The organism is Halococcus dombrowskii (assembly GCF_022870485.1).
In the GTDB taxonomy this organism is placed as follows: domain Archaea; phylum Halobacteriota; class Halobacteria; order Halobacteriales; family Halococcaceae; genus Halococcus; species Halococcus morrhuae.
On sequence record NZ_CP095005.1, the window covers coordinates 2,607,994 to 2,665,664 of the forward strand.

The 57,671-nt window shown below is 59.1% G+C and carries 51 protein-coding genes and 4 pseudogenes (2 of these 55 only partly in view); 28 read left to right on the forward strand and 27 right to left on the reverse strand.

What is annotated here, in order from left to right:
- Positions 1–1,140, reverse strand: partial view of an O-antigen ligase family protein gene (locus MUK72_RS13570; protein WP_244702070.1) — the 5' portion only. 84 nt of this gene lie to the left of the window's left edge; only the first 1,140 of its 1,224 coding nucleotides appear in the window; the start codon lies at positions 1,138–1,140; its stop codon lies beyond the left edge, outside the window.
- A 282-nt stretch (positions 1,141–1,422) separates the two neighbouring features.
- The gene (locus MUK72_RS13575; RefSeq protein ID WP_244702072.1) at positions 1,423–1,986 is read right to left on the reverse strand and encodes a DUF4330 family protein; all 564 of its coding nucleotides are present in this window, start codon (positions 1,984–1,986) and stop codon (positions 1,423–1,425) included.
- Positions 1,987–2,389: 403 nt separating this feature from the next.
- Between MUK72_RS13575 and MUK72_RS13580 the strand changes: the two genes are divergently transcribed.
- Positions 2,390–3,727 (forward strand): O-antigen ligase family protein, encoded by a 1,338-nt coding sequence (locus MUK72_RS13580; RefSeq protein ID WP_244702074.1) that lies wholly within the window; start codon positions 2,390–2,392, stop codon positions 3,725–3,727.
- A 16-nt stretch (positions 3,728–3,743) separates the two neighbouring features.
- On the opposite strand, the gene MUK72_RS13585 is transcribed toward MUK72_RS13580, so the two are convergent.
- Positions 3,744–4,985, reverse strand: coding sequence for an O-antigen ligase family protein (locus tag MUK72_RS13585; RefSeq protein WP_244702076.1), 1,242 nt, complete (start codon positions 4,983–4,985; stop codon positions 3,744–3,746).
- A gap of 325 nt (positions 4,986–5,310) precedes the next feature.
- The gene (locus MUK72_RS13590) at positions 5,311–6,414 is read right to left on the reverse strand and encodes a glycosyltransferase (RefSeq protein WP_244702078.1); all 1,104 of its coding nucleotides are present in this window, start codon (positions 6,412–6,414) and stop codon (positions 5,311–5,313) included.
- A 179-nt stretch (positions 6,415–6,593) separates the two neighbouring features.
- Between MUK72_RS13590 and MUK72_RS13595 the strand changes: the two genes are divergently transcribed.
- A complete protein-coding gene (locus MUK72_RS13595; protein ID WP_244702080.1) occupies positions 6,594–7,526 on the forward strand; it encodes a glycosyltransferase family 2 protein in 933 nt (310 codons plus the stop codon).
- Positions 7,527–7,594: 68 nt separating this feature from the next.
- On the opposite strand, the gene MUK72_RS13600 is transcribed toward MUK72_RS13595, so the two are convergent.
- Both MUK72_RS13600 and MUK72_RS13605 read right to left on the reverse strand, forming a co-directional pair.
- Positions 7,595–8,527, reverse strand: a complete 933-nt coding sequence (locus MUK72_RS13600) for a glycosyltransferase family 2 protein (RefSeq protein WP_244702083.1) — start codon at positions 8,525–8,527, stop codon at positions 7,595–7,597.
- Between the two features lie 273 nt (positions 8,528–8,800).
- A complete protein-coding gene (locus MUK72_RS13605; RefSeq protein WP_244702085.1) occupies positions 8,801–9,772 on the reverse strand; it encodes an alkaline phosphatase family protein in 972 nt (323 codons plus the stop codon).
- Between the two features lie 191 nt (positions 9,773–9,963).
- Between MUK72_RS13605 and MUK72_RS13610 the strand changes: the two are divergent.
- Positions 9,964–10,116: pseudogene (locus tag MUK72_RS13610) on the forward strand (transposase-like zinc-binding domain-containing protein); the annotation flags it as partial.
- A gap of 9 nt (positions 10,117–10,125) precedes the next feature.
- Here the strand turns inward: MUK72_RS13610 and MUK72_RS13615 are convergent.
- Positions 10,126–10,986 (reverse strand): IS5 family transposase, encoded by an 861-nt coding sequence (locus tag MUK72_RS13615; RefSeq protein ID WP_244702087.1) that lies wholly within the window; start codon positions 10,984–10,986, stop codon positions 10,126–10,128.
- Between the two features lie 202 nt (positions 10,987–11,188).
- Here MUK72_RS13615 and MUK72_RS13620 point away from each other — a divergent pair, with 202 nt between their 5' ends.
- The 3 genes and pseudogenes from MUK72_RS13620 to MUK72_RS13630 form a co-directional block, all read left to right on the forward strand.
- Positions 11,189–12,379, forward strand: a complete 1,191-nt coding sequence (locus MUK72_RS13620; protein WP_004051515.1) for an ISH3 family transposase — start codon at positions 11,189–11,191, stop codon at positions 12,377–12,379.
- Between the two features lie 158 nt (positions 12,380–12,537).
- A pseudogene (locus tag MUK72_RS13625) lies at positions 12,538–12,852 on the forward strand (IS1595 family transposase); the annotation flags it as partial.
- A gap of 303 nt (positions 12,853–13,155) precedes the next feature.
- Positions 13,156–13,608, forward strand: a pseudogene (locus MUK72_RS13630) (transposase); the annotation flags it as partial.
- Positions 13,609–13,696: 88 nt separating this feature from the next.
- On the opposite strand, the gene MUK72_RS13635 reads toward MUK72_RS13630, so the two are convergent.
- From MUK72_RS13635 to MUK72_RS13655, 5 genes are all read right to left on the reverse strand, one after another.
- Positions 13,697–14,614 carry a glycosyltransferase family 2 protein gene (locus MUK72_RS13635; RefSeq protein WP_244702089.1) on the reverse strand — a complete coding sequence of 306 codons (918 nt, stop codon included), beginning with the start codon at positions 14,612–14,614 and terminating at the stop codon, positions 13,697–13,699.
- Between the two features lie 133 nt (positions 14,615–14,747).
- The gene (locus MUK72_RS13640) at positions 14,748–15,629 is read right to left on the reverse strand and encodes a polysaccharide pyruvyl transferase family protein (RefSeq protein WP_244702091.1); all 882 of its coding nucleotides are present in this window, start codon (positions 15,627–15,629) and stop codon (positions 14,748–14,750) included.
- Positions 15,630–16,659: 1,030 nt separating this feature from the next.
- Complete coding sequence (locus MUK72_RS13645) at positions 16,660–16,983, reverse strand: hypothetical protein (RefSeq protein ID WP_244702092.1); 324 nt, start codon at positions 16,981–16,983, stop codon at positions 16,660–16,662.
- A gap of 451 nt (positions 16,984–17,434) precedes the next feature.
- Positions 17,435–19,237 (reverse strand): ABC transporter ATP-binding protein, encoded by a 1,803-nt coding sequence (locus MUK72_RS13650; protein ID WP_244702094.1) that lies wholly within the window; start codon positions 19,235–19,237, stop codon positions 17,435–17,437.
- A 431-nt stretch (positions 19,238–19,668) separates the two neighbouring features.
- On the reverse strand, positions 19,669–22,656 hold the full coding sequence (locus tag MUK72_RS13655) for a hypothetical protein (RefSeq protein WP_244702096.1): 2,988 nt from the start codon (positions 22,654–22,656) through the stop codon (positions 19,669–19,671).
- Positions 22,657–23,100: 444 nt separating this feature from the next.
- Here MUK72_RS13655 and MUK72_RS13660 point away from each other — a divergent pair, with 444 nt between their 5' ends.
- Positions 23,101–24,117 carry a hypothetical protein gene (locus tag MUK72_RS13660; RefSeq protein ID WP_244702097.1) on the forward strand — a complete coding sequence of 339 codons (1,017 nt, stop codon included), beginning with the start codon at positions 23,101–23,103 and terminating at the stop codon, positions 24,115–24,117.
- Positions 24,118–24,122: 5 nt separating this feature from the next.
- On the opposite strand, the gene MUK72_RS13665 is transcribed toward MUK72_RS13660, so the two are convergent.
- Positions 24,123–24,377, reverse strand: a complete 255-nt coding sequence (locus MUK72_RS13665) for a hypothetical protein (RefSeq protein ID WP_244702098.1) — start codon at positions 24,375–24,377, stop codon at positions 24,123–24,125.
- Positions 24,378–24,689: 312 nt separating this feature from the next.
- Positions 24,690–25,703 (reverse strand): alcohol dehydrogenase catalytic domain-containing protein, encoded by a 1,014-nt coding sequence (locus MUK72_RS13670; protein ID WP_244702099.1) that lies wholly within the window; start codon positions 25,701–25,703, stop codon positions 24,690–24,692.
- A 155-nt stretch (positions 25,704–25,858) separates the two neighbouring features.
- On the opposite strand from MUK72_RS13670, the gene MUK72_RS13675 reads away from it, so the two are divergent.
- From MUK72_RS13675 to MUK72_RS13685, 3 genes and pseudogenes are all read left to right on the forward strand, one after another.
- Positions 25,859–27,616, forward strand: coding sequence for a MutS-related protein (locus MUK72_RS13675; RefSeq protein ID WP_244702101.1), 1,758 nt, complete (start codon positions 25,859–25,861; stop codon positions 27,614–27,616).
- 201 nt (positions 27,617–27,817) lie between these two features.
- Positions 27,818–28,033, forward strand: a complete 216-nt coding sequence (locus MUK72_RS13680; RefSeq protein WP_244702103.1) for a DUF8145 family protein — start codon at positions 27,818–27,820, stop codon at positions 28,031–28,033.
- 101 nt (positions 28,034–28,134) lie between these two features.
- A pseudogene (locus MUK72_RS13685) lies at positions 28,135–28,478 on the forward strand (2Fe-2S iron-sulfur cluster-binding protein).
- A gap of 38 nt (positions 28,479–28,516) precedes the next feature.
- Here the strand turns inward: MUK72_RS13685 and MUK72_RS13690 are convergent.
- A complete protein-coding gene (locus MUK72_RS13690) occupies positions 28,517–29,449 on the reverse strand; it encodes an NADP-dependent oxidoreductase (protein WP_244702115.1) in 933 nt (310 codons plus the stop codon).
- 94 nt (positions 29,450–29,543) lie between these two features.
- Between MUK72_RS13690 and MUK72_RS13695 the strand changes: the two genes are divergently transcribed.
- Both MUK72_RS13695 and MUK72_RS13700 read left to right on the forward strand, forming a co-directional pair.
- Complete coding sequence (locus tag MUK72_RS13695; RefSeq protein ID WP_244702117.1) at positions 29,544–30,509, forward strand: AIR synthase family protein; 966 nt, start codon at positions 29,544–29,546, stop codon at positions 30,507–30,509.
- A gap of 71 nt (positions 30,510–30,580) precedes the next feature.
- Complete coding sequence (locus MUK72_RS13700; protein ID WP_244702118.1) at positions 30,581–31,051, forward strand: redoxin domain-containing protein; 471 nt, start codon at positions 30,581–30,583, stop codon at positions 31,049–31,051.
- Between the two features lie 80 nt (positions 31,052–31,131).
- On the opposite strand, the gene MUK72_RS13705 is transcribed toward MUK72_RS13700, so the two are convergent.
- A complete protein-coding gene (locus MUK72_RS13705) occupies positions 31,132–31,434 on the reverse strand; it encodes an antibiotic biosynthesis monooxygenase family protein (protein ID WP_244702120.1) in 303 nt (100 codons plus the stop codon).
- 182 nt (positions 31,435–31,616) lie between these two features.
- On the opposite strand from MUK72_RS13705, the gene MUK72_RS13710 reads away from it, so the two are divergent.
- The 10 genes from MUK72_RS13710 to MUK72_RS13755 all read left to right on the forward strand — a co-directional run bounded on the left by MUK72_RS13710 (position 31,617) and on the right by MUK72_RS13755 (position 41,362).
- On the forward strand, positions 31,617–31,961 hold the full coding sequence (locus tag MUK72_RS13710) for a DUF488 domain-containing protein (RefSeq protein ID WP_244702122.1): 345 nt from the start codon (positions 31,617–31,619) through the stop codon (positions 31,959–31,961).
- A gap of 158 nt (positions 31,962–32,119) precedes the next feature.
- Positions 32,120–32,824 (forward strand): DUF4013 domain-containing protein, encoded by a 705-nt coding sequence (locus tag MUK72_RS13715; RefSeq protein WP_244702124.1) that lies wholly within the window; start codon positions 32,120–32,122, stop codon positions 32,822–32,824.
- Between the two features lie 208 nt (positions 32,825–33,032).
- Positions 33,033–33,488: an FxLYD domain-containing protein gene (locus MUK72_RS13720; protein ID WP_244702133.1), complete on the forward strand. Its 456-nt coding sequence runs from the start codon at positions 33,033–33,035 to the stop codon at positions 33,486–33,488.
- A 236-nt stretch (positions 33,489–33,724) separates the two neighbouring features.
- Positions 33,725–34,252 (forward strand): SHOCT domain-containing protein, encoded by a 528-nt coding sequence (locus MUK72_RS13725; RefSeq protein WP_244702135.1) that lies wholly within the window; start codon positions 33,725–33,727, stop codon positions 34,250–34,252.
- A gap of 232 nt (positions 34,253–34,484) precedes the next feature.
- Positions 34,485–35,033, forward strand: a complete 549-nt coding sequence (locus MUK72_RS13730; RefSeq protein ID WP_244702147.1) for a ribbon-helix-helix protein, CopG family — start codon at positions 34,485–34,487, stop codon at positions 35,031–35,033.
- Positions 35,034–35,155: 122 nt separating this feature from the next.
- Positions 35,156–36,364 carry an Nramp family divalent metal transporter gene (locus MUK72_RS13735; RefSeq protein ID WP_244702158.1) on the forward strand — a complete coding sequence of 403 codons (1,209 nt, stop codon included), beginning with the start codon at positions 35,156–35,158 and terminating at the stop codon, positions 36,362–36,364.
- Entirely contained in the window at positions 36,365–38,398 is a 2,034-nt protein-coding gene (locus tag MUK72_RS13740; RefSeq protein ID WP_244702160.1) for a hydantoinase/oxoprolinase family protein, read from the forward strand.
- Positions 38,395–40,044, forward strand: coding sequence for a hydantoinase B/oxoprolinase family protein (locus MUK72_RS13745; RefSeq protein ID WP_244702162.1), 1,650 nt, complete (start codon positions 38,395–38,397; stop codon positions 40,042–40,044). The genes MUK72_RS13740 and MUK72_RS13745 overlap by 4 nt, the downstream gene beginning before the upstream one ends.
- Positions 40,041–40,757, forward strand: a complete 717-nt coding sequence (locus tag MUK72_RS13750) for a maleate cis-trans isomerase family protein (RefSeq protein WP_244702165.1) — start codon at positions 40,041–40,043, stop codon at positions 40,755–40,757. Before MUK72_RS13745 ends, MUK72_RS13750 begins: the two co-directional genes overlap by 4 nt.
- Positions 40,758–40,837: 80 nt before the next feature.
- Entirely contained in the window at positions 40,838–41,362 is a 525-nt protein-coding gene (locus tag MUK72_RS13755) for a metal-dependent hydrolase (protein ID WP_244702167.1), read from the forward strand.
- A gap of 69 nt (positions 41,363–41,431) precedes the next feature.
- Here the strand turns inward: MUK72_RS13755 and MUK72_RS13760 are convergent, their stop codons facing one another.
- From MUK72_RS13760 to MUK72_RS13790, 7 genes are all read right to left on the reverse strand, one after another.
- On the reverse strand, positions 41,432–41,779 hold the full coding sequence (locus MUK72_RS13760) for a hypothetical protein (RefSeq protein WP_244702169.1): 348 nt from the start codon (positions 41,777–41,779) through the stop codon (positions 41,432–41,434).
- Positions 41,780–41,851: 72 nt separating this feature from the next.
- On the reverse strand, positions 41,852–42,235 hold the full coding sequence (locus MUK72_RS13765; protein WP_244702171.1) for an SWIM zinc finger family protein: 384 nt from the start codon (positions 42,233–42,235) through the stop codon (positions 41,852–41,854).
- Positions 42,236–42,620: 385 nt separating this feature from the next.
- Entirely contained in the window at positions 42,621–44,708 is a 2,088-nt protein-coding gene (locus MUK72_RS13770) for a dipeptide ABC transporter ATP-binding protein (RefSeq protein ID WP_244702173.1), read from the reverse strand.
- Entirely contained in the window at positions 44,705–45,616 is a 912-nt protein-coding gene (locus tag MUK72_RS13775) for an ABC transporter permease (RefSeq protein ID WP_244702175.1), read from the reverse strand. The genes MUK72_RS13770 and MUK72_RS13775 overlap by 4 nt, the downstream gene beginning before the upstream one ends.
- On the reverse strand, positions 45,616–46,608 hold the full coding sequence (locus tag MUK72_RS13780; RefSeq protein ID WP_244702178.1) for an ABC transporter permease: 993 nt from the start codon (positions 46,606–46,608) through the stop codon (positions 45,616–45,618). Before MUK72_RS13780 ends, MUK72_RS13775 begins: the two co-directional genes overlap by 1 nt.
- 64 nt (positions 46,609–46,672) lie before the next feature.
- Positions 46,673–48,646, reverse strand: coding sequence for an ABC transporter substrate-binding protein (locus tag MUK72_RS13785; RefSeq protein WP_244702181.1), 1,974 nt, complete (start codon positions 48,644–48,646; stop codon positions 46,673–46,675).
- A 115-nt stretch (positions 48,647–48,761) separates the two neighbouring features.
- Entirely contained in the window at positions 48,762–49,415 is a 654-nt protein-coding gene (locus MUK72_RS13790) for a helix-turn-helix domain-containing protein (protein ID WP_244702183.1), read from the reverse strand.
- Between the two features lie 245 nt (positions 49,416–49,660).
- On the opposite strand from MUK72_RS13790, the gene MUK72_RS13795 reads away from it, so the two are divergent.
- The gene (locus MUK72_RS13795) at positions 49,661–49,981 is read left to right on the forward strand and encodes a DUF7116 family protein (protein ID WP_244702185.1); all 321 of its coding nucleotides are present in this window, start codon (positions 49,661–49,663) and stop codon (positions 49,979–49,981) included.
- On the opposite strand, the gene MUK72_RS13800 is transcribed toward MUK72_RS13795, so the two are convergent.
- Positions 49,978–51,153 carry a pyridoxal-phosphate-dependent aminotransferase family protein gene (locus MUK72_RS13800; protein ID WP_244702187.1) on the reverse strand — a complete coding sequence of 392 codons (1,176 nt, stop codon included), beginning with the start codon at positions 51,151–51,153 and terminating at the stop codon, positions 49,978–49,980. The genes MUK72_RS13795 and MUK72_RS13800 overlap by 4 nt on opposite strands.
- 71 nt (positions 51,154–51,224) lie before the next feature.
- On the opposite strand from MUK72_RS13800, the gene MUK72_RS13805 reads away from it, so the two are divergent.
- From MUK72_RS13805 to MUK72_RS13820, 4 genes are all read left to right on the forward strand, one after another.
- On the forward strand, positions 51,225–52,259 hold the full coding sequence (locus MUK72_RS13805) for a metal-dependent hydrolase (RefSeq protein WP_425311072.1): 1,035 nt from the start codon (positions 51,225–51,227) through the stop codon (positions 52,257–52,259).
- A gap of 37 nt (positions 52,260–52,296) precedes the next feature.
- On the forward strand, positions 52,297–52,881 hold the full coding sequence (locus tag MUK72_RS13810) for a hypothetical protein (protein WP_244702191.1): 585 nt from the start codon (positions 52,297–52,299) through the stop codon (positions 52,879–52,881).
- Positions 52,878–53,546 carry a DUF2238 domain-containing protein gene (locus MUK72_RS13815; RefSeq protein WP_244702193.1) on the forward strand — a complete coding sequence of 223 codons (669 nt, stop codon included), beginning with the start codon at positions 52,878–52,880 and terminating at the stop codon, positions 53,544–53,546. The genes MUK72_RS13810 and MUK72_RS13815 overlap by 4 nt, the downstream gene beginning before the upstream one ends.
- A gap of 70 nt (positions 53,547–53,616) precedes the next feature.
- Positions 53,617–53,817 (forward strand): dodecin, encoded by a 201-nt coding sequence (locus tag MUK72_RS13820; RefSeq protein WP_004053820.1) that lies wholly within the window; start codon positions 53,617–53,619, stop codon positions 53,815–53,817.
- Positions 53,818–53,841: 24 nt separating this feature from the next.
- Here MUK72_RS13820 and MUK72_RS13825 read toward each other — a convergent pair whose 3' ends face one another.
- Positions 53,842–55,188: an alkaline phosphatase family protein gene (locus tag MUK72_RS13825; protein ID WP_004053818.1), complete on the reverse strand. Its 1,347-nt coding sequence runs from the start codon at positions 55,186–55,188 to the stop codon at positions 53,842–53,844.
- A gap of 47 nt (positions 55,189–55,235) precedes the next feature.
- Positions 55,236–55,364: a hypothetical protein gene (locus MUK72_RS20230; protein WP_004053815.1), complete on the reverse strand. Its 129-nt coding sequence runs from the start codon at positions 55,362–55,364 to the stop codon at positions 55,236–55,238.
- Positions 55,365–55,606: 242 nt separating this feature from the next.
- Here MUK72_RS20230 and MUK72_RS13830 point away from each other — a divergent pair, with 242 nt between their 5' ends.
- Positions 55,607–57,394 carry a hypothetical protein gene (locus MUK72_RS13830; RefSeq protein WP_244702195.1) on the forward strand — a complete coding sequence of 596 codons (1,788 nt, stop codon included), beginning with the start codon at positions 55,607–55,609 and terminating at the stop codon, positions 57,392–57,394.
- Here the strand turns inward: MUK72_RS13830 and MUK72_RS13835 are convergent, their stop codons facing one another.
- Positions 57,395–57,671, reverse strand: the final stretch of a protein-coding gene (locus MUK72_RS13835) for a hemolysin family protein (protein WP_244702197.1). Its footprint extends 1,067 nt past the window's final position; 277 of the gene's 1,344 nt are visible here — the last part of the coding sequence; the start codon falls outside the window, past its right edge; it ends in the stop codon at positions 57,395–57,397.

Here is a 57,671-nt window from a genome sequence, read left to right on the forward strand (position 1 = left end):
AAAGATTGTTGCACCATCAAATAACTGGAATATGAGTGCTGCGACGACGAGACAAAACGTTGTCAGTCCAAATGGAACATGATCACGAACAGCTTGGAATGCCAGTAAAAGCGCCGATGCACACAACAGCAGATAAGCGACCCCGCCAACTGAACCTCCGATAACGAACAGTCGAAGATAGCTGTTATGAGTTCCAGTGAGTGTGCCCAGAGGATAGAATTCACTCACAATTGCGGCCGTATCAGCGAGTCCCCATCCTATAATTGGCCGTGCGGCAAACGCTTGGTACGACGCTGACCAAAACCCGACCCGCTTGCCAAGCAGCGACTTCCCAAGCTCCGTCGGTCCAGGTAAGATACCAAATGAGATACCCACAACGACGGCGACAATACAGCCTCCAATAAGCGTGACGCCAGCAAGTGCTCTGGTGTTCCCAAATCGATACACTATTGTAAGAAATCCCGCAACAATCACAGCAAGGATTGATGCACGGCCGACTGTAAGAACCACCATGAATAGGTTCAATACAAATGCTATCCCCATCCATGAGTCGCGAGTCCGGAAATATAATCCACCTGAACAGATAGTACCTATAGCAACGAGAACTCGGTAATATTTCACAGAGTCGAAAAACGCCGCTGGAACTGAGTATCCGATATTAGATGTTATTAAGTGAACACCGGCTGACTGACCAAATTTGAGACCAAGAATCGTATAGTCACCCAAGAAAACCGTTGGAAATCCGACTATTGTACAGGCTGCGCTAAAAATCCCAATAGCTCGAAAGGCTTGTTCACGTGAAATGACCGCTGGTACAACGAAAATAGAAATCGCCGAAAGAATGGTGAACGCTCCCAACCGTTGGAACGCACGGAATGAAGGATCAAGTATATAACCAATTGTAAATACTACCCAGAGAACGACAGCAGGTATGAATATCGCAGGATGGTGGCAAGATGGGATATTTATTTCTGATAGTGATCGTGACTGGCGGTTAGTAACTTCCACGAAGGATATGGTGAGGAATATTCCATAAGCAGCTAATACACCAATATTACCAATCAGTCGGGAAAAGTAAATAGAAAGTCCGATAGCACAGGAAAGGAGAAGAAGGTAGAAGGCAACAATCGTTCTACTCATGAAAACTAAGGGAAGTCCTACACTCTTTTATCCTTTGTTCTTATTCGAAACAGACCTAGTGAAGTCATATAGAAATGAATTTCTGATCAAGAATAGATACTGATTGTACGCACAAACCGCCAGCGTCACTGTGCTGGCGTGAGTAGCACATGCCAACTTGTAGCCAATCTTGTATATTCAGCTAACCTGTGTGGAAAGACGGTATTTCCAGAAAATCCGTATCTTTTGCATGAGTTTTTGTGTTTAATCACAACCATTCAGAATTATACATTTAACTCAATTCTAATCTAGCAGTGCCGACGTTCCGGTCATGTTAGTATTTTCTTCGGCGACGGTTGTCTGGTAGTTTACCTCGAAATCAGTAACAACAGCGTCCACGACAACATCACCGAGATCAAGTCGAAATTCATTCCCAATATAAAGTCGTTCATCTTGGAATTGTACATCACTATCCTCAATAGTTACATTGACCCGGAGTCGAAGACTCGCATTGGAAGTCGTGTTGTTGGTTCCGGTTGAAACAGGCGTTGTACGTGAGGAATCCAGAACAGACACAATATGCTCGTTGTTCGGGACCGCCCCCTTGTCAATTCCATCCACGATATAGGGTGCATCGTTGGTCAGTTGAAATCGGACTACACTCGTTGTTCGATTCATCATCGGAGTTTTAGTTTCGGAGGCGTTTCCTGATCCATTCGCAGATTTCTGGACTCCACCACTGGTTGACGACGGCGCAATGAAGATTGCACCTACCGAAATAATCAGAGCAATAACGAGTACTATTCCAACCGCATCAATAGCATTGACAACTCCAAACAACCTCCCATTATCGTCGATAACTTTCATGAATTCCAAAAACGGGTCCTTGGTGAAAACGAATAGGAGAAGGATAAAAGTGTAGCGATACGATCCACCCAAGATGGAGTATTAACCGATGAAGATATCATAGAACCTTTGTCAGACCGTGATGATCGTGCTGTCTGGATTGTCTCCGCGCTCGTTGTTGGTGATGCGACGACAAGCCGCAGACACAGCGCTGAGTGTGTCATAGAACACTTTACACATCTCAGTAACAACCCGAAAACGGACTCTGAGAAGAAACCAGTATTACCGCCATTCAACCTCGGTAGTAGCGGGGATCTATGGTGCTGGCTGAACACTATGCCAACCGTTCTATGAGACCATCGTATGGTTAAGAAACCAACTTGGAATCCGGAACTGCTTTGCAAGTCGACAGTAACACAGTCGTATGCGACAGTTCCAATCCACTATCGCTATCTATGCTCTTCTCACCGCTGCTTGTCTCACACTTGTTGAGGGGGTGTCACGTCCAATATCATTCGTCTGGTTCGCAGTAGTGTTCACTGGTATTTGTGTATGGATCTGGTGGACCGGAGAACCGACACTTGCTGCCAATCCCCCGATTCTTGCAAGTACGCTTTTGATCTGGTTCGCACTGACGATTAGCTTTCTTAGTTCGCCGAATATATCCGGACTACTACGTCTTGGTGCGTTTATTGGGATTTCGGGCGGATTGATATTCGGCTTCTCAAATGTGTTCAATCCCGCCAACGTATATCGGGCAGTCGCATGGGTTGGAGCATCAGTCACCCTCATTTCATTGCCGACAGTCTTCGTTGGCGAGCTCGGACCACTAGGTGTCTGGCGAACGGCCACATTATTCGGCGTATCATACTCTATCCCACTGTCGGTGTTTGACAACCCCAATACGCTGGGTCTTATTGCCGCGGTAGGTGCTACTGGTGCGGCTGGTGAGGTACTATCCGCGCGATCCACCGTTTCAAAAGTAGACAATTCACAAGAGATAATCGTAGATGGTGTAATTGCTGAAGTTTTGTTGGTTATCTGTACGCTTGGAGTCGTGTTTTCGACCGGACGAGGAGCACTACTCGCTCTCGTTGTTGGTGTTGGTATACTTCTATTTATCTACGGATTCGGTCGTGACATAGCGGCCATAGCGACAGTCTGTGGTGGTCTCGTGCTAGTTGGTGCAATTGCGATTGCAGCTCACCTGCTTCCCGGTCCAGAGATATTCCAAAACATCGATTTGAGTGGTAGAGGGGTACTGTGGCGTTCCGTGATCCAAGCAGTAGGCGAGCGCCCCCTATTTGGATTTGGTCCCGGTGCAACTGATGATGCTCTCTCCCAATTCGTGCCGGAAGATTCAGGTTATGTAGGTGTAGCACCACACAGCAGTTACTTCCGGATGTTCTTTATTGGTGGAATCGTTGGTGGAATTGGATATCTTTCTCTGTGCGTGAGTGCGCTGCGGAGGGCACTCATCGATGCGACGCCACAGGGTGCCACGACGGCAGCGATGATCGTTGCAATCTTCGTCATGCTGATATTTGAGGGGGTGACGGTGTTCGGATTACATCCAGTATCGGTTATGGGAGCACTCACTATAGGCTTCGTCCAACTCAGCGATCGGACCACGCGGTCAATTTGCCTTTCCTGGGATTCTCTGCCCCCCAAAATCGACGCTGCTGTGCAGAACTCATTTTTGCGCACAATAGCGGAGAATTCACATCTATTCGGTGTGGTCAATCGACGACGCAATCGCTAGTCATGATTAGGCAGTATCATTGCTCCCGCGAATCACCGGGTTGTGCATAGCCGATAGTCAATGCCCAGAGAACTGACGATAAACTTGTTCCAAATATGGTTCCGTCAGAAAATAATTGGAAAAAAAGCGACATGACAACTAGACAAAAACCGGTCAGCGCAAGCGGCGCACGTTCGCTGACGCGCCGATACGCAACCCCGAGTGCCGCGGCATTAAGTGACAAATAAGTTACCCCACCGACCACTCCACCGACAAGGAACAGTCGGAGGTAACTGTTGTGAACCCCAGTGAAAAACCCCGCATAGCGTCCACCGATTGCTTCGCGAATATCGACGAGTCCCCATCCAAAGACCGGTCGAGCAAGGATTGTTTTGTATGATGTCATCCAATAGTCGACACGTTTTCCAAGGATAGACTGGAGTGTTGACGTCGGACCGGGCAGTACGCCGACTGTAATAGCGAAGCCAGCGATAGTAGCGAGAATCCCCATGATCGTTACACCAGCAACCGCTTTACGGCCTGCTATCAGATAGACAGCTGCGAGAAGCACTGCGACAATTGTTGCAAGTCTCGCTGCCCGCCCGTGGGTGAGATATACTCCGATAAGATTGAGTGCACAGATACCGATGAGCCATGAGTGCCGGGTTTTGGCGTACACCCCTGCTGACGCAACGGCTCCGATGGCAACGAGACCGCGAAAGTAGTTTTGTCCGTCGAATATTGCGGTGGGTTCATAGAGCGTTATCCCGGCAAGTTCGAGCGGTGCACCGGAAATACCACTGATGAGTATGTCGCCAATCCGGACAGGCTCGCCGGTGAAGGCTGCTGGGAGGGCAAGGAACATACATCCTGCACCAACAATGGCAATGGCTGAGAACGCCTGCTGACGAGAGACGACATTTGGTATGATGAAGAGTGTGACGACGGATAGAATGATGAACGCCCCCGTTCGGAGTACCGCACTTGGTGAAGGATTGAGTACAAAGCTAACTAAAAAGATGGCCCAGAGAATGGCCGTCGGATAGAGAATTGCGGGATCATACCGAAACAACAGGGTGGGTAGGCCGACCAAGCGCTCACGAATAGTGTGGTGAAGATTACGGATACGAAGCGCCGATGTTGCGTGGATAGCCGTCGCAACGAACACAACATAACTAGCGAGTATCATGAGGTTTCCGACAGACCGAGAAACAAATACAGAAAGGCCAAGTACACAACTAACGAGAATGAGGTAAAACGCGACGAGAGGCTTGTCCATACTTGAGAGACACTTACATCTCAATTGATTGTTTCGACTTTAACTGAATGTGGTGGACGCTCACGATGCTGGCAGATCACATTCGGGACAAACTACAAACCCAGCGTTGATCGTGAATGGTATTCCATTTCATTTATACATGACATCGTCACGCTCGTCAGGCGGAAAAGTGCGATGAACAATCCAATAGCGAGAGCAATAATGACGATCGTGCAAAGTCATATATGCTTTCCATGGCGATAAAAACAACCCTCACTACCTTGACGATTGAATAATCATTTCCACAGCACACCTAGCACCTATACAGTGGGACATACACCTGTTTTCACATAGCAGCAAATGTACGATACAGATCAGCGTATTGCTCTGCGACGTGTTCAACAGAGAAGCGCTCACGAACCCGTTTGAGCCCCTGTGTAGCAAGAGATGCACGGTGATTAGGATTGTTAAGTAACTTATCAATTCCCTCGGCAAGCGCCGCAGGGTCCTCGGGCGTAACCAGTACGCCGGCGTCACCAACGACTTCACGGAAAGCGGGGATGTCCGAGGCGACAACCGGTGTGCCGGTAGCCATTGCCTCAGCTGCTACAAGGCCGAAACCTTCCCATCGTGAAGGGAACACCGCGATATCGAACGCCGCGAGGTATGGCGGGACACTCGGAACTCGCCCCGGAAAGTCAACACGATCATCGAGACCTCGGTGAGAGGCGAACGCTCGCAAGTCGTCGTGGGCAGGACCATCACCGATAATCGTAGCGTACGGTTCATGGGGGCCATCAAGGAGGGAGAGTGCGTCGAGTAGTACGTCGAAGCCCTTCTGCTCATCGTGCGTACCAAGCGTACCGACGAGCGGTGAGTCGGGCATATTAGGAGTACCGTCGGCCGTCGCGGTCTCAAAGCGCTCCAGTTCGATGCCATTCGGAATGGTCTCGATCTGCGTACCGGCCGCGCGGAGCAGCGGCCGTTCCCACCAGCGCAGTGAACGTGCAGTTGCTGCGGAGTTCGCTACGACGCTATCAGCGAGTGGCAATGTCAGACCGTTAGCGAGGCGATGGGGAAGTGGATAGCCGTCGTGAACGTTGTGTTCAGTACTAATAATATTATTAATTCCAACAATGTGGGCGGCCGGGCGACCCCACAGTCCTGAAATCGGCGAGTGTGTATGCAGGACATCAGGAGAGTCAGCACGTAGGCGGCAGACGAATCGCGAGAATGCGCGGATATCGAAGTTACCATTTGCGTTGATATTGACTACATGGACACCAGCATCCTCAAAGGCTTTGCGAAATGTGCCGTCGCCGAACAGGTGATAAACGATGCAATTGAATTCATCGCTATTGAGGCGTGAGAACACGTCATAAAGAAGTTGCTGTGCTCCCCCTCGATCATAGTCAAGATTGCCGATAATCGCAGCAACATCAACCGTCATACCTCGATACAGGAAAATAGAGGGTAAAGGAGTTTCGAGATGTTGACAGCCAATTCCGAGTTATATAGAACATCGTTTGGCCCCAGTGAATCACTAGACGGTAGGCTTGGGTGCTTTCATCCGTTGGGTGACAGTGATAGAATCGGAATTGTAATATGAAGTGGAGGGTGAAAAGTCGTGTGAACACCGTTAGCGTAGTTGTGCCGACGCACGAACGGACCAGCGTCCTCCAGAGGGCTATTGATAGTGTATTAAATCAAACATTTACTGACATAGAAGCCATCGTTGTTGATGATGCGTCCGCGGATTGCACTGAAGAAGTAGTCAACCAGTACGACGACCCGCGAGTCAAATATATCAGGCATGAAGAAAACCGTGGCGGGAGCGCAGCACGAAATACCGGTATCGACGCAGCTGAGGGAAAATTCATCGCATTCCTGGACGATGACGACGAGTGGCGATCCGATAAATTGGCCGCACAACTGGACGCTTACGAACGTACAACTTCAGATACAGGAATCGTTTATACTGGTATCGAAAATGTCGATATGGATGGACAGACGAATTCGATAAAGACGCCCCAAATCGAGGGGGACGTGACGAAAGAGCTGTTGTTGCATAATTTCATTGGTTCCTTCTCAGCTGTGATGGTCGATCGAGAGACGATCGAACAGACAGGGCTCCTCGATGAACGATTCCCGAGCTGGCAAGACTGGGAATACTACATACGGTTGTCACAAGAGGCGCAATTCGCGGCGGTCCCCGAACCGCTGGTCATCCGACACAATGAAGCCCACGAACAGATCAGTGATGACTTCGAGACGAAACTTACGAAGACGTATCCATTGCTCCGTGATCGCTTCGATTCGCTTTCGGCAGAGTACGGCCGTGGATTCCAACGCCGCCGAGAAGGCCATTTGCTATTTCACATTGGATATGCGGCCCTCTCACAAAGTCAGTACGCGCTTGCGCGACAGCTATTGAGTCGATCACTACTTCGTGACCCAACGAACAAGGAGGCATACATCTACTGGCTGTCCTCTCTCGGCGGTAAGTATACCTACCAGCCAATGCAGGCGGTAAAAAGATGGGTCATCAGACAATTCTCTTGAGTATCTGCCGTAGACCTGCATCTGTCGTTTAGTCTGGCGTCTCTGTATTGAGATCGTATGTTGTTTGATTATCCGTTTTTGCTAGAATTACTCTGAAATTGTTCATACACGGCCGAAAGATTACGGACGAGCTTTGATAAACATCCTATCAAATATAAAACTATTAATTCATCCATCGAAATGTCGTTATCACCCATCATTCGCGACAAAAACCGAACCGGATGTAATGGAAGGTAATTGCGTGGATCGCTCAGACTGCGCGTCTCAAAGCGTTCTGGATATCGTTGTTTGAGATGTGTTTTACCCCTTCCAGTACGAATGCTCTTCGAGAGCAGTGACCGAAGTGATGTCCGGGCAGGATGCGACATGACGATATCTGATTCGAAATGTTGATCAAATCCTGCAGCGTGAACACGGTTTCCGAATTCCCTATCGAACGAGAAATCGAGATTGCCGTTGAATGGCCCGACTTCGTTGATGAGGTTCCGAGTGACGACCAAGCATCCGCTCCCAACAAAATGACTACTTTTGATATATTCTCCCATCGGAAATCCGGAGATTTTGTTGTACCTAGCAGTGTACGTTTCCTCTCCTTCAGGAATGTATATGTTTACGTTGCACCCCAGATACTCAACATCATGCTCCGACATCGCTTTCGTGATGTCTTCAAGCCACGTTCTTTCGACCGTCATATCCGCATCGATGAACGCGATAAGCGATCCGTGTGCGTGCTGTATGCCTTTATTCAGCGCGGCTGACTGGCCCTGTCTTTCATCCTCAACCGCTAGTTGAACGAGATCCGGATAGCGTTCACAATACTTTTCAATAACAGTTCGTGTTCCGTCATTAGAGTTGTTGTCTACCGCTAGAATTTCGTATGCCTCGTGGGAGTACGTTTGATCAATAACCGATTCGAGTGTCATACGAATGCCTTCAGCGTCGTTGTATACCGGAATTACAACCGAAACGAATGGCTGTCCGATCACCTCCGCCGAAGTCATCGTCACGCCACTGTTCCGGCCGCGGACAGTCTGACAACCATCGGTAACTCTCTCACAGGCAGTTTCGGCTTCTCGTCTAGGACAGAGAACGAGCTGGGCAACATACCATCGCTCCACATCGCGTATGATTAAAGTCTATCTATCGAGATGACCGGCATTCCACCACAACATTCTGGAATGATTGAAAAATGCATTCGCTGATAGGAAAAAGAGAGACCCGGTTCGTCTGAGAATGTATATCAGTAGAGTTAAAAACATTAAATGAGATATTTGCTAGTTGAGATAGCCAAGATCCGCAAGGTGACTTTCAATGTCTGTTGTGGGTTGTTGAGTGTCTTCTGCTGGAGTATGGGTGTTCATATCGGATGCAGTCGTTTCACACCACGGTACCTTCTTTACTGCGGGAATTGGGCTCGCATCTGGATGCCCATACTGCTCCCATTCCCCAAATGCTTCGCCATGATCGGCGCTAATTGCTACCCGTTCGGCGTCAATGTTTTCGATTAGGAGTTTAACTTCATCAAGAACAAGGCGAAGATTATCAAGATATGCGTTCCATGCTTGATCCCGGCTTAGTTCCCCGTTTCGAAGCAATGGGAACGGATCCGATTCAAAAGGAGCTGGCGTGCCGCTACCATTGACTGCATCTGAAAGATATGGTGTATGGGGCTGATTGTAGTGAACGATGAGACGTTTTGTCGAGTGATTCCGTCCAAGTTCAATTGCGCGATCGGTAATATATCGAGGTGGCACATTTCCGAGATTATCGTCGTGGCCAGTATTCCAAACCCCTTTCAAAATTTTAAAATCGTCTTTTTCAACAGTCGAAAAGTTGGGGAAGGAGAATGGATTATTGTTTTTACCCGGTTCTTCTCCCTCAATAAATGTACGTTGAGCGAAGCCATTCCCGGTTAGATATATAGTGTCGGAAATTTCTTCATACCACTGGTGAGTGAACGTCTGAGCCATCCATTCATGAGAAGTACTCCCAACAGACCACATACTATCAACAGAATTGACAAAATCAAACTCATTGGCGACTTCTCTGAGTGCATCAATACGGCAAGCATCAAGGATAATCAATATGTCCCACTCACGCTCATAGATATTTGTTCCAATTGGATATCTTGACGTGAGCGTGTACCATGGGCCGCGGTAACCAAATTTTGCTACTCTGCCGAGAGTCTGTTGTAGTCCGTCCCGTCTAAGATTCTCAACGAATTTACTGACGATGCCAGAAGTCATCTATTCATAGATGGTTGTTCCGCTTCAAAAGGTTGCTGAATTGAATACGATCAGAGCATTGGCCAAGGATTTCAGTTCATCCAGAGAAAGCCATTTTATCGAAAGCGCTCTTGTGAAGGAGATCGTTGGTAGAGTAGCTGTAGCTGAGAAAGCGTAGCGGGCAAGGGTGATACGAAGCGTCACCCAATAGCATGTTTCCCTTCGCCACACTGAGTTCGGAGATGAGGGCCGTGGACCTGCTGGAGCGGGTCCGCTAGCGCGATGGCTTCCAGTGCTCGCGCTGCCGGTCTGAGCCGGTAATCAAATACGGCAGCTACAGAGCTTTTCAACGGTATCTCTGTAAAGGGCCGTGTTTAATCGCATGACGGAAGTGGAATTTCCTGTTTTGCGGCCTCCTTAATGTTGTACACCGCACACATCAACGCGATCTCACGAAATTCCCGATACCATGTCCGCGCTCGCAGGGCGACGCCCAGCGAGCGCTTGACCGAGGAGAAGACGGTTTCTGACATGGAGCGCTGGTGGTAGAGATCGTCGTCAATTCGGGCGTTGTGGGCGTGATCGTAGGGCTTGTTGATGCAGTGCTTGATCAACGGTCGGAGGTCAAGATCCTCACGGAGGTACTCACGCAGCCACGTGCAGTCGTAGCCTTTGTCAGCAGTGAGGATCTGCAACTCGTCCGCCTGCCGACGGGCGAGTTGCTTGCAGATGTCGGCGTCACTTCCCTCTCTGGTGGTCGTACAGTGCAAATCGAGGATGATATTTGTTTCTGTATCGACGAGTTTCGTGGCTTTGAGGTCCTGTACTTCGTATTTTGTCTTGTTGCAGTACGAGCGGCTCGCAGGCGAGCGCTCGAAGAACGTAGCGTCGATCGCTCCGATCGGCCCAGTGTTATGAAACTGCGCAGACTGCTGGAGAAGTGTCCGACAGACCGCCATCTCAATTCTATCGAAAGCGAGACATAACGTCGAGGGATGCGGGAGATCGGTCGGTTCAAGGCCGATCTCCCGCGATATTCGTGGCATTTCCGTCAACACATCGATCGTCATCCGGTAGGTCGTATCGAGGTAAATCCGGAGACAGTGGATGGATATCATCGCTGCATCGGTGAACCCGCCGCCACCTTCCGGGGCGGCGGGTTCGTCCCAATCATCGGCAACCCTTTTGACGGCGAAGACAACACGTTCGGTGAAGCGGAAGATTTGCGTTGACATACTTCGCTGTCTTCCGCTTCAACTCCGTCACTCTGGCGACCTGATCCGACGTTGTCTAGCGATTAAACACGGCCCTGTAAAGATTGTAACCGCACATTCGCTAGTTGTCCACTTTGGCTCAACAGCCCAATAGCTGATACGTTGTAGGAATGAAGCGGATGAATCAGTGACCTGATTCACCCGCTGTCCGGATGTTCTCGTGATGAACCTACCCTTGCTCAAGGAAGTTCTCACAGATCCGGACGAGTTCCTTTCGAACGGCCAGTTGAAATCTCTTGCTCTGGAGATGCTGGAGCTGATTCCGATGGAAGGGATCGAGGGCTCCGTCCTCGATCCCGAGGGGATCATGGAAGTCGTGCTTCGGGCCGCCGTTGGAACGACATCGATCAACGGGGTCACGACGAAGACCAGCGATACGCCAAACCGCAAGACTGTGATGGACTGGCTCCACACCCTCCAGAAACCCGCCATGCTGGACGCTGTGAACGACATTCTTGCGTTGGTCGCAATGACGGTTCTCGACCGTGGCGGGTCGAGAACCGTCTGTATTGACTTCATGGACAACCCGTTCCACGGCCACCCAGAGGACGAAGACGAGTTCAGGAGGATGCAAGCCCGTGACGGAACAACGAAGTGTCACCGCTATTGTACAGCGTTCGTCATCGCCCGGGGAAAGCCACTGACTCTCGCCGTAGAGCCAGTAGCTGGCGAGGACAGCAAGGCTGACGCGGTCGAGCGCGTGCTCGCCCGCGTCGAGACCTATCCCTTCGAGACCAAGCAGATTCTCATCGATAGAGCTGCCTTCAACGGGGAACTGATCGGGGTACTTCGTGAGACTGCGCCGCCAGTCTTTCCGGTCAAGACCGGGAAAGACTCGCTCCGGCGGAAGCTCTCGGTCAACGCGTCGTATATGACCGAAGAGACGATCTGTGAAGGCAAAGAGCACGAACAGACGTATCCACTAGCGGTGAACGTCACCTACCACAACGGAGATCGAGGGAAGTCGGGGGTAAAACGGACGGGATACGCGGCGTACGGTCTGGAAGACCGCACGCCGCGACAGGTCGCGACAGTCTACAACAAGCGCTCACGGATCGAGAAGAGCTACGAGAAGTTCCGCGAAGCGCGTGCCCTCACAACAACGCCATCGACGACGATCCGGTTGTTCTACGTGGGCGTTGGGTTTCTGTTAGAGCAGCTGTGGGTCGTGCTCCAGTGGGCGGTGCTCGCCGCGCCACAACGTGGCGGGCGAGCACTCCCGGTGGAGTTCACGTTCGGTGATGCGTTTCTCCACGGAGTCGAACAGGTGTTGGACGATGAACTCGGTTGGAAGGAGAAGTATCGAACGAACGGGGTAGGATTGCCGGCGGGATGCGATCACGGACTCGCCTGAGCCGCCTCGCTTCGGTCGAAGCGAGGCTGGCGAGGAGCGACAGCCACTTTCTACGCTCACGTAGATCCAGGAATGACCGACGAGAGGTTCGCAACTCGACAGATTCTCTCAGGGAACTGCCTTCCAAGCGGGTTACACTCTGATCCCGCCTCACGTCTGGTCTCTTTCAACGTATCTGCTCGTACCGTGACCGAAAGAGTGGACAACTAGCGACATTCAATAATAAGACTCGCACGATCTTTGCGCACGCGAAGATTGCGCTCGACGAGTGGCTCTTCGCGATCTATGCGTCATCCGGTTCAACATCAGTATCCGCCAACTTACCGTTGAACTCGATATCTCATACAAGACACTTCACCGGCGCGTCGAGCGTTTCGCCACAGCGCTCGACGCGCCTTCGGTCCGAGCCGTGCGATCCCGTCGAGATCGACGGACTGTACGTTTCTGCTGGGCTGAAGGGTCGCGAGCGCGACAGTAATGGGTAACCGAAGCTTTGAAAGTAGATTCACGGAAGAGAAATAACGATCGAAGAAAGCCGTACACCGGGTGTATAGCGATCTAATCCAGTTAGGTGTTTACTGTAATGTTTACCGTAATCTCGTCCGGGCGAATCAGTAATGGCTGAATCCCCTCATTACACACCTGAATACGACTGTTTTGACCGACACCATATAAATCCCGATTCACCGATTTCGTGATTTCTGTGAACCAGCAGTAACAGCCTTCTAATCATAGATCTCTGGACGAACTTGCAGAGCGTGCCTGGATCATTACCGTCGCGCTCTCGAGGCCTTTCCATGCGCGGGCATAGAACCTACGAGGGCGACAAACCGCCGGTGTTCACCTTCGTCGATCGCGGTAGCGGGAAGCGATACATCGTCCGGCGAAATCAGCTGACGAATCGACGGTCCGGCCCCTTCTCGCGATTCGCGAGAAGGAGACATTGACGGTCTACACGGATGGATTTCGTGCGTATGTTCCACTGGATGACGACGAGCGATTTCACTGCGAGTTGGTCATCCATGCGGACAACCGGTACGTCGACGGTGAAGCTCACGTGAACACCTGTGAGAGCCACGGGTCACTAGTGCGCCCGTGGCTCTCAACCCCATTGAGGCGTTTCGAAGAACAAGCTCGTGCACTATCCGAAAGCGTTTCAGCTACGACGCCGGATCTACCGCAAACCTGGTCGAGAAGCGTTGAAACACGTTCTCCGGAAAATGTTCTGACTCAGCAACATATACTTCACAAGAGCAATCGAAAAGAATGACTAGCAAAATGTAACCAACTCAACATATCGTTGGTAGCCCGACTACTCTACCGATCCAAAAGGAGTTGGAAACCAGTCTTTGTGAAAAATGCAGGGTCATATCGGAGTGCAGTAAGAAAATGCTTGGCTGCTTTTGTATTGTTCCCATAATTTCGTAGCAGTCTCCCAGCTGTGATGTGGTACATCGATGTATATCGGGCTGGAGAAAGTTCAGTAGTGGCTTGCTCAAGGTGTGCAGAGATACGGGCTTGTAATTTTTCCTCCTCACCAACAAGCTCACCAACATGAGATCCGTAAATTTCACCGATGTTGCGTCTTCTATATAAGTCGGGTGTGATTCGGTATTCAAAGAGAATATCCGGAAGGACGCTGCTAAACTTAGGCCCGAATTTTCGGGCCAACCGAACCCATAGATCAAGATCTTCTGCTAAGGCAAAAGGTTCACGATAACCATTCACCGCCCGTATCGATGATTTCCTCATCAACACAGATGCATGAGCCATGTCTTTTCCATTTTCCATCAACCCTTCAGGACCATTTGTGCTTGGTGAACAGGACCATACGCCTAATGGGTCACCGTGGGGTCCTATGTAACGAACAGAACAACCGACGAGATGTGTGTGAGGATTCGCATCTAAAAATTGGACTTGCTTTGCAAAACGCTCTGGTAAAGATCGATCATCGGCATCCATTCGTGCGATGTATTCGCCCCGAGCCTCTGCGATACCTTTGTTCAAAGATACCATCAATCCCTTATTAGAGCTGTTAGTGATTATCTTGATTCGGTCATCACATTCTGAATAGTGTTCAATAATTGAGGGTGTATTATCTGTTGACCCGTCGTCAATTATGAGAAATTCGTAATCATTGAAATTCTGCCGTAAGACACTTTCAATACTTTCCGAGATATACTGCTCTTCATTATGTGCCCCCATAACGACAGAGATAGTTGGATTTGATGACACAAGATGGCATGAATACGCCGTCAATATAACAGTTATGAATGACAGATACTGATGGGGTGGTTGTGAGTCTTTTCGATATATCATCAGTAGAAATTGGTAGCTTGCGGCAAACAGCTACCATGCTATCAGCGCCCTACCGAAGATACTGAAAGTCTACGTTAGGAGAATTTGAGAGCGAATATTCATACACACCACGATTCTTATAATATGTAACATCAAATCCTGTGACTGGTTTTTCTAATATTGACGCAAGAATCATCACATGTAATCTGTCCGTATACACATAGGAAGCTTTCGCAACCTCGTTGACCAAACCGGCAACAGACTCTTCAGCGAGACTAACATCACGAACTTTAATTGGTTTTTTGATGTCTTCCTTGATTATCGGGCTTGCCGAAGATTTGTCCGTACGCATTCCAAGTAGTGTATATCGATCATCAAATTCGTTAACCGGCAGATCTTTCTTGTCAAGAAATAGGGCAGTATCGTCTTCGAGATAGACCGAAACATGGTTACACTCCGCTGCCGCATTTTCAATATTTTTATAAGAATATTTCTCACGGCAAAAAAAGTGCGTCTCATTGTCGACATTATTAAAAATGTGCGTAGGATTAGTGGTGTTGAATTGACAAGTTGAGGGCCCAATAATGATAGGGCAATCAAAGTAACGAGCAATCGTTGTGTAGCAATCGATACCTGCTTCCCAAAAATCACTAAAACCAGCACCTCCATGCATATATACCGCCGAAATATTGTCTCTGAACGCCTTTTTCAGATATTTTACATTCAGAAGAAGTGTCTTCGCATTTCTCCGTAGGTTTAATGAAGGAAATTTATAAGGTGAATCTCTTCGGGGAGTTCCTTGATTGAGAGGAATTGTGTCAATATCTGTCCCAGATATGTATTTATTGAATCCTTTATATATCAATGTATCCCCATGATTCCCACCAGGTTGGACTGTAAGTAGTCGACCATCACCAACAATATTAGATATAACTGTGTCAAGTTGTTTCATTTCAGTAGATGATCAGCCTCAAACCAGATGTAAGTTTCGATAGCGTCGCAAATTATGTGATTACAGTCGATCGTGAAGAGCAGATTTGGATAGTTTGAATCGTGAATAAATAAGCGATGTAATGTCATAGCAACGGTACGGTAACGCTCCAACCAATGTATCTCTGACGGCTCTATTGAATCCACAGAGGGAACCCGAAAACCTGCATATGTTGCTGGCAACTGAGCGATTACGGTAAGAATTACGGTAAGCAGGCTAATCGCTGGAGGGCGAGGGGATTCACGAGAGTGGTTTCGCCAGCAATTCCGAGAGCGAGGACAGATTCCGTCCTCGCTCTCGGATCGATTCGGGACTATCTCTACCCCTGCTGGGGGTTTCAGAATCCACGCAGCTAGCAGTCGAACACAGTTGGAAACACCCGCGATTCACGCCCCCATCCCTACGCCGTCGGCGGATTCAATAGAGCCATCTCTGACCGTCTGTTTCATTCCTCACTGTCTTGAATCTCGGTAATCCTCGGGGTCAATCGCGCGGAGCCATCGATAGAAGGCAGCTGTCTCCGGATCGTCAACTGTATCGGGTGCAGGTGTATATTGGCAGATATTTGATTACATGTACACCTCGTCGAACCCGAATGACCACCCGTCGTTCTCGAATTGCGCGCAGACATGTTCAAAGAAATCTTCGGCGACGGGGAAGCCGTATTCCGTAGGATCAACACCAGCAACCATGAGGCCCACGATGGACCGACAGCACTTTTCACAGCGACCACAATTTTCACCGTTCGTTGATTCCCAGCAGGCACGGATTGGCAATTTGACGTCTCGCCTCTTGATGGCATCCACAATGAGTGTAAGTTTCTGCTGGCGTGATAGTCCAAACCCGTCGTGGTGACAATCTGTCTCTGACCACGCCATCTTGCCATCAATCGTCAGGTGCGATCCCCAAGGGCGGCCGAAATCGTCGGTGTAAGAGGCAGCTATGTAGAGGTTTGATAGTTCTTGTTGGTAGGCAACTGGAGCACAAAGGCTCAGCAATCCGATTCCGTGCTGGACACCCCCCCCCCCCACCATCCTGCGGTGATTTGATCCCCAAACACTGCAGATAGTTTCCCCTGGTTGAGAATCGTCTTGAAATTTGACTCAATGTAGTAGTTATCGAGATTGAACACTGTTGAACACTCCGAAACCTGTGATTTTGTTTGGTTCCACGCATCATCACGATTGAGACCGATATCGACCCCACGGATTGTGAATAGTGTCAGCAGTTTTTCCGTGATGTCTGATGGTTGAAGCAAGTGAATTTGCTCCTCCACTAAAAAGCAAGCCACCATCCTGACCACCAAGATGGTCATCAGGTAGTGAATTCACGTCATTCACTTTCATCTTACCAGTAGTCCCCATTATTGGATAGGTTTTTCCGAATACTGCTGAATATTTCGAATAGGGTTCCGAAAACGTGCGTCAAGTGATTCAACGATCAAGTTGGCGTCAGTAGCCCACAGATCGGAGTGAGGTTTGCCACTACAGGAATCGATAGAATACTCTTAGGAACCTCTTCAACAGCGGTGGAGTAATCAACAAAAAAGTATCTGATGTGAAAAACGCTGCATCCGGGATGTAGCACTGATTTTAATCTCTACAGTAGTAATCGTGGACAGTCGGTGTAACCACTTCGACTCGTCTGTCGAGCATGGAGAGACAGTTCACCTGCTAATTATAAGTGTTCGTCGGATTGGCGGATTTAGTTTTGTCGTATCGCCAGCCTACGCTTATTGTCAGAGAATTACTTGATCGTATCCAATCTCAACCGCGTGCCTGAATTGCATACAGCTCCGCATACTTTCCACCGTTGTCCACCAGTTCGCTGTGTTCTCCCACTTCCGAGATACGCCCGTTCTCGACAGTGTATATCCGGTCAGCGTTCTTCACAGTCGAGAGCCGATGGGCGATTGTGACGATAATGTATTCACGCTCCATCGTTTCGATTGCACTTTGAACCTCCTTTTCGAGGTTTGAGTCGAGATCACTCGTTGCCTCATCAAGAATTAAGAGATCAGCATCTTCAAGGAGTGCACGTGCAAGCGCGACTCGTTGCTTCTGGCCACCAGAGAGCCGCACACCCTTGTCGCCAACATGCGTGTCATATCCATTCGGTAAATCATCGATGAATTCGTCGACGCGGGCAATCTCACACACGCGTTTGACTTCCTGTTGAGAAGCATCACGATTGGCAATAGTGAGGTTGTATCTGAGTGTATCATCGAAGATGAAGGGATCTTGGCGAACGACTGCAATATGCTCGCGCCAGTCCGCAATGTCCATCTCCTGGATGGAGGCTCCGTTGGCGCGAATATCACCATCGTTTAACTCATACATTCGCGCAAGTAGTGAGACTACCGTCGATTTCCCGGCTCCCGATTGCCCAACAAATGCCACGAATTCGCCTTCGTCCGCTTCGAAATCGATTCCACGAAGAACATCCTCATCACCGTCATAGGAGAACCACACATCCTCAAATTCGATTGATTCCACGCTATTCGGTGCGGAACGGCTAGCCTCATTCGGTTCCTCTTGACGACTCAACTCGTTGATGAACGCTCGAGTGCGGACAAGATGGGGTAGGTTGTTTTCAACTTGGTATATTAACTGGTTGGCAGTACTTGCTTTCGGACCGAGTCGGAACATCGCGAAGAGGAAAAGGCCCAGTGAACCGAGCGCAAGGTTTGCGAAAGTCAGGGAAAGGTAAATTAGTACGAAGACAGATATTGCAACCGCCATGTTGTAGAAATTCTGGATTGCAGCTTCATTTCGCCGGAGCGTGATTCGGGATTGGGTGAACTGTTCAACAGCATCACGGAAATCGCCATAGAGCTCGTTGGCAATCCCGAAAATGCGGATATCCCGAATACCCTGTGTGCCAGCTTGCGCTGCCTCCTGTCGCCGTTCGTTTGCGTCCGCAACCTCATCGCCAATGTCGTACCCAGGTTCGAGGACGCTGCGGAGTAGATAGGTAACTACTCCCAGAATAGCACCAGAAATGAGGGTGAGCTTCGGTGAAATCGCAAACGCAATCAGGATATAGACGAGAGCAAGGAAAGACTGTTCGATAAGTCTGATACCGCGGTTGATTGCATCACCCGCATAGTATGTCTGTGTAATGATTGCATTCAGAATATCATCGGAACCCTCTTCATCGAAATAAGAGACGCGTGCATTGAGTGCGTTGTTGAACGCCTCAACTTGGAGGTCACGAGTATAATACGATCTAAGTGCCTCCCGGAACCACGCAACCAGGAAACTAGATGTGTATCTGACAGCCATAATAAGCCCGACGCCTGCGACCGCCGTTCCGAGCGTGAGCGGAAGATTCAAGAATTCATATGCTGCCGCAAACACGCCCGCAAGTCCCGACTGGGCCGGTTCTCCACCACTCTGAACCAACTCGATGATAGGTAATATGAAACTTAGTCCGATACCCTCAAACACAGCAGCAAATATGCTGAGGACGACAACACTGAGTGCTATTTTTGGATTGTATTTTATGACATCGAGTATTGCATCTCTCTTCTCTGTTCTAGAAGCGTTCTCAGAGGTGTCTTCTGTCATAGTAGCGGGAAGGAGGCTGTTGCCATCAAAAAGGCTACGCGAGAGAGGTATAAGTCCATCCATTCGATACTGGCCACATCATAAACATTCATTAGCGGAGATCGCCCACAAGATATGCTGCACTATACCAATTGCACACATGGTCTGCAGCGCGGTTCATTGATTACTTCAGGGCGGTGGTGTAGAAGTAGCCATGCACCCTAAACTGCTAGATTTGGTTCATTCATATAACACAATTTCATCTTGAAGCGAGCAGCGATGATCGTCGAAGATCAATCTAGGCACGATCAGCGCTGTGCGCTAGATTCAACCAACCAAAGTCCGAAGTCTTGGATGGCGGCCGAAATAACGGTTCGACGACGGACTCAAACGAACGATCGAGTACTATCGCCAGCGACTGTAAGCCGGTCGGAACGTCCATCAGAAACGACTCAATATCGGGTCGGATCGATTCGATTGCCGTCCAAAAGAACATCTGCACTACCATTTAGATTGAGTCGTTTAATGCTTCCCGAGAACGTGTAGCTGTCGAGGCCTGTGCTAGTGTGGCCAGACGCCGTCTGCCCCGAGATCGTATCCGCACTGTTGCGATCCGCACCGTTTGCAGTGCTTTTCGCGAGATCATTCTCGACCGTGAATTCGTAGTCTGCACGCGATCCAGACCCTTCAATCGTGAGCACGTGGTCAGGGCGCTGACCGACGTGAGCTGGTTTACCGTCGAGAGTGACCGTCGCTTCACCATCGAGATCGAACGCGACGAGTTCTCCCGAAAACGTGTAGCTGTCGAGGCCTGTGCTGGTGTGACCAGACGCCGTCTGCCCCGAAATCGTATCGTGACCGTTGCGATCTGCACCGTTAGCCGTACTCTTCGAGAGATCACTTCCAACTGTAAACGTGTAGTTCGCACGTGAACCCATGCCCTCAATCGTGAGTACGTGGTCGGAAGATTGGTTGACGTCAACTGGTTCGCCGTCCAACGTGACTGTTGCCTCGCCGTCGAGATCGAACCGTTCGAGTTCTCCCGAAAACGTGTAGCTATCAAGACCCGTACTAGTATGTCCAGACGCCGTCTGCCCCGAGATCGTATCGTGACCGTTGCGATCCGCACCGTTAGCCGTACTCTTCGAGAGATCACTCCCAACTGTGAATTCGTAGTCTGCACGCGATCCAGTTCCCTCTATCGTAAGCACGTGGTCGGAACGTTGACCGACATGGGCCGGTTCGCCGTCTACGGTGACCGTCGCCTCACCATCGAGAACGAATCGTTCGAGTTCTCCAGAAAACGTGTAGCTATCAAGACCCGTACTAGTATGTCCAGACGCCGTCTGTCCCGAAATCGTATCCGCACCATTGCGATCCGCACCATTTGCAGTGCTTTTTGAGAGATTACTACTGACCGTAAATTCGTAGTCCGCACGCGACCCGGTTCCCTCTATCGTGAGTACGTGGTCGGGACGCTGGCCGACGTGGGCCGGTTCGCCGTCTACAGTGACCGTCGCTTCACCATCAAGGACGAACCGTTTGAGTTCTCCCGAGAACGTGTAGCTATCAAGACCCGTACTAGTATGTCCAGACGCCGTCTGCCCTGAGATCGTATCGTCACCGTTGCGATCCGCACCATTTGCAGTGCTTTTTGAGAGATTACTACTGACCGTAAATTCGTAGTCCGCACGCGACCCGGTTCCCTCTATTGTGAGTACGTGATCGGGGCGTTGACCGACATGAGCTGATTGACCATCCAGTGTGACGGCCGCCTCACCATCGAGATCGAACGCCACGAGTTCTCCCGAGAACGTGTAGCTGTCGAGGCCTGTGCTAGTGTGGCCAGAAGCTGTCTGCCCCGAGATCGTATCGTCATCATTGCGATCCGCACCGTTGGCCGTACTTTTCTCAAGATCGCCCTTGACTGTAAAGGTGTAATCCGCACGTGAACCCGTTCCTTCTATCGTGAGCGTGTGCGGAAGTCTCCCCCCGCCCTGATTGGGCGTCGGACAAGAGCCGCTCGCATCGATATTGCGCGTTCGGACCCACGTGTTGTCCTCGACGACACGCTGCCCATTGACGTCGATCGTACTGTTGACCACTTTGCTGCCGTCAGAGTCAACCAGTCGCACGCCGTGACGATTCCCTCCGTTCTGGTCGATACAACAGCCCTTCACCACCGAATCGTCACGCTGATCGATACGGACCGCGTCGGCACCGGACGCCGACCCAGTCACACTCACGTTTTCAAGCGTCGTCGAGTGGGGCTTCGGGGGCGGACCACGATTGCCGAAGCCGACCGGTGCCTTCGCGTAGACACCACGGATCGAGTCGACATCGACCTTGATACGCGTGTTCCGGATCGCGTGATCGGCCCCGTCGCTGCCGACCACGACGCCGCCGCTCGAATGTGGGGTCGAAGCGATGGTGATATCGCAGTTCTCGACGCTTGCGCCACGATAGCCGAACTTCCCGGCCTCGAAGCGCACGCCGCGGGAGTTGAGCGTGTCGCCGGGGTTCGGGCTGTTGCTGTTGTCGAAATCGGCGGTGATGACCGCGTTTTTCACGTAGCTGTCACTGCTGCTGAGCCGGACCTGTGTGATGTCGTTGTTCCGGAAGACGCCGCCTTCGACCTGGACGGCACCGCCCGTCCGACTGCAGTAGAGCCCGTTGTTGGGAAAGCCCTCGAACTGGCAGTTCTTGAGCGTGACCGTCCCCTTGTGACTGATCCCGATCCAGACGCCGACGCGGCCGTTACCGTGGTTGTACGCGCCCATCAGCCCGTCGTTTTTCGCGACGACGTTCGAGACCGTACCCGTCCCGTCTGGCGATCGAATGATCGGATAGAGCGCGTAGGTGACGGCGGGGTTGCCGTTGCCACCGCCGCGCGGGTCGCTGTTTGGATGGATCCCCTGTCCGAGATACTCGACATCGTGGACTTCGAGATCGTCGTCGACCCCGAAATGGAGCCCCGGCGTCGCCCCCGCCGCCCGCAGGTCAACGTCGATGTTCTCGAAGAGCAGCCCCGTCCCGTCCTCGACGACGAACATCTTCTCGTTGTATCGCTCTGGCACCGTAAATCGGACATCCCCCTCCCCGAGGAAGCCAAGGTTCGTCGTATTCAGAATGACGTTTTTCTCGGTGATCTTGTACTCGCCGGGCGGGAACTTCAACAGCGTGTGATCGTCGGCCGCGTTCCGAATCTTGCTGTCGCAGGGCTCGTTGCCCGTCGGATCACAGCCTGCATCCGCCACCATATCGACCGTGCGCTTGAATTTGATCCCCCGTCGCGTGAACGCCGCGCTCGCCGCGCCCGAAAGCATCGATGCCGAGCCGGCTGCAACACCCGCGAGCTTCAGATATGACCGCCGATCGACCGAAAGCGACGTATTCTCCCCTACTGTCTCTCCCTCGCGATTCCCATCGCTGCGTAGCATCACTGCATTAGGCATCACCTTACTAAAAAAAAGTTACGATATATTTTCCAATAGGTGGCGGTGAGTTCGAAGATACCACTATCAACTATCCAGACATCCACCGATCGTAGTCTCTAGCTGTACTTGTGACATCACAACAGGCACACAAATGCGATCAACAACCACAGCCAGCCCGGCGACAGCGAGCAGCCATGATGCACCGAAGCCGGACATCGGGTTCGATCGATAGCGCCGGCTGGCCGATCTAGACGATACGAACAGCATGAAATAGAAAATTGAGATTCATGGATGTGATTACATTGCCGACGGCGGTCGAATGCTCTCAACGCTCGCCGGCATTCGTAATCCCAGCACGGAATACAATAGTTGAGTAGAGTGGCAGAGACCTTGAGCATATGACCGACAGTAGTATCTTTATTATACGTGCGAGGATGTGCCGGAGATATGCAAACAAATACGCGAGTGGGAATTCTCACACGGCCACCGTTCGTCATCATAGGACTGTTCGTCCTCGCGCTCTCTCAGTCGGTTGAACAGCTCGGGCGCGCGCTCATCGGCCGCAACGATCTCTGGTCCGATGCGGCGAACGTGTGGCTACCGCTCGCCGAGCATGTCGCTTCCGGGAACGCGCTCTATGTCGGTGCGGCCGTCGATAACAAACCACCCTTCTGGCAGTACCTCAATCTCGCAGTGTTCGAGACGGGTCACTACGTCGCCGTCTTTTACTTGCTTGTCGGACTGGCGAACGCCCTCGCCGCATGGCTGCTCTATCGGTGGGTATCGGGCTTCGCACGGCGTGAGACGGCCGCCGTTGCTGCACTCTTGTTCGTCGCAGCGCTGCCGTTGCTAAACGGCACCATCATCAACGTCCGGTCGTTCGCACTCGTATTCCTGTTAATGGCGGTGCAGATTCGTCGGGCGAGTGTTCAGGGTGCACTCATCGCCGTCGCCGGTTTGTTCTCGCAGTACGCTGTTTTCGGAATTCCGGCACTACTATGGTATCGTCACACGATCGGACGGCTCAACGCCCGGCAATTCGTCGCGTTCTGCGGTGCAGGCCTTCTAACCGTTGTGGTGAGTTTCCTCCCACTGCTGTGGTGGGGCGTTCCGTCTGTGGTGGGTGGCGTCGAGTGGAGCTTTTTCGCCGCCGAGAGCCATTTGCTCGAAAACGACGTCCTGAATCCGTGGCTTGCACCGATGGATTGGGCGGCAAAGCTCGCACAGGTTGCCGAGCAGATGCTCTACCTGCTCATCCCGGCGGCACTCTACACCGTCCGGGTCATGACTGGTCGTGTGCAGGAGCGGTCAGCCATCGATATCGTGCTCGTCGGGTTCGTTGCCCTCTACGCCCTCTCGTTTGGCGTCAAATCGCTGCGATACTACTGGCTGTTGTTGCTCCCGTTTCTGGCGGCACTCGCGGCGCTCGAAGTCGAAGCGATCTATCGGCAGGTTGCAGGATAGAGGTCTCACTCGCCACGGATAGCCATACGCCCGGCGTCGATGGCGGCGCGGGTGCGAGGATAGTATCCGTCGAAGCTCTGTGCTGCCATCGATGGCGGGATGCGTTCGTGGGGCGCGACGCTCTCGTAGGCCATTACGCGCTCAGCGGGGGTGGCAATAGCCTGTTTCGCGCCCGCACGATGTGGCGCGACAACGTAAGTCTCGCCGCCACCGTTGGAGGTACGAAAGCGAACGCACCAGAACCAGTGCGGGAGATACATACTCCAGCACTCCCGTGTTTCACAGAAATTAGTTCCGGTCGAAGGGGAACGACAGTCAGCGGCCAGCAACATGCACTCATACCTCGTTGATCTGCTCAGAGAGAACATGGTCTGAGCAGTCAATCCTCATGTGATTTCACGCAGGCGAACTCTCGGCGCTCGTGAAGCTGTCAAGCACGAGGGCATGGCCGAGACTTGCCGTGATGCCGAGTACGCGTGTCGTCGATGTTAAGTGCAATGTCAAAACGGACATAGCCGTGCGTTGGGAGCGGGCAGTCGAAGAAAACTGCTCGCTGCACCTTCGTCCGTCGGTCACGGCTGCACGACGAGCTTGCCGAACGCATCCCGGCGCTGCATATCGGCGAACGCCTGGCCCGTCTCATCAAGTGCATACTCGTCGTCAACGACCGGCTCGATCGCTCCATCCGCCGCGAGGTCGACAAGCGTTTCGAGATCGGGCTGGGTGCCCATCGTGCTGCCGATGATCTGGTTGTGTCCGAGATACAGCTGTGGGATCTCGATCGTCGATCGATCGCCCGCAGTACGGCCACAGACGGCCATCCGACCGCCCTGTCGGAGCAGCGCCAGCCCCAACGCGGTGTATTCGCCGCCGAGATGGTTGAGAACGGCGTCAGGGTCGCCGATTTCGTCGACGGCCGCTCGAATCTCGTCCGTGGCCCCCGACTCGACGACGTGGTCGGCTCCGACGTCGGCCAGTCGGTCGGCCTTTGCCGCCGAGGTCGTCGTCCCGATCGATCGCGCGCCGAGCGCATCGACGAGCTGTACGCCGGCGACACCCACGCCGCCGGTCGCGCCGGGGATGAAGACGAGATCGTTCGCCCCGACGTCGGTGCGCCGGAGCATGTGGTAAGCAGTCATGTACGCGGTCGGGAGCGCTGCCGCATCCGTGAAATCCACCGATTCAGGGAGCACAACGAGTCGGTCAGCATCGACGAGTGCCTGTTCTGCAAGGCCGCCGTGGTACAGGCTGTACTGTTCACAGCGGTTTTCGGGCCCTTCACGACAGTATCGACAGGTCCCACAGGTCTCGTTGGGACACAACAGGACGCGATCGCCGCTCGCAACCGAATCGACGTCCGGTCCCGTCGCGGCGACCTCGCCGGCGACATCGAGCCCACTCACGAACGGGAGCTCGTCCGTCCCGACCATCCCCGAGTCGCCTTCAAGGATCCAGAGGTCGTGGTGGTTGATCGAACACGCTGCGACGTCGATGACGGCTTCGCCAGCCGCCGGCGTCGGGTCGGGCCGTTCCTGGACGGCGACGTCGTCGGGGCCATCGGTTCCGGTGAATGCAGCGACACGCATACGAGAGCTACGGGCCACGAGCCAGTACTGTCTGTCGGTTCACGAGCTGTCGTCCGCGTTCGACACGACCACCCGGTGCAGCCGTTTCGCCAAGACACACCGGAGCGATAGACACCGTCCACGCAGTATTTGGTGACTCGCGATCGAACGGCGGTATGTCGCTGCAGGATTACTGGGGGATCGGCCCGAAGACAGCCACCACGCTCGACGAGGGGCTGGGCACCGAGCGGGCGATTCGCGCGATCGAGGGGATGGATATCGGAACGCTCGCCGATGCCGGCCTCGCTCGCGGCCGAGCGACGCGCATCCTCCGGCACGCCCACGGCGAACAGGGGATGGGGATTCTCACGACGCCGGACGCACGCAGCGTCTACAAGGACCTCCTCGCACGGGCACAGGAGCATGCAATCACCGAGCACGCCGGCGACCGAATTCGCGTGTTGACGCCGCTCACGTCGGTCGATGCAATGGACAAGCGCCTCGACGCGGTGACGCTCGCAACGGAGACATGGCGTGAGCTCGACGATGCCAGCCGCGAGGCAGTGCTCGACGCCTTCGCCGACTTCGACGAGATGGACGGTGGCGAGCGTGCTGCCGTCGAGACCGTCCTTACCCTCCAGGAGATCGGGGTACACACCGGCGTGTTCGCTCCGATCGACGCGATCGATGCCGACGCGCTCGCGGACGCCGCCGCGGCGCTCGGTTCGCTCGACACCACGGGCGACGATCCAACCGTCCGCGAGGGCGTCGACGACGACCTCGATACGGCCCGCGAGCGGCTCGCGGCGGTCGAACAGCTCGATGCACAGGGGATCGACGTCATCGACGCCATCCAATCCGACGGGGTTCGCTCAAGCGCGGAGTTCCGCGAGGCGTTCGTCAGCCACGTGGCCGCCGAGACGCCACTCCCCGCACCGCGCGTCCGCGAAGCGACACCCACCGACGCCGCCGACGCGACCGATTTCGTAACCCAGGGGCTCCGCGAGCTGCTCGCGACGCTCCATGAAACGTTCGAGACACGCGAGCAGGCAGTCGTGGACGATCTCGAAACCGCTCTCGACGACAGCCGTGATGCGATTGAGGCGGCCGTCACTGCGGTGAACGAGACGGCCTTCCAGCTCTCGCTTGCCCGGTTCGTGGACGCGTACGATCTGACCCGTCCGACGTTCGTCGAGTCGGGCTGTGTCGGGGCCGTGAACGCGCGCAACCTGTCGCTCGTGGCGGCCACGGAGACGGCCGTCCAGCCGGTCACGTACGCCGTCGGCGATCACGACTGTGCCGCCGCGGTGCCGACCGCCGATCGAGTTTCGGTGCTCACCGGAGCCAACAGCGGCGGGAAAACAACCCTGCTGGAGACGCTCTGTCAGGTGGTCGTGCTCGCACATATGGGCCTTCCCGTGCCGGCCGACGAGGCCGAGGTCAGTCGTGTCGATGCCATCGTGTTCCATCGCCGGCACGCGAGTTTCAACGCGGGCGTGCTCGAATCGACGCTGCAGACGATCGTGCCGCCGCTGACCGACAGCGACCGGACGCTGATGCTCGTCGACGAGTTCGAGGCGATCACCGAACCGGGGAGCGCTGCGGACCTCCTCTATGGGCTCGTGCGTCTCGCTGTCAATGCGGGCGCGATCGGTGTCTACGTCACCCATCTCGCCGACGATCTCGCACCCCTCCCCGACCGAGCGCGCACCGACGGCATCTTCGCCAGAGGCCTCAACGACGATCTGACGCTCGACGTGGACTACCAACCACAGTTCGAGACCGTCGGTCGATCGACACCGGAGTTCATCGTCTCGCGACTGGTGGCGAACGCGAGCGATCGCAGCGAGCGCGCCGGCTTTGAGGCGCTTGCCGAGGCCGTCGGCGAGGACGTCGTCCACCAGACCCTGCTCGATGCGGAGTGGTCCGCCTGACGGGAGATCACGGAGAAACACACTAAAGCAGCTGTACGCCCTATTCTCGTCGATGACCCGCTATGGCTACGCCGCGATGAACGTCACGCTCCGCGAGGAGGACGTCCGCACGAACCGTGGGATGAAACCGATTCGTCCCCGGGAGACGAGTCGTCCCTCACTGATTCGTTGATCGTGTCGCCTGCAAGGGAGCAGTCCGATATGGATGGTGACGTCGATGTCGGCGACGAGCCCGAGACGTGTCCGGTCTGCAACGTCGCGTACGACTCGGTATCGGTCCACGATGCGGGGCTCATGGTGAACCTCCTTAACAACGAGCGCTACCGACGAGTGTGCTTCGAGCCTGTCGTGGATCACGATGGCCGTCCACTCGTGCGCTTCTTCCATCACACTCACGGGCAGGCACTCGATTCCTAGCCCACAGAGCAAGCGATAGCTTTCGATCTTCTGGCGTGCTGTTGCGACGAGTCGGTCCCCATCGGCAGTGGGTTCAGGGTGCGTGAGTCCGTACGCTTGCCATGAGCGAGCGCGTTCCCGTGACGGTCGTCACCGAGACCGAGGAAACGATCGTCGAGATCGAGCGAGGGCCACCCTCCGCGATGCGCTGCTCGATCGGGGGTTTTCGGTCTACGGGAGGTTCTCGAAGCACGCCAACTGCGGCGGGCGGGGACTGTGTGCGACCTGTACCGTCGCGGTCGATCCCGCACCGGAGCCGACACACTGGCACGATGCTGCAGCCGCCCGGTTCGGCTATCCACGCCTCTCGTGTTGTCTCACGGTCGAGGAACCCATGAGGGTCGAACTCCTCGATAAGTACGTCTGGGGGCAGGTGCTCCCCCACCGTCAGGAACGTGAACCGTGAGTCAGATCGTCATCAGCCCGTGAGGCCCGGGAAATCGATTAGACATCAAGAACGAGCTTGCCACGGACGTGCTCCGTTTCGACGATCTCGTGGGCGCGCGCCGCCTCCGAGAGTGGGACTTCGGTGCTGACTGTCGGGTGCAGCGTTCCGTCGTCGATCGCCTCGCCGATCGTAGCGAGGAGCGCGGGCTGTTCCGATCGCCCGCTCACCGCCCGCACGGCGATGTCGCGGCCGTCGGCGATCGGATCGGAGGGAGCACCGACGACCGAGACGAGCACGCCACCGTCAGCGAGGGCGTCGACCGAGCGACGCTGGGTCTCGCCGCCGACGGTATCGACAACGATGTCGACGGGATCGACGACCGATTCGAACGCCGCCTCGCGGTAGTTCACGAACTCGTCGACGCCCAACTCGCGGAGATAGCGCTCGCTGTATCCCGAAGCGGTGGCGACCACCTCTGCTCCCGTGGACGTGGCCAGCTGGACGGCCATGTGGCCGACACCACCGGCCGCCCCGTGGATCAGGACTCGATCGCCGGCAGTGCAGTCGGCGTACTCAAATAGCGCCTGCCAGGCTGTCCGGGCGACGACCGGCACGCCGGCGGCCTCGGTGAACGTGAGCGCGTCGGGCATCGGAGCGAGCTGGTCGGTGCTCGTCGTCGCGTACTCCGCGTAGCCACCGAAATCGGGGAAGCCGTTGACGCCGAACACCGCGTCGCCGCGCTCGAAGTCGGTGACGGCCGTACCGATTTCTTCGACGACGCCCGCGACGTCCATCCCGAGAACGAGCGGGAACGGATCGTCGGCGAGCATCTGTGTCGTCACACCGCGTCGAAGCCGACAATCGACCGGGTTGACGCCCGCGGCACGAACGTGAACGAGGACCTCGTCGTCGTGGGGCTCCGGACGGGGCATACGCTCGTAGCTGAGGACGTCAGGCGGACCGAACTCGTGGATGCGGGCGGCCCTCATCTGCCGTTCATCGTTTCGCATCACATTGAACGTTCTGGGGGCACGGGCGTTCGCAATGAAAAGGCGAATGGGATCGTTCGCCAAACGGGGACCCATGAGCAAGCTCTCACCGGCGGAGCTGGAGCAGTACGTGTTCTCACGGACCGGCGACGCGAACGAGAACCTGCTCGTCGGCCCCCGCGAAGCCGAGGACGCCGCCGCGATCGAGACGGGGGCCGGAACCCTCGTCGTCAGCACCGACCCGGTCTCGTTGGCCGTCGAGCGTATCGGACGGATCGGCGTCGCGGTCGCATCCAACGACGTCGCTGCATCGGGTGGCGTGCCGGAATACGTCGTTTCGACGGTTCTGCTGCCGGAGCTTGACGAAGAGGTACTCGATACGATCACCCGCCAGTTGCACGCGACGTGCGAACGATTCGGGCTGACGATCGTCGGTGGCCACACCGAGTCGGTCGCCGGCCTCGAACGGCCGTTGCTGTCGCTGACCTGTCTGGGATACACCGATCGGTTCGTCTCGACCACGACGGCCACGCCGGGCGATCGCGTGCTTCTCACGAAAGGTGCCGGAATCGAGGCCACGGCGGTATTGGCATCCGATTTCCACGAACAGATCGACGCCGACGAGGCCACGTTCGAGCGAGCGCACTCGTTTTTCGACGAACTGAGTGTGATGCCCGAAGCGGCCGTCTGTACGCCCGTCGCGACCGCGATGCACGACCCGACCGAGGGTGGCGTCCTCGGCGGGCTCGTCGAGATCGCCCGAGCAAGCGATACCGATCTCGTCCTCGATGGCGATGCGGTGCCGGTCCGCCCGACGACCCGCGAGCTCTGTGCCGCGATGGAGGTCGATCCACTGCGCGTTCTGGGATCGGGTGCGTTGCTCGTGACGGTGCCGGCCGATGAGGCCGCAGGGACTCTCGACGCCCTCGACGAGGAGGGTATCGTCGCGATCGACATCGGTCACGTCGAGGCAGTTTCGGGAACCGCACCGGCAGTCGTTCGTGACGGCCAGCGGCGAACGGAGATGGTTCAGGATGGGATGTACGCGCTCTGGGACTGAGCGGCCTGCATTGCTGGTTTCCCGTACGTTCGGAGTGAGCCTTAAGACCGTCCCGCTCGTAGGGTAGGACGATGGTTTCCAACGGCGATACTGCACCCACGTTTTCCGCGACGGTCGGCACGAGCGACCACGAACCGTTCGAACTCGACGAGCATCTCGGCGACGGACCGGTCGTTCTCGCGTTCTTCCCCGGTGCGTTCACGCCCCCGTGTACGAACGAGATGGTCGCCCTGCAGGACCACCGAGAAGAGTTCCAGGACGCCGGCGCGACCCTGCTCGGCGTGAGCGCCGATTCGGCGTTCTCGCTCGGCGCGTTCCGTGAGGAGTACGACATCGAGTTCGATCTCGTGAGCGACATGAGCCGTGAGGCGATCCAGGCGTACGATCTGGAGATCGACATCGAAGAGCTGGGTCTCTACGGCATCGCGAACCGCGCGGTCTACGTCCTCGACGAGGACGGCACCGTGGTCTACGACTGGGTTGCCGACGATCCGACGAACGAGCCGGAGTACGACGCCGTCCTCGAATCCGTCGAGTCGTAATCCCTCGTTTCGCGATCCACCGTCACGGTTAGACGGAGATCCGATAACTACCGCCTTTTGTCGATACTGAGATTGGGCCCTTAGTCGGACGATCGCTCGACGACGACCTCGTGAATGTCGACCTCGTTCGGTGCTGCAAACGTTTCCTCGGCGGAACGATCCGCATGAGCCTGTTCGAACGCTACACCGTCCTTCCACGCTTCGTAATCGCCCCGCGATTCCCATGTTGTCATCGTGATATACCCATCCGCGTCGATCGGGCGAAGCACCCGCAACTCGACGAAACCCGGCTGGTCTTCGATACCGTGACTGGTCTTGAGTCGTTCGACGAACGTCTCGGCGTGCGCTTCCGGAATTCGAACATGGTTCGATACGGTGATCATTCGTGATTTGCCCGGTGGGACATCCTCATCCTGTCGATAAATACGATCGGTTCAGCTACCGGCTGAATCGGCTGGAATCGTTTTCTCAACTCGGCGTGGCGTTCAGTACGTCGTACCGATCGTGATCGTCGGAAAATGGGCAAATACTATACCTCGACTGCCATCCAAGTCACGTATTGTACATGCCAATCCAGACAAAGCGCATCTACGAAGAACCCGAACCGGAGGACGGGACACGCGTGCTGGTCGATCGTCTCTGGCCGCGTGGCGTCTCGAAGGAAGACGCGGCGCTGGACCGTTGGGCCAAAGACGTTGCGCCCTCCGACGAGCTTCGTAACTGGTTCGATCACGATCCCGACCGATGGGACGAGTTCGAAAAGCGGTACAGGGACGAACTGACTGATCGGGACGTCGTCGACGAACTCCGCGAACTGGCCGACGACGGAACCCTGACGCTGCTGTATGCCGCAACGGACCGTGATCACAACAACGCAGTCGTCCTGCGAGACGTCCTCGACGGGAAATAGGGGTAGTGTGATCTCGACGCAGCCTGCTCACGGAGCGACTCGCGATAATGTATCGGCATTCATGAAAATAGAGGAACAGTTATCTCCTCTGGCGGCCTACTATCGGTCGAGAACGGAGTCATGCCGCTTCCGGCGGCTGTTCGCTCTCGGAGAGAACAATGATCAGCGATTCGATAACCTACCTGCGGAACAGTGACGAGCTCGCCAAAACGATCCTCATCGGCGGCGTGCTCTCGATTCTGAGCGTCCTGCTCATCCCGGCGTTCGTCGTGTCGGGCTACCTCGTGCGCGTTCTCCGGAGCGCGATCGACGGCGAAGCGACGGCTCCGGCGTTCGGCGAGTGGGGCGAACTGTTCGTCGACGGGCTGAAAGCGTTCGTGATCGCGTTCGTCTACGGGCTCGTTCCCGCTGTTGTCGGGTTCGTCCTCGTTGGCGGGAGCGTCATCGCCACGTTCTCGACCGAGAGCGGGAGCGCGGGCCTGCTCGGTGGTGTGGGCCTTCTCTTCGGGCTGGCCGTCTCGGTGGTGCTCGGGCTCGCCGCGTGGTATCTGATCCCCGCTGCGACCGCGAGCTTCGCCACGACCGGCCGTCTGAGCGCTGGCTTCGACATCGGCACGCTGCGGCCGGTCGTGACGAGCAAGCGCTACGCCACCGGATGGCTGCTGGCGCTCGGCGTCATCGTCCTCGCCGCGGTCGTCGCCGGCATGCTCAACGCGATCCCCGTTCTGGGGACGATCGTGGGCGTGTTCGTCAGCTTCGCCGCCAGCGTCGTCGCCTACCACATCATCGGTCGGACGTGGGCCGACCTCCAGCCGATCGCGACGCGCGACAACGGCGTGATCGACGACCAGCCGGTGGTCTGAGAACACCTGAACGGCTCGGACGGCCGAGCTCGTAACGCTCGCGCCGATATCGTCTTTCCAGCTGTATCGGTTGCAACGGAGTACATATTGAGTAACACTCGAAAATTGGTTTCTGAGCACGACGGGTGCGTGTGAGACACGACCACGTTCGTCCGCTCGACGACCGCGTTCCGAAGTGCTATCGTCGCTGGAGTGACTGGACGAATCCATGAATCGCAGGGAGTTCGTCGCCGTCGGTGCCGGAGGCGGGGCGTTGCTGGTCGCCGGTCTGGGAACCGTCCTCGGCGACGGCCGTCTCGACGACGGTCCCGCCTACGGCACGGTCGCCACGCCGCCCAGCTCCGGGACGATAACGCTCGACAACGGACTGGAAGCCTCGCTGTACGCCGACGGTGCAGTCGCCCTCTTCGGCGCGTCGCTGACCGTTGATATCGAGGGCGGCACGGCCATCGCCGGACGGTTGCGAAACGTCTCCGGACGTCTGCTCGACGAGGTACGACTCAGAGTGCAGTTCCTCGACGAGGGTGATGCGGTCTTGGCACAGGGCTGGGTCGCCGAGCAGAACCTTTCAGCCGGCGCGGACTGGGAGTTCGTCGTCTCCTACCCCGGCGACGATCCCGACCGCATCGCAGCGGCGACCATCAACGAAATCGACGCCTACTGAGCCGCCACTACATTCGACTCGGCGAAAAGCGGTAGCTTGATCGACGAAATACCGCCCCACACGTTACGTGCGAGATCGATCGGAAGCAGCGGATTGCGTGTTCACGATTCGTTTCTTTTGCACCCGCGTCTGCGAGCGGGTTGGGGACCGCCATCGAGAGCGTGTTTGTCTTCCCATCCCGGAATGGGTGAACTCCTGCTGATAAAGATAAATGACCGGCAGCCATAGCGGCTCGCATGGGCTGGTTGCGCAGACACTCGCTCGCGATCTCGTCGATCGTTCTACTGGTCTCCAGCGTCTTACTGGCCGTCGTGCTCGGCTACGCGGGGTTGGTCGCCTACTCGGGGCTCGCGGCGGGCACAGCGCTCGCCAGCGTGCTCACGGAGCTCGCTGTCCCCTATCTCCCGATCGTGGCACTCCTGCTGGTGCTCGTCGTTGTCTCCGGGACCGTCGCGACGTGGAGCGCGCTGCGCCGGCTGTCGATCCCGAGAAGCGAGCGGTTCGGCACCGCGGCCGAACGGATCGAGCAACGCTATCCCGTCATCGACGGATTCGGGATCTCCGAGTTCGTCTCGCCACCCGAACCGACGACCGAGGACGCTCTCGCGGACCTGAAACGCCGGTACGTCGCCGGCGAGCTCGACGAGGCGGCCTTCGAGCAAAAACTCGATCGTCTCGTCGCCAACGAATCGGTCGACGACATCCGTGCCGAGCGCGAACGTAGAGCCGTGCTGGACGAATCCTCGAACGGTTCCGGGCGCTAAGCATGGCCTGCGGCGTCAGAACTTCGAGGGGAGCCGGGTCCCCGTTCTCGTCGGAAAGCCGGCCACCGATCACACCGTCCGATTCCTGTCTCCCTGCTACCCGGACCGGAGCCGCTGACCTGATCACATGACTCCCATGTGGTGAGACACACTCGAAGCGGTGAACACGGTCGACGAACAGCAGCTGAATCGTCCACGAAAGAGTGTTGTCCGCATGGGTCCGTCACCCACTATGACTGGCGATCGCGTTACGGTCTCGTTGGACGACGATGCAAGCGCTGCTCTCGAAACGCTCACCGACCGTACCGAGGACGGCCACAGCGAACTCGTCCGGCAGGCGCTCACGTTCTACGCCGCGAACTTCGAGGCAGCGACGGCCAACAGGGAAGTCGATCTCGGCGTCTACTACCGGATGCTCGCGGGCGGCGAACACGTCCTTCTCGACGTCGATTTCCTCCACTGCTTTCTCGACTACGTCGAAACCGAAGCCGGCGACCCGGATCCCGATTTCTTGGAGTCCGCCGATCGTGTCTCGGAATACCACGCGAGCGAGTACGAAAAGCGGTTTTTGACCCTCGGTGATCTACTCGACTGGCTCTCGTTTTGTGGCTTTCTCACGGTCCGGACGACCGACGACGACACATACCACGTCGTTTTCCCGACCGAATCGATGAAGTGGTTCATGCTCCGGTTCATCGAACGAACCACCACGGCCCTCGACTTCGAGATCGAGGTCGACGAGGGCGTCTCGAAGGTCCTGCTTACCGAACACGCCGAGTAGCGACGTATCCGACGCTCTCCACGAACGCCTTCCCGTTCATACGGCTGCATACTGCATGCACACCGGCCACAGGAACCCTTTTCAACGGATTGTGTAATCAACTATCGTGAGGTAGATTGACAATGGGACTCATACAGCGACTACGGGCGATCGGTCCGGGTGCGATGGTCGCGGCGGCCTTCATCGGCCCCGGAACCGTGACGACCGCGAGCGTCACCGGTGCACGGTTCGACTACGCGCTGGTCTGGACGCTCGCCTTTTCGATACTCGCGACGATCGTTCTCCAGGAAATGAGCGCTCGTCTCGGGCTCGTTTCCCGCGAGGGGCTCGGCGAAGCATTGCGCGATCAGTTCGACAACCCGATCGCGAAGTGGGGATCGATCCTCCTCGTCGTCGCCGCCATCGGGGTCGGCACGGCTGCCTACGAAGCCGGGAACATTCTGGGCGGGGCAGCCGGACTGGAGACCATCACCGGTGTGAGTTCAACCGTCTGGGGGATCGTCATCGGCATCGTGACCGGCGCACTCCTCTATACGGGCAAATACAAGCTCATCGAGCGCGCGCTCGTCGGACTGGTCGCGATCATGGCCATCTCCTTTCTCGTCTCGGCGGCGCTCATCGGTCCTGACCTCGGTGCGCTCGCGGTCGGGTTCGTCCCGAAGATCCCGGAGGGATCGCTCTTTCTCATCACGGGGCTGATCGGAACGACCGTCGTCGGCTACAACCTCTTCTTGCACGCGAGCAACGTCCAAGAGCGGTGGAGCGGCCCGGACGAACTGGGTGCGTGTCGAACCGATACCGTAATCTCGGTCATTATCGGGGGAACCATCACGATCGCGGTGCTCGTGACGGCTGCCGCTGCGTTCCCGACCGGCACCGAGATCACCGACATCGGGCGGATGGCCGAACAGCTCCGCCCGATCGCCGGCCCGTACGCGACGCTGTTCTTCAGCATCGGCCTGTTCGCCGCGGGGTTCACCAGCGCGACGACGGCCTCGCTGGCTGGTGCGTACGCCACGGCGGGCGCGCTCGGTTGGGAGACGGATCTCTCGGCGACCCGCTTTCAGTCGGTGTGGGGAGTCATCCTCCTCGTTGGCGTCTCGTCGGTCTTCGTCGGCGGTAGCCCCGTCGAGATCATCGTCTTCGCACAGGTCGTCAACGGCATACTCCTGCCGATCGTTGCGGTCTTCCTCATCATCGCCATGAACTCGGAGACACTCCTCGGAGAGTACACCAACGGTACGGTGTCGAACGTCCTCGGTGGTATCGTCACGGTGATCGTCGTCTGGCTCGGTGTCCGGTCACTGCTCACGGTGGTGGGGGTGATCTAGATGGCCCCCGAAGAGCGCCTCGCTGCCGACGACCACGACGTACGCCTCGGCGTCGACGTCGGTGGGACGTTCACCGATGTCGTCCTCCTCGACGGCGATGATCTCACGACCGCGAAGGTACCGAGTACCGAGGATCAGAGCGTCGGCGTGATTGAGGGCATCGAGAAAGCCTGCGCCGAGGCCGCCGTCGCTCCGGATGACGTCGACTCGTTCGCCCACGGGATGACCGTCTCGGTCAACGCTCTCCTCGAAGAGGCGGGCGCGACGACGGCACTGGTCACGACCGCGGGGTTCAGGGACGTCCTCGAGATCGGCCGCCAGGACCGGCCCGCGCTGTACGATCTCGACGTCGAGAAGCCGACGCCGCTGGTCCCCCGTCGGCGACGTCACGAACTCGCCGAACGCGCGACCGTCGACGGCATCGAGACGCCGATCGACGAGGACGAAGTGCGGACACTCGCCGCCGAATTCGATGACGACGTCGAATCCATTGCGGTCTGTCTGCTCCACGCCTACGCCCACCCCGACAACGAGCGCCGCGTCGCCGAGGTCCTCCGTGAGGAATCGGACGCCAACGTCTCGGTCTCCCACGAGGTGCTGGCGGAGTTCCGCGAGTACGAACGCACCGCCACGACGGTCGCCGACGCGTACGTCACCCCGGCGATCGACAGCTACATCGGTCGACTCGAAAGCCGTGCCGAGGAACTGGGCGTTCCCGCACCGCGCGTGATGCAGTCCAACGGCGGCATCGCCGACCCGACGACCGTCCGTGAGAACGCCGTCACCACCGTCCTGTCGGGACCGGCAGCGGGCGTCGTCGGTGCCGAGACGACGGCTACCGGCCGGGCCGACGATCTGGAAGGGCTCATCACCTTCGACATGGGCGGGACCTCCTCGGACGTGAGCCTCGTCCGCGACGGCGACGTCGAGCGCACGACCGACGCCACGATCGACGGTCGCCCGATCGGCGTACCGATGGTCGATCTCACGACCGTGGGTGCCGGCGGCGGTTCGGTCGCGTGGGTCGATGCCGGCGGCGCACTCAGGGTGGGTCCCGAGAGCGCGGGGGCAAACCCCGGGCCTGCCTGTTACGGCCGCGGCGGCACCACGCCGACGGTCACGGACGCGAACGTCGTCCTCGGCTACATCGGTGGGAGTTCGGCACTCGGCGGCGAACTCGAACTCGATGAGAGAGCGGCCCACGACGCACTCGCCGATCTCGCGAACGAGTCCGACCTCGATGGCCCAGTGGCAGCCGCCCGTGGGGTCTACCGCGTGGCGAACGCGACGATGACCCGCGCGATCCGCTCGATTACCGTCGAGCGCGGTCACGACCCCCGCCAATTCGGCCTCGTGGCCTTCGGCGGCGCGGGGCCGATGCACGCGACCGCGCTCGCCGATGCTCTCGACATCGAACGGGTCGTCGTCCCGCGTGCCTGTGGCGTGTTGTCGGCGTACGGGCTCCTGGCGGCCGACGAGAAACACGACGCCGTCCGTACTCATCGAACGTCACTCGGCGATCTCGACATCGATACCGTCGAGACTGCCTACGACGAGCTCGCCGCACGCGTCAGCGCGGATTCGTCGGATTCGGACGCGGCTCACATCGAGCGGGCGGCGGACTGTCGGTACGCGGGCCAGAGTTTCGAACTCACGATCCCTGTCGAGGAGCCGATCGATCCGGACGGGCTCGCCGAACGGTTCCAGCAGGCCCACGAGACCGCCTACGGCTATCGGATGGACGATACGGTCGAACTCGTGACGCTCCGGACGACGGCGACAATCGAGCGCGAACCGACGACACTCACGTACGCCGGCAACGGCGAATCACGGACGGACAGTCGAACAGTGATTTTCGGTAACGAATGCCACGAAACACCGGTCTACGCCCGCGAAGCCCTCGCTACCGACCGCGAACTGACCGGGCCGGCGATTCTCGAAGGAACGGAGAGCACCGTCGTCGTGCCACCGTCGTGGACGGGAACGGTCGGCATGGACGGCACGCTCGTCCTCGAACGGGAGGTGACCCGATGAGCAGCGACGCTCCCGAACTTGATGCGGTCACGCTCGAAATCATCCGCAACCAGCTCGAAGGCGTCGCCGAGGAGATGGGCGAGGTGCTCATCACGAGCGCGTACTCGCCGAACATCAAGGAACGCCGGGATTGTTCGACCGCGCTGTTCGATGCCGACGGGCGGCTCGTCGCCCAGGCCGAACACATTCCCGTGCATCTCGGCGCGATGCCCGAGGCGGTCGCCGCCGTTCTCGATCACGACCCATGCCCAGGCGACGTGTTCGTGCTCAACGATCCCTTCGCCGGCGGGACGCATCTCCCGGACATCACGATGGTCTCGCCGATCAGCCTCACGGAAGACGCTGCCGACGACGAGATCGTCGGCTATGCCGTCTCGCGCGCTCACCACGCCGACGTCGGCGGGATGACGCCCGGGAGCATGCCGGCCGGTGCGCGCGAGATCCACCAAGAGGGGCTGCGCCTCCCGCCGACGCGACTCGTCGAGGGTGGCGAGATCGACACGGATGTTCGCGAGCTGATCCTCGCGAACGTTCGCAACGCCCGCGAGCGCTGGGCGGATCTGCGCGCCCAGCTCGCGGCCAACGAGCGCGGCGGCGAACGCATGCGATCGCTGCTCGACGAGCACGGCCGCGAGCAACTGCTCGACGCGTTCGATGCGGTGATCGACTACTCGCGCGAGCGGATCACGAGCGAACTCGCCGCCCTGCCGGATGGCACCTGGAGTGCGAGCGATGCCCTCGAAGGCGATGGCGTGACCGACGCCGAGATCCCCATCGAGGTGAGCGTCACGCTCGACGGCGGCGCGGCGACGGTCGATTTTGAGGGGACGGCCGAACAGGTTGCAGGCAACCTGAACGCGCCACTCGCGGTGGCGAAAAGCGCGGTCTACTTCGTGCTCCGCTGTGTGACCGATCCAGAGATCCCGCCGAACCAGGGATGTTACGAACCGATCACCGTCGACGTGCCGTCGGGAACGCTGTTGCATCCCGAGCCGCCGGCCGCCGTCGTCGGTGGCAACGTCGAGACGAGCCAGCGCGTGACCGACGTCACCTTCGCCGCGCTCGCCGACGCCGCACCCGAGGTGGTGCCCGCGGGCGGACAGGGCACGATGAACAACCTCACGATCGGCGGGCGGACCGACGGCGAGAACGGCACAAGCGAGTTCTCCTACTACGAGACCATCGGCGGCGGCTTCGGTGCTCGCCCCGATAGAGACGGGATGGACGGCGTTCAGGTCGGGATGACGAACACCCTGAACACGCCCGTGGAGGCGCTCGAAGCGGCCTATCCGCTCACCGTCGAGCGGTACGCGCTCCGGCCGGACAGCGGCGGCGCGGGACGCCATCGCGGTGGGTTAGGGATCGAGCGCTCCGTCAGGCTCGAAACCAGCGCGACGGTGTCGCTACTCACCGAACGACGTCGCATCGCCCCCCGTGGCATCGCCGGCGGCAGGGACGGCGCGACCGGCGAGAACCGCATCGACGGGGAACGCGTCCCGGCGAAGACGACCCGCGAGGTCGCGGCCGACACCACAGTGACCGTCCGCACGCCTGGCGGTGGCGGTCACGGCGAGCCCGCCGAGCGTGATCCAGAACTCGAAGCCCGCGATCGTGCGGACGAAAAGACGGGCATCGACGAGCCATGACCGGTTGGCGCGCCCGGCTCGGGCTCATCGTTCCCTCCTCAAACACGACCGCCGAACCGGAGCTGACGACCGCTTGCCCGGCGGGGACGAGCGTCCACGCCGCCCGGATGCCTCTCGAAGACGTCACCGCGGACGATCTCGACGCGATGGCCGACCGCACGATCGAGTGTGCGGAGCTGCTGGCTCACGCCGACGTCGATGTCGTGGCCTACGGCTGTACGACCGGCAGTCTCCTCCACGGACACGGCTTCGACGCCGAGCTGGAAGCGGAGATCGCGACGACGGCGGACTGTCCGGCCGTGGCGACCGCGCTCTCGGTGGAGCGGGCTCTCGATGCGCTCGACTGCCGGCGTATCGCTCTCGCCACACCGTACGTGGACGATCTCACCCAACGGGAGGTGGCCTACCTCGAAGAAAGCGGCCGCGAGGTCGTCGCCGTCGACGGACTCGACATCACGGCGAACACCGACATCGGCGCACTCACGCCCGAAGACGCCTACCGACAGGTCGACACGCTTCTGGCCGACGCCGACGATCCCGACGGCGTCTTCGTCTCGTGTACGAACTACCCGTCGCTATCGGTCGTCGAGACGCTCGAAGCCGATTTCGGGCTGCCGGTCGTCACCAGCAACGCGGCGACGCTGTGGGATGCGCTCCGGACGGTCGATGTCGATACTGCCGGTTCAGGCCAGTTGTTCGCTCGCGGACGATAGCACGGTACACGCACCGTCTGTTTCGCGCAGTCGTCAGGGCGACCGCAACGGTCATTCGGTCTCGCCGATATCCATCGACAATGCTGCCGTGGGGCCACCTCGCGTTCGGCTATCTCCTCGTGTCGGCGCTCGTGCGGGTGGTCCCGGACTGGGAGATGGACCGAACGACGGTGCTGCTCGTCCTGCTCGGGACGCAGTTCCCGGACCTCGTCGACAAACCGCTGGCGTGGACGTTTCACGTCCTCCCGAGCGGTCGCTCGCTCGCGCACTCGCTGTTCGCTCTGGTGGCCGTCTGTGCGCTCGTCGGCTACTACTATCGCCGCCGCGGCCGTCCCGACCTCGGTGTCGCCTTCACCGTCGGTTATGGCTCCCATCTGATCGGTGACGGATACGGCTACCTCTTGTCGGGCGAGTACACCTACCTCTCGTCGCTCGGCTGGCCGCTGCTCCCGCCGCCACCGTTCGGCGACGAGGGGACCTTCCTCACGCACATTCCGGAGTTCGCCTTCACGCCCGGACTGCTGGCACAGGTGACGCTCCTGGCCATCTTATATGTCGTCTGGATCGAGGACGGCGCACCCGGGCGGGAGCTGTTCGACCGCTGATTGCTTGACTATGCCGGTCGACCGCTGACGCCCATGCAGAAGATCGCTCCGTGCCGGATCGTTGCTTCGTTATGACGAACTATCGTCCGAATCACCCTCTAGTTCGTCGGCTTCGTTCTCCGTCTCCGACTGGATGCTCTCCATATCGACGTCCGCGTCGAGTTGCTCCTCGTCGACGGCCGATTCGAGCGTCTCGCGGTCGGTCACCGCGCCGATCCCTTGCTCGTCGACGGCCGACTTGATCCGATCGGTGTCGATCGCCGAATCGACGTTCTCCTCGCCCGTTCGCGACTTGAGCGCCCGCTTGACAACCACGTATCCCATGGCTGCTGCACCACCGGTCGCGATCGCACCGGGGATCCCGGCGCGTTTGTAGCCATGCTTGACCGCTTTCTTGCCGAGTGCGAGTCCGATCATCACATCGGAGGTCGTTACTCGGCGATCAAAACGTCGGGGCGCTCGTTTGCAAGCACAGTAGAGAATCCGGCGCTATCCGAAATGATCGAGGTCGCGCCGGAGACGCACGAGCTCGGCACGCTGGGCCGCGAGGGAGGCGATGTGATCGTCGAGCGTATCGAGCGCGTCCTGGATCTCCGTATCGAGTGCATCGAGATCGCGACTGCCGGCTTCGATGCGGGCGCGGCGGATGTGTTTGCAGTCGGCCTCCCGATAGATGAAATCGGGACAGGTACAGGACGGCTCTCGAATGTCGACGAGATATTCGATGCCCTCCTCGCTGTAGACCTGGTAAACGTCGGGTCCGTGCTCGATGACGGTCAGGCGCTCCGAGAGCGCCCGTCGGTCGCGCTTGTCGATCTCGTGTTTGAACGGTCGCGTTGCGAGCGCTTCGTCGTACGACGTGGATGTGCTCACGACTGAATATCTGATTCGGGGATCAGTCCCGCATTCTCGACCCGCATCACCGCCTCGCCGTCGCGAAGGTCTTCTCGGGCTGCGGTCACTGTCATATGTCATCGAAGGTACTCCACCGGGATAAGACGTCGTTAACAACAGACTGAAAGTGAAGTCATTACGACTGAAACGGACGAAATTGCCTGTTAGCGTCTCTTTATCGGCGGTCTGAGACACATTCATCACGTTGGTCTCCATCGTGGATCGAGGTGACGCTCGGTGCCATCGCTCCCGCACAGCAGATCGGTGTCCGCTGTGATTCGAACCGTCCGATTCACGTACGGAGGACGCCACAGTCGACGATGGCTCGCCACGAGAGCACGTAGGGAAGGCGGGGAATCGAGGCTCAGTCGCCCGTCGACTCCCCGCGCGTGGCCGACTCGAATGCCTCGTCGATGGACGAATACTGTGCCTCGTCCTCGGGGTAATAGCAGGCTGCCGTGTGTCCACCATCCGCCGTTTCGTCCGCTTTCGGCTCGGCTTCTCTGCACTCCTCACGAGCCTTTGGACAGCGTGGGGCGAACGCACAGCCCTGGGGAAGATCGACCGGGTCCGGCGGTTCGCCGTCGAGGAGGACCCGGTTGCGATCGACCGAGGGGTCTTTCTCGGGCGATGCCGAGAGCAGCGCGTTCGTGTAGGGATGTTTCGGTGCCGACACGACCCCTCCGGTCGCGCCCATCTCGACGATCCGGCCGAGATACATGATGGCGAGCCGGTCGGAGACCTGCGTGAGGCTCGCGAGATCGTGCGAGATGTAGATGATGCCGATACCGGCCTCGGTCGCGAGCTCCCGCAGGAGGTTCAGGAGGTTGACTTTCAGCGAGACGTCGAGCATCGATGCGGGTTCGTCACAGATCAGGAAATCCGGATCGAGTACGAGCGCGCGAGCGATCGCGACGCGCTGGCGCTGGCCACCCGAGAGCTCGTGTGGGTACTGATCGAGGAACTCCGTCGCGGGCGTGAGACCGACCCGTTCGAGTGTTTCGACGATCGCCTGCTCGCGCTCGTCGGTCCGGTAGTCGTGGATCGTCAGCGGCTCGCCGACGAGCTCTCGAACCCGCTGACGCGGGTTCAGCGCGTCGTAGGGATCCTGAAAGACGAACTGCATCTTCCGGCGGAACTCCTTCATCTCCCCGTCGCGATACTCCTCGAACGGTTTCCCGTCGAAGGTGATCTCGCCGTCGGTCGGCTCTTCGAGCAGCGCGATCGTCTCGCCGAGCGTGGATTTCCCACAACCCGATTCCCCGGCGACGCCGAGGATCTCCGAACGCTGGACGTCGAGCGAGACGCCGTCGACCGCCCGGACGTGCTCTCGCTCCTCGCCCCGAAGCCGCGCCATGAGCGGCTGGCTTTGGTCATAGTGCTTTTCGAGTCCGTTCGTTTCGAGCAGCGTCTCGTCGGTCTCGGCTGTCGTCGCCTCGTCCTCGGTGATCCCCCACGTCGCCGGGTCCACGGCGTCGCGACGCATCCGTGCGGCCTGCTGGACGTGATGACAGGCCGAACGCTGGTTGCGGTTCGGGAGATCGACCACGTCCGGATGTGAGGCCTCGCACTCCTCGGTGGCGAACGGACAGCGATCGACGAAAACACACGACGAGGGTTCTTCGGTGAGGTTCGGCGGCGAGCCGGGGATCGACACCGGGTTCTCGTCGGTGTCGTCGACCGACGGGAAGGAGTTCTTCAACCCCATCGTGTAGGGGTTCGACGGGTTGATGAGCACGCTCTCGACGCTGCCCTGCTCCATCACCTTGCCGCCGTAGAGCAGCGATAGTTCGTCACAGGTCTCGGCGATGACGCCGATATCGTGGGTGATCAGCAACAGCGAGCTGTCGATGCGCTCCTGGATGTCGAGGATCGTGTCGACGATCCTGTCCTGAACGATGACGTCGAGACCGGTCGTCGGCTCGTCGGCGATGATGAGCTCCGGATCGAGCGCGAGCGCCATCGCGATCGTCACGCGCTGGCGCATCCCGCCGGAGAACTCGTGTGGGTAGTCGTCGATGCGGTTCGGATCGAGCCCGACGCGCTCGAACAGCTCCCGTACGCGATCGCGTGCCTTCGCCGTCGAGACGTTGCGGTGTTTCTGAATCGCCTGTTTGATCTGTGCGCCCGTCGTCATCACTGGGTCGAGCGAATCCATCGCGCTCTGTGGGATGTAGGCGATCTCCTCCCAGAGGACATCGCGGCGTTGCTCGGTCGAGAGCGCCGTCAGCTCCGTCCGCTTGAACTCGATCGTACCGGATTCGACGGTTCCGTTGTCGGCGAGCAACCCGAGGACCGCCTCGGCGGCCGTCGATTTCCCGGAGCCGGATTCGCCGGCGAGGCCGTAGTTGACGCCCTCGTCGATGGTGAACGAGACGCCGTTGACGGCGTGGATCGTCTCGTCGTCGGTGCTGTACGTGACCGTGAGGTCGGTGATGTCGAGCAGTGTCATTGGCTGGCTGTGATTTCGGGGTTGATCCGTTCCTCGTACCGTCGGCCGATGAGGAACACGGACGTCGTGACAGCGGCGATACCGATGGCGGGCGGCAGCACCCACCACCACGCGACCCGGATCGCGCCGGAGGCGAACACCTGCCGGAGCATCCGCCCCCAGCTCGTCGCGGTCGGGTCGCCGAAGCCGAGAAACGCGAGGCTGGCCTGGAGCGAGATCGACCACGCGATCCCGTAGGCCGTATACAGGAATCCGGTGGCGAGCACGTTCGGAGCGATATGGTAGAACATCGTCCGCAGGTGGCCGGCCCCGCTCGCACGCGCCGACCTGACAAACGTCCGGTTTTTGACCGCGAGCACCTCCGACCGGACGACCCGCGCGGGCATCTTCCAGAGGAACAGCATGATGATGAGCGCGATGAGCCAGACGTTCGGTCTGACGAACGTCAGCAACAGCAGCGCCATCGGCGTCAGCGGCAGCGAGAACGTCAGATCGGTCAGCCGCATCAGCAGCTCGTCGACGTAGCCGCCGAAGTAGCCGCTCGTCAGTCCGACGAGGAAGCCGATGACGCCGGTGCCGATGCCGCCGACCAGTCCGACGATGAGCGTCGGCCGTGCCCCCGCGAGGAACTGGCTGAACACGTCCTTGCCGAAGGCGGTGGTGCCGAACCAGGAGTCGAGATTCGGGGCTTCGAGCACCGCGATCGAACCGCTTGCCGTCCGGGCGCTGTACGCGACGGGATCGTGTGGCGCGAGCAGCGGGCCGAACAGCCCGAGAAAGCCGAACAGCGCGATGACGATCACCCCGCCGAGGGCGAGCCGGTCGCCGGCAAGAAAGCGGAGCTGGTCGGCGATCCAGCCGTACCGACCCACGAGACGCTCGCGAACAGAGGCCGAGCCGGTGCTCATCACGCACCACCCCCGGTCGTCGAGACGGTTGGATCGAGATACTCGTAGAGGCTATCGGCGACGAGGTTCATCACGATGACCGCGAGCGCCATGATGAACACGGCGGCCTGGATCAGCGGGTAGTCCTGCTGGCGGATGGCGACGACGAGCAGCCGGCCGATGCCGGGCCACGCGAAGACGACTTCGAGCAGGATGAGCCCCTGGAACACCATCCCTAGTCTGAGTGCGAAGTAGGTGATGATGGGCAGCAGCGAGTTCCGCCCGGCACGGAGAAGCTGTTCAATCTCGGTGAGCCCCTTCGCCTCGTGGAGTTTGAGAAACGCCGATCCCTTCTTCTCGACGACGCCGTTACGCGCGAGCAGCAGGAAATCCCCGCTGTAGAACAGGACCGCCACGGTGAACGGCAGGACGTAGTGATGCAGGAAATCGACCGACAGGTAGGTCTCGATCAGTCCGTCGGGTGAGGCCGTCAGGCTTCGCATCCCGAACGTCGGGACGAGCCCGAGCTGGTAGCCGAAGACGATCAGCAGGAAGATCGCCGTGATGAACACCGGCGTCGACCGGAGGAACGTCGTCACGACGATGCTCAGCTTCTCGGTTATCGAGCCACGATTCCAACCGGCGTACATCCCGAGCAGGCTGCTCAGGACGGCGGTCGTGATCAGTGCCGGGATGAGCAACAACAGCGTGTTCAACAGTCGCGGTCCGAGGATCGCCCAGACCGGCTGGCTCCGCCGGATCGAGTAGCCGAACTGGAAGGTCAGCAGGTTCTCGACGTATTTGATGTACTGCTGGAGAATCGGTTCGTTCAGCCCGTAGGCCGCGATGATCTCCTGTGCCTGCTCGGGCGTGAGATTGCCGGTCGTGATCAGCGTCTCGAACGGCGAGCCCGGCAACAGTCGGAGGATCACGAAGATCACCGAAATGGCGACGAGGGTCAACGCCGCCGCGATCGCGGTCCGTTTGACCAGGAACCGCTGGAACTCGCTCATCGGCGGCCTCCGTGGCCGCGATTCGGCTCCGTCCACTGTGCCTGTCGTGTCGCTGTCGGTATCGTCATTGTGACTCCGTCCCGTGTGTGTTCGAGAAATCCGGCTGGCCGAGTTCGGTGCGCCGCTTGTGCGTGTTCCCGTTCTGGATGCGTTCGACGAACGCGGCCCACGCCTGCCCCTCCGGGAAGTGAATCGTTCCTTCCTCGTCCCACGTGTAGCCCGCCTTCCGCAGGATGGTTCGGGCCGCCGAGCGATCGTAGCCGTAGCGCTTGGCGTTCGGGTTGTGCCACGTATCGAGCAGCGGCGAGATCGGGTTCTCGCCCTGGACCGTCGCCCGGCCGTTGAGGAACGTGTCGACGAACCCCTGTTTGTCGATCGCCTTCGCCAGCGCGACGCGGAACTCCTTGTCGCGGATGAGCGGCACCGAGAACATCAGCTTCGTATCGAGCGGGGCGAAGTTCTTGGCGGTCATCTTCGAGATCGCCGCTGGCTGGCTCGCCCGATCGGCCTGTGTGTTCGAGAGCACGCCACCGACGGCGTCGATCTCGCCGCTCTGGAGCGCGCCGATCATCGCCGTGCTGTTGGCGACGTTGACCCAGAGCACGCTCTCGATGCCGGGGCCACTCTCGAAGTAATCGCCGAGCGCCTTCGATCGGAACTCGTCGCTCCACATCCAGTTGTTGTCCCAGCGCTCGACCCGGAATCGGGTTCCCTGACTCCAGTCGACGAACTTGAACGGGCCGGTGCCGACGGGGTTGTTGGGGTTGTACTGGGTGGGCGAGCTGACGTCCTTCCAGCGATGTTTCGGGATGACCGTGCTCTGGACTACCCCCTGTGTCATGAACGTCGCGTCGGGGCCGGTGAGGTTGAATCGAACCCGCCCGCCGTCCGTCCGCGAGAGGATCTCGGTGCTCTCGACCGGTTCGTAGAACGGCACGACGCTGGTCGCGCTGTGCTGTTCGAAGAAATCGAGCGAGAACGTGACGTCTTCGGGTGTGAACGGCTTGCCGTCGTGCCATTTCACCCCGTCACGGAGATCGACTTCGACGGTGGTGTCGTCGACGAACCCGCCGCCGGTCGCGAGCGCGGGGATCACGTCGAGATCCGGCGAGGCGTCGAACAGCCCGTCGTAGATGTATTTGAGGCGGTACTCCTCGGCACCGCCGGCCGACCACGGCTGATTGAGCGAGTTCATCGACGTGGTCGTCCCCTTGACGTAGCTTCGGTCGCCCGTCCGTGGCTGGAGGTTGACCTCCGTCCACTGGAAGGTGTCCCGGGTCGGACCGGGGCCGGGCGTCGGAACGTAGCCTTCGAAATTGCGGGTGTTCGCCGCGGTGATCACGTCCGGAAAGAGGCTGATGATCGCGCCGACGTCCTCAGCGAAGATTTTCTGAACTTCCTGTATGAGATCGGCGCGTCGTTGCTCGTCTTCAGTGATCTCGTCCTGTTTGTCGAGAAGCTCGTTGATCCGCGGATGCCAGTAATTGTCGTAGTTGAACGGGCTGTCCTTGGAGCGCCGGGTCAACAGCGCGTTCGGCCCGATTCCGCGGACCGGGTCCGGGCCGTGAGTGCTCATCGAAAACACGTTTTCGAGTCCCGGTGTGTCCCAGCTCTGTGCGTACAGCTGATTCAGCGGCCGGTCGATGATGCGGGCAGGAGCGCCCAGCGCGTTGACGCTGCTTTTCATCATCAGCGCGTGCTGTTTGCTCCAGGGATCGTCGTCGCTGGAGAACTCCATCGTCAGTGTTTCGAGCGGCGCTCCCGCACGTGCGGTGTAGTCGAGCGGTGGGCCCTCGGCCTGTGCCGCGTCGTCGAGCGTCGGCCAGTCGTGCCAGTATTTGGTCTCGACGCTCGCGGGCGTTCCTTTGGGAACGTCGGCATTGAGCGTGTTCCCGGCGTCGCGTCCGCCGAGGGACGAGCTACAGCCCGCGAGCGTGGACAGCCCGACGGTGCCGGCCGTGGCCGCGAGCCACCGTCGACGGGTGATCCGTCGTGTATCGATGGCGTCAGTTGATCGTCGATGATCGTTCGGTACCATGCTACGAGGTAGCAAATGGAAGGTATCTCATTGAAATTATCCCCGATACCCGCTGGTCACGACCGATCTTTATATACTGGTGGTCCGCCCCGACCGCTATTCGTCGTGTTTCGTTCTACTCTTTGCGTGAGCCGTAGAGCAGCGCCAAGAGGTTCCGTTCCGCGACGCGCAACCGTTCGCTAGCCGTCGACTGGGAGACGTCCAGCGCCCCGGCGATATCGTTCGTCGATGCCGTCCGCGGAACGTCGAAGTAGCCCAGCTCGTAGGCGGTTTCGAGAACCGCAAGCTGTTCGTCCGCAAGCTTCGTCGTGATGACCTCGGTTATTCGACCACCGTCCAGCGGCTCGCCGGGGTTCTCTATCTGGCTCACGCTCTGTAGCTCGAACGCGCCCAGTGACTCTTCGAGATCGTCGGCGAGCGCCCGAAACGACTCCCAGTTCCGCGCGGTCACGACGACCTCGAACTCGTTCCCCTGGAGAACGATCCGATTCGGGATCGCCTCGTGGCGCAGCACCAGCCCGAGAATGAACGGATACGATTCGTTGGCGACGAGTGTGAGCCGACGGACGACGATCTCGGACGGTCCGGTCGGAATTTCGTGCGTGTAGAACATCCGCACGCCCCAGATATCCGCGATGGCGTCGTGAGGATCGAAATCAGTTGTCGAGGATATCGTAAGCGATTCGATCCACTTCCCGTCCTCGATGTAGAAGGCGTTGTCGAGCTCGATGCTCCGGACGCCGTCGATGCGGGAGCCGAGCTTCTCCATCACACCGGTCGGGACGGTGCGGAATTCGACGCGAAGAATCGATGATCACTCCGTACCACTCTCATCATCAACTGCGGTATATGCCTCACGGAACACACCGTCGACGGTTTCTCGCCCGATAGCACGAAACCCCTGCCGGACGGTCCGGTGACGGAACTCGACCATTCTGGGGCCAAGAAAACGTCAAAACAACGATATTGCTCGGCACGAACGTTTATGATGTCGGCATGCGTATCTCTCTGTCAATGGGGACTGTTACCACAACCCCGTCCGAGGAGGCCCGGTCGATATTCACGGAACTCGGCTACACCGTCTCTGGCAGCGGCTGCGAGCTCAGAGCCGAACGCAAATGGCGCGTCGTCCGCGTCACGGCCGCCGACGAGGCGACCGAACTGCCCAAATCGGGCGAGCTTCGCTGTTTCGTCGCGTGGATGGACGCGGCCCACGATCTCAGGGACCGCTTGATCAACGCCAAACCCGACTACGACTGGGCGGTCATCGGTGTCGACAGTACGGGCGAGTACGACGTGCTTCATCCGTCGCTCGGCCCGTCGCTGCTCGTCTAGTTCGACAGCTCTTTTCGCGCCGCCGCGAGCCCCGCGTCGGCGTCGATCCCAGCGCTCTCGCCGAGAACGTCGCCGAGTGCCCCGAGCACCGACAGTACGTTCGAGCGGCGCGCGGAGTGGCCCATGCAGCCGATCCGGAGGATCTCGCCGGAGAGATCGCCCAGCCCGCCCGCGACCTCGATATCGTAGCCGTCGAGCAGCTCGTCGGTCACGGTCGAATCCTCGATGTCGGCGGGCAGGCGAACGGTGTTCAGGCTCGGCAGCCAGCTCGTGCTCGCGAGTTCGAGCCCCATCGCCTCGATGCCGGCTCGCAGCCCGTTCGCGACGCGTTCGTGGCGCTCCCAGCGCGCTTCGATCCCCTCTTCGGCGGCGAGGCGCAGCGCCTCCCGCAGTGCGTAGACGTTCGTGATCGGCGCGGTATGGTGGTAGGCGCGCTCCTCGCCCCAGTAGTCGGTGAGCTCGGTGAGATCGAGATACCAGGAGTTCACCGACGACTCGCGCTGTTCGATCTTCGCCATCGCCCGCTCGCCGAGCGTGAGCGGGCTCGCCCCCGGCGGCGCGGAGAGGCATTTCTGGGCGGCCGAGTACGCCGCGTCGATCTCCCACTCGTCGACCTTGAGCTCGACGCCGCCGAAGGTCGTCACCGCGTCGACGATGGTGAGCGCGTCGTTGTCGTGAGCGAGCTCGGTAAGCGCCGGCACGTTTGGCTGGAGCACGCCGGTGCTCGTCTCGCCGTGGACGAACGCCAGCAGGTCGGGGTCGTGAGCGTCGAAGGCCGCACGCACGTCGTCGATGTCGAGCGGTTCGCCCCACGGGGCATCGACCGTCACGGTCTCGCCGCCGGACCGCTCGACCATCGACGCCATCCGCCCGCCGAAGTAGCCGTTGCCGGGGACCACGACCGTGTCGCCCGGCTCGGTGAGGTTCGCGATGGCGGCCTCCATCGCCGCCGATCCGGTCCCGCTGATCGGGACCGTCCACTCGTTGTCGGTCCGGAAGACGTAGCGGAGGAGTTCCTGAACCTCATCCATCAGGTCGACGAACGCAGGGTCGAGATGGCCGACGAGCGGCGTGGCCATCGCCCGGCGAACGCGCGGGTGGACGTCGCTCGGACCGGGGCCCATCAGCGTTCGGTTGGGTGGGGTGAGTTCGCCCACCGCGGGTCGTTCCATACCGGGGTGATTCGGGCAGCGTTGAAATGACGTTCGTTTCGTGGTGCTGACCATCCCACCACGAACGGTTTATGCCCGTCCCGGCCGTCAGCAGCGGTATGTTCGTCGGCCACGCACTGGGTGCGTTCGCGACCGTCGCGGGCGGGGCGCGCCTGGTCGGCTGCTCGCGCGGGCGCTCGCTGGCCCTCGGCGCGTCGGCGGGCGCGTTCGCCGCCGCCCCCGACGTCGACATCCTCTACGCGCCGGTTGGGCTGGCCGAGGCCAGCGGCGTCGCCGACGCCGCCGAGAGCTTCTGGTCGGCCGGCAATCTCGTCCATCGTGCGGTGACCCACTCGCTGGTCGTCGGCACGGTCGTCGCCGTCGCGCTCTGGTTCTGGACTCGCGCACGGAGCGGGGAGACGAGCGACCGGAGCGACGGTTCGCTGCCGAACATCCGGCGTCTCCGCTCGCTGTTGAACGCCGAGTCCGGTGGCGCGCTGCTCGCACTTGGCGGGCTGGTCGCGGTCGCCGGCGTCGTGAGCGGACCGCTCGGCGCGCTCGTGATGACCGCGTTCGCGCTCACGAGCCTCGCGATCGCCGAACTCGGCGCACACTACGGCGATCTCGGCCCGAAAGCGATACTGGTGACGGCGCTGATCGGCTTCATCAGCCATCCGTTCGGCGATCTGTTCACCGGCGAGCCGCCGCACATGCTCTACCCGTTCGCCACCCGGCTCGTGAGCGAGCGCATCGTCCTCACTGCCGATCCGACGCTGCATCTGCTCGGCTCGTTCTGGCTCGAACTGCTCACCATCTGGCTCGCGGCGATCGTCTACTGCGAGCTCACCGACCGCAGCCCGACGAGCTACATCCACGGGCGCGCGACGCTCGGAGTCGCCTACGCGGTGGCCGCGCTCGCGGTGCCCGCGCCGACGGTCGATTCGTCCTACGAGTTCGTCTTCAGCGTGCTCGCGGTCGGTGCCGTCGGGCCGGCCCCGCTCGTCCGCCGCCTCCGGCGGTCCCGACGAGCGATCGACGCCGAAAACGTGCTGACGGCCGCCCTCACCGGGCTGGCGGCGGTGACGCTCGCGTCGATCGCCTACGCCGCCGTCTATCTCGTGCTCTGAGGGGAGAGATGAAGTCCCCCGCCGACGAAGGCGAGCCATGTCACGCGCGGAGCTCGATCGACTGCTCGAAAGCAAGCGGGCCAACGCCCTGCTCGCCTGGATCTTCGTCGCGTTCGTCGCCATCGTCGCGGTCGTCTCGCTGGTCCGCGGGCAACTGCTCTGGGCGATCTTCGCCGCGAGCGTCGTCGTGCTCTCCGTGTTACCAGCCGTTGCGCTCCGCTCGCCGCTGGTGATGGTACCCTGGGAGGTGCTCGCCCTCGCGGCCCTGCCGACGCTCGCGCGCGCGTTCAGTCCCCCAGTCAGCGGGGTTGCGACCTATCTCGCGGTGGCGGCGCTCGCGCTCATCGTCGCGGTCGAACTCCATCTGTTCACGTCCGTGGAGATGAGCTATCGCTTCGCCGTCGGCTTCGTCGTGATCGCGACGCTCGCGGCCGCGGGCGGCTGGGCGGTCATCCGCTGGGTCGCCGATCTCTATCTCGGCACCGGCTTTCTCAGCTCGGAGGACGCGCTGATGTGGGAGTTCGTCGCCTCGACGGTCGCCGGCGTCGGTGCCGGCCTCTTCTTCGAGGGGTACGTCCGTCGGCGACTGCCGCCCGAACGCCTGCCCGAGGTGGCTCGATGAGGCTGCGCGATCGTCTCGGTATCTCCGAACACCGCCAGCGCCAGCTCACGCGCGCGATGGAAGTCGGCCTCGTCGCTATGTTCGTTCTCGGCCTCCTGCAGGGCAACACGACCGTCATCGTCAACACCCTGCTCGCGCTCGCGGTGACGCGATTGCCCGGGGTGCTCCAGCGCGATTACGGCATCCCGATGGATACGGGGCTGACGCTATGGATCACGGCCGCGGTCTTCCTGCACGCCTTCGGCGGCGTCGGCCTCCCCTGGACGACGCTGTCACCGTATCAGTCGCTGTGGTGGTACGACCATCTCACCCACGGGCTGTCGGCGTCGGTCGTCGCCGCCGTCGGCTACGCGGCTGCCCGTGCGCTCGACGTCCACAGCGGGGAGGTCTCCTTTCCCTCGGAGTTCATGGTCGTGTTCATCTTCCTGTTCGTGCTCGCCTTCGGCGTCTTCTGGGAGGTCATCGAGTTCACGGTCAGTTCGCTCTCGGCGCTGGTCGGTTCGGGCACCGTCCTCACCCAGTATGGGCTCGAGGACACGATGCTCGACCTCATCTTCGATACGATCGGCGCGGCCGTCGTCGCCATCTGGGGCGGCGCACGACTGAGCGGCGTCGTCGATGCCATCGTCGCACGGCTCGACACCGGCGAACGCGAGACCAGGTAGGCGTCCACGACCGGGTGAGAACGGCCGTGACGTGGGTTTTATACTCCTGCCGGCTGAAACGTACGCCGCGATGGTCTACAAGAAAATCACGATGATCGGAACGAGCGACGACGGGTTCGAGGCGGCCGTCGACGACGCCGTCGACCGCGCCGAGGACACGCTCAACAACGTCAAGTGGGCGACGACAGAAAATCTCGGCGTCGAGATCGCCGAAGTCGACGGTCGCGAGTATCAGGCCGAAGTCGAGATCGCCTTCGAACTCGACGAGTAGCGGTTCAGCCCTCTACTGCTTCGCTCAGGCGAGGCTCGCGCCGTCGAACTCGCCGCGGTCGTAGTCGATCTCCATGAGATCGAGCAGCGTCGGCGCGACGTCGAAGAGATCGGTGTCGCCGCCGATCCGTGCGGTCGGGTCGTCGACGAGCAGCGTGGCGTTGTCGAAGCTGTGCATCCCGTTGCGTGGACCGGTGTCGAAGACCTCGTCGTGGCCCGAAAAGCCCGCCTTGAGATCGAAACCGTGGCTCGGGATCGCCACGAGGTCGGGGGCGATGTCGTCGTGTGCGCCCCGGAAGGCGTCGCCCTTCTCGACGACGCGCTCGCAGACCTTCCGGCCGTCGGGGCCTTCGAGTGTTTCGAGGGCCTTCTTCAGTTCGGTGCGCTTGTCCTCGTAGTCCTCCTCAGCCACAGCACCGCGTGGCTCGCGCCCTTCCAGGTTGATGTAGAATCGTCCAGGAATGAACGCGTAGGCCTCGGTGTCGTCGGAGATGTCCGTGAGGCTGTCGTGGTCGTCCTCGCCGTACGAGAGCCAGCCCTCTCGCTGGAGCCACTCGTTGAAGTGGACCTCGTGGTCGAGGCTGGTGAAGCCGTGGTCGGCGGCGACGACCATCGTCACGTCCTCGGGCAGCATCTCGCGCAGACGGCCGAGATAGTCGTCGACCTTGCTGTAGATGTCGAGGAACTCCTGCTTGTACTCGCCGTCCTCCTCGTAGTGTTTGAACAGGAAGTGGTTCACGCGATCGGTCGTCATGAACACGCCGAAGAAGAGGTCCCAGTCGTCCTGTTCGATGTAGTGCGAGAACCCCTCGAAACGGCCGTCGAGGGTCGCATGGGCGTCCTCGACGAAGTCGGTCTTGTCGTCATCGTGGCCCAGTTTCGCGTTGTTGTCGATCCGGTAGCCGGTCCCGTTGAGCGTCTCGCGCAGCTCGTCGGGGTAGGCGGCCTCGTCGACGCCCGGCGAGAGAAAGCCCGAGACCATCCGCTGGACGTCGCGCTGGGGCGGGAACGTGACGGGTACGTTCATCACGGTGGCGTCGCGGCCCTCCTCTTCGACGCGATCCCAGACGCGGGTCGCCTGGACGTCACGGCCCATCGGCACGTAGGTGTCGTAGGAGCCGATCTCGCGATCCTGGAAGCCGTACACACCCGTCTCCCCGGGGTTGACGCCCGTCGTGAGCGCGGGCCAGCAGGCGCTCGATTCGGGCGGTACGATCGAATCCATCGGGCCGGCGGTCCCCTCCTCGGCGATCGCGGTGAGGTTCTCGAAGACGTCCGGATTGTCCTCGATCAGGCTGTACGGAACCCCGTCGATGCCGAAGAAGGCAACCCGCGGGGCGTCGTCGCCAGTGAGGCGGTCGAACAGTCCCATGGGTGGGTCAGTTCGGGCGCGTACAAAGAAGATTCGTTTCGATATCCTTACTCGTGGTCGGCCAGCGGCCGGCCACAGGCCGGGCAGCGCACGATATGCTGCTCGTGCTCGTCGTCGGCGCTGTCGGGGACCACCGTGGGATGATCCAACGCGACCGTGGTTCGTTTCGCTGCCATCACATCACCATTACCGGCCACGTACGCAAAAGACTACCCATAATTCCAACACATTCGCGGCGCACACCGGATAACCACGAGGAATATCACGAACGGTCATCGTGATTATCGGGTACTGTTCGCCGCACACGAACTACGGAGTCTCCCTATCGAAGCCATTTATGCACTCGCTCTCGAAGCGCTCTTCGAATGGCGGTGAGTCCCTTCCCACGTCAGAACCGGCTGGCTCGGGGAAGCCGCTCGTGACCCGACGATCGCGGTTGCGGGCCGTACTGCGCGGCAACCGGTCGCTATGGCTGCTCGTCGTCTTCGCCATTGCGATCGCCACTCATGCTGAAACGATCCAGTACTGGTTCGTCGCGACCGATACGCTGCCGCTGATCGAGACCAGTCGCGTGCAGAGCCCGAGCGGCGTCGTCGAACTGTTCACACAGCCGTTGATGGCCGGCACGGATTTCGTCGACACTGCGCTGTTCTACCGCCCGGTGTCGAGTCTCTCATATACGCTCGAATACGCAGTCTGGGGACTCTCACCGACCGGCTATCATCTCACGAACCTCCTGCTCCACGGGATCGCAGCGGTGCTTGCTGCCGTCACCATCGCCGAGATCACGCGCCGGCCCGCCGTCGGCTATCTCGGTGCCGTCCTCTTCGCCATCCATCCGCTGACGGCCGGTGTCGTGCCGCCGATCGCCCGCCGTCAGGACGTGTTGCTGACGGGTTTCGTTCTCGGTGCACTCCTCCTGTTCGTCCGCAGCCGTCGCGCGAACTCCCGCCCGCTGCTTGCCGGGGCGCTCGGTGCGTATGCAGCGGCCCTCGGAACGAAGGAGCCGGCAGTCGCCCTTCCCGGAGTGATCTTCATGTGGCTCGTCCTCTATCGAGGAACCGGCGAGTGGCGATCGACCCTCCGGCGGGCCGTGACGGGAACGGCTCCGTTCGTGGCGGTGACCGTCGCCTACGCCCTCGTTCGGCTCGTCGTTCTCGGTGGGGTTGGCGGCTACCGCGCCGGTGCTGCGTCGGGACCGGGCCTCTCCATCCTGTTCGTCCCGCTCAAATATCTTCGATGGGTGTTCCAGCCGACGGACGTCGTGGAAAGCGTTCTCACCGTTCTCCCGCGGTCGGTACTCCTCGTGGCGGTGCTCGGTGGTGCGGCCATCGGCCTCGCACTCGTTCGGTACGCCCGGCGTCGCGGCCTCGACACAGTTGGACTGGTGGCGCTGGTCGTCGCCGGTATCGCCTTCGAGGGGATGCTCGGGGTACACCTGCTGGCCCCTGCTACGAAAGCAGTGCTACCGTTCGGCCCGAACGAGTCGGCCATCGCGATCGGCTATCTCATCGATTCGCTGTTCATCGTCGGCTGTGTGGCAGGGCTACTGGCAGCGATACGCGGCTGTCAGACCGTCGATTCGTCGATACGTACCCATCTCGTGTTCTTCGCCAGCTGGTCGGTGATCGTCCCGGGACTGCTGCTGGCGACCGGTGCTGGCATCGGCGATCCGTTGCGGATCGCCGATCAGATCCAAACCGGCTATCTCTGTCTCGTCCCGGCAATGGCCGCCCTGAGTTTGCTCGGGCTCACCGCTGCCGAAGCAGTCGTCGCCGCGATTCGGGCGAGGACGGTCCGCGTCGATGCGACCGTCGTACTCCTCGTGCTCACAGTGTCGTTGCTATTGCCGCTCGTCGTGACGTCACCCCTCCTCGTGTCGAACGGTGATTGGAACGCTGCAGGCCAACTGAACCAGCAGCTTCTCACCGGGCTCGACGACGAACTCGACGGAACAGCAGCCGACACACCGGTCCGCCTGCTCGATCAGCCGACGACCGGCAGTGACGATCCGCCCCGCACGACATCGGTCAAACGGCTCCAGTCGTACTCGTTCGAGGCGTGGTTCGAGCTCCAGGAGCCACCACAGAACAGAGCGGTCGAACTGGTCGGCCATCATGAACTGCGGCCACCATACGACCGCCTTTCGCTCGAAGCAACGAAGGAGAACGGCACGGTCGTCGTCAGAGCAGTCACTCCGGGGTGATCACTCGGTCGACGGTTCGTCGAGCGGTGCCATCGTGAGCGTCGTGATGCGAGTATCGTCGACGCCGGCGACGGTGAGAGCGTAGCCGTCGAGTTCGACGCGATCATCGATCTCGGGAGTCCGTCCGAGCTGGCTGAAGACGAGCCCGCCGATCGTATCGAACTCCTCGCTTTCGAGTGCGCTCCCGACGGTCGTGTTGACCGTCTCGATCGGCACACCACCGTCGATCTCGTAACAGTCGTCCGCGCGCTCGCTGATCGTGGGCTCGTCGGTCGTC

Coding starts and splice junctions, on each gene's coding strand:
- MUK72_RS13825 (WP_004053818.1), bottom strand. CDS start 55,188: ATGGGACTGTTCGACCGCCTCACTGGCGACGACGCCCCGCGGGTTGCC.
- MUK72_RS13705 (WP_244702120.1), bottom strand. CDS start 31,434: ATGATCACCGTATCGAACCATGTTCGAATTCCGGAAGCGCACGCCGAG.
- MUK72_RS13730 (WP_244702147.1), top strand. CDS start 34,485: ATGACTGGCGATCGCGTTACGGTCTCGTTGGACGACGATGCAAGCGCT.
- MUK72_RS13740 (WP_244702160.1), top strand. CDS start 36,365: ATGGCCCCCGAAGAGCGCCTCGCTGCCGACGACCACGACGTACGCCTC.
- MUK72_RS13600 (WP_244702083.1), bottom strand. CDS start 8,527: ATGACTTCGGCGGAGGTGATCGGACAGCCATTCGTTTCGGTTGTAATT.
- MUK72_RS13650 (WP_244702094.1), bottom strand. CDS start 19,237: ATGACAGAAGACACCTCTGAGAACGCTTCTAGAACAGAGAAGAGAGAT.
- MUK72_RS13690 (WP_244702115.1), bottom strand. CDS start 29,449: ATGAGGGCCGCCCGCATCCACGAGTTCGGTCCGCCTGACGTCCTCAGC.
- MUK72_RS13680 (WP_244702103.1), top strand. CDS start 27,818: ATGGATGGTGACGTCGATGTCGGCGACGAGCCCGAGACGTGTCCGGTC.
- MUK72_RS13710 (WP_244702122.1), top strand. CDS start 31,617: ATGCCAATCCAGACAAAGCGCATCTACGAAGAACCCGAACCGGAGGAC.
- MUK72_RS13755 (WP_244702167.1), top strand. CDS start 40,838: ATGCTGCCGTGGGGCCACCTCGCGTTCGGCTATCTCCTCGTGTCGGCG.
- MUK72_RS13640 (WP_244702091.1), bottom strand. CDS start 15,629: ATGAAACAACTTGACACAGTTATATCTAATATTGTTGGTGATGGTCGA.
- MUK72_RS13735 (WP_244702158.1), top strand. CDS start 35,156: ATGGGACTCATACAGCGACTACGGGCGATCGGTCCGGGTGCGATGGTC.
- MUK72_RS13750 (WP_244702165.1), top strand. CDS start 40,041: ATGACCGGTTGGCGCGCCCGGCTCGGGCTCATCGTTCCCTCCTCAAAC.
- MUK72_RS13580 (WP_244702074.1), top strand. CDS start 2,390: ATGCGACAGTTCCAATCCACTATCGCTATCTATGCTCTTCTCACCGCT.
- MUK72_RS13775 (WP_244702175.1), bottom strand. CDS start 45,616: ATGAGCACCGGCTCGGCCTCTGTTCGCGAGCGTCTCGTGGGTCGGTAC.
- MUK72_RS13790 (WP_244702183.1), bottom strand. CDS start 49,415: ATGGAGAAGCTCGGCTCCCGCATCGACGGCGTCCGGAGCATCGAGCTC.
- MUK72_RS13615 (WP_244702087.1), bottom strand. CDS start 10,986: ATGTCAACGCAAATCTTCCGCTTCACCGAACGTGTTGTCTTCGCCGTC.
- MUK72_RS13820 (WP_004053820.1), top strand. CDS start 53,617: ATGGTCTACAAGAAAATCACGATGATCGGAACGAGCGACGACGGGTTC.
- MUK72_RS20230 (WP_004053815.1), bottom strand. CDS start 55,364: ATGGCAGCGAAACGAACCACGGTCGCGTTGGATCATCCCACGGTGGTC.
- MUK72_RS13785 (WP_244702181.1), bottom strand. CDS start 48,646: ATGGTACCGAACGATCATCGACGATCAACTGACGCCATCGATACACGA.
- MUK72_RS13670 (WP_244702099.1), bottom strand. CDS start 25,703: ATGCGTGTCGCTGCATTCACCGGAACCGATGGCCCCGACGACGTCGCC.
- MUK72_RS13575 (WP_244702072.1), bottom strand. CDS start 1,986: ATGAAAGTTATCGACGATAATGGGAGGTTGTTTGGAGTTGTCAATGCT.
- MUK72_RS13660 (WP_244702097.1), top strand. CDS start 23,101: ATGCAAACAAATACGCGAGTGGGAATTCTCACACGGCCACCGTTCGTC.
- MUK72_RS13605 (WP_244702085.1), bottom strand. CDS start 9,772: ATGACTTCTGGCATCGTCAGTAAATTCGTTGAGAATCTTAGACGGGAC.
- MUK72_RS13800 (WP_244702187.1), bottom strand. CDS start 51,153: ATGGAACGACCCGCGGTGGGCGAACTCACCCCACCCAACCGAACGCTG.
- MUK72_RS13675 (WP_244702101.1), top strand. CDS start 25,859: ATGTCGCTGCAGGATTACTGGGGGATCGGCCCGAAGACAGCCACCACG.
- MUK72_RS13655 (WP_244702096.1), bottom strand. CDS start 22,656: ATGCTACGCAGCGATGGGAATCGCGAGGGAGAGACAGTAGGGGAGAAT.
- MUK72_RS13645 (WP_244702092.1), bottom strand. CDS start 16,983: ATGACCATCTTGGTGGTCAGGATGGTGGCTTGCTTTTTAGTGGAGGAG.
- MUK72_RS13585 (WP_244702076.1), bottom strand. CDS start 4,985: ATGGACAAGCCTCTCGTCGCGTTTTACCTCATTCTCGTTAGTTGTGTA.
- MUK72_RS13810 (WP_244702191.1), top strand. CDS start 52,297: ATGTCACGCGCGGAGCTCGATCGACTGCTCGAAAGCAAGCGGGCCAAC.
- MUK72_RS13760 (WP_244702169.1), bottom strand. CDS start 41,779: ATGATCGGACTCGCACTCGGCAAGAAAGCGGTCAAGCATGGCTACAAA.
- MUK72_RS13590 (WP_244702078.1), bottom strand. CDS start 6,414: ATGACGGTTGATGTTGCTGCGATTATCGGCAATCTTGACTATGATCGA.
- MUK72_RS13780 (WP_244702178.1), bottom strand. CDS start 46,608: ATGAGCGAGTTCCAGCGGTTCCTGGTCAAACGGACCGCGATCGCGGCG.
- MUK72_RS13720 (WP_244702133.1), top strand. CDS start 33,033: ATGAATCGCAGGGAGTTCGTCGCCGTCGGTGCCGGAGGCGGGGCGTTG.
- MUK72_RS13770 (WP_244702173.1), bottom strand. CDS start 44,708: ATGACACTGCTCGACATCACCGACCTCACGGTCACGTACAGCACCGAC.
- MUK72_RS13715 (WP_244702124.1), top strand. CDS start 32,120: ATGATCAGCGATTCGATAACCTACCTGCGGAACAGTGACGAGCTCGCC.
- MUK72_RS13815 (WP_244702193.1), top strand. CDS start 52,878: ATGAGGCTGCGCGATCGTCTCGGTATCTCCGAACACCGCCAGCGCCAG.
- MUK72_RS13805 (WP_425311072.1), top strand. CDS start 51,225: ATGCCCGTCCCGGCCGTCAGCAGCGGTATGTTCGTCGGCCACGCACTG.
- MUK72_RS13725 (WP_244702135.1), top strand. CDS start 33,725: ATGGGCTGGTTGCGCAGACACTCGCTCGCGATCTCGTCGATCGTTCTA.
- MUK72_RS13665 (WP_244702098.1), bottom strand. CDS start 24,377: ATGTATCTCCCGCACTGGTTCTGGTGCGTTCGCTTTCGTACCTCCAAC.
- MUK72_RS13695 (WP_244702117.1), top strand. CDS start 29,544: ATGAGCAAGCTCTCACCGGCGGAGCTGGAGCAGTACGTGTTCTCACGG.
- MUK72_RS13700 (WP_244702118.1), top strand. CDS start 30,581: ATGGTTTCCAACGGCGATACTGCACCCACGTTTTCCGCGACGGTCGGC.
- MUK72_RS13795 (WP_244702185.1), top strand. CDS start 49,661: ATGGGGACTGTTACCACAACCCCGTCCGAGGAGGCCCGGTCGATATTC.
- MUK72_RS13620 (WP_004051515.1), top strand. CDS start 11,189: ATGAACCTACCCTTGCTCAAGGAAGTTCTCACAGATCCGGACGAGTTC.
- MUK72_RS13745 (WP_244702162.1), top strand. CDS start 38,395: ATGAGCAGCGACGCTCCCGAACTTGATGCGGTCACGCTCGAAATCATC.